Origin of the sequence: Citrobacter sp. CK189 (genome assembly GCF_030333505.1) — a bacterium.
Taxonomy (GTDB): domain Bacteria; phylum Pseudomonadota; class Gammaproteobacteria; order Enterobacterales; family Enterobacteriaceae; genus Citrobacter_B; species Citrobacter_B koseri.
Genome location: NZ_JAOWFV010000032.1, coordinates 1 through 56,290, shown reverse-complemented (window position 1 = coordinate 56,290; position 56,290 = coordinate 1). Strand labels below are relative to the sequence as shown.

Below are 56,290 nucleotides of genomic sequence, written 5' to 3'. Positions count from 1 at the left end.
GTATCACTTCGCGATTCTGTTTGAAGCCCTGTTCATTCTGACGGCGGTTGATGCCGGTACGCGTGCGGCGCGCTTTATGTTGCAGGATCTGCTGGGCGTGGTCTCTCCGGGTCTGAAACGTACGGATTCACTGCCTGCGAACCTGTTAGCGACGGCGCTGTGCGTGCTGGCGTGGGGATACTTCCTGCACCAGGGCGTGGTGGACCCGTTAGGAGGGATCAACACCCTGTGGCCGTTGTTTGGTATCGCGAACCAGATGCTGGCGGGTATGGCGCTGATGCTCTGCGCGGTTGTACTGTTCAAGATGAAACGTCAGCGTTACGCATGGGTGGCGCTGGTGCCTACCGCCTGGCTGCTGATTTGTACGCTGACCGCAGGCTGGCAGAAAGCGTTTAGCCCGGATACCAAAATTGGTTTCCTGGCGATCGCCAATAAATTCCAGGCGATGATCGACAGTGGCGATATTCCTGCGCAGTACACGCAGTCTCAGCTGGCGCAGCTGGTGTTCAACAACCGTCTGGATGCCGGTCTGACCATCTTCTTCATGGTTGTGGTGGTGGTTCTGGCCCTGTTCTCAATCAAAACTGCGCTGGCTGCGCTGAAAGAGGACAAACCGACGGCGAAAGAAACGCCGTATGAAGCCATGCCGGAAAACGTTGAAGAGATTGTGGCGCAGGCGAAAGGCGCGCACTGATTTTTAAATAAGCGGCCCTCTTCTTAACGGGAGAGGGCATTTGCGTCACAGGTGGTAACGATGTTTGATACGCTTTCTAAGGCCGGGAAATATCTGGGTCAGGCGGCAAAACTGATGATTGGCGTGCCGGACTATGACAACTACGTTGAGCATATGCGCGTGACGCACCCGGATCAGACGCCAATGACTTACGAAGAATTTTTTCGTGAGCGGCAGGATGCGCGTTATGGCGGGAAAGGCGGCGCACGTTGCTGCTGATGTTTTGTGTTGCCCGGTGGCGCTGCGCTTACCGGGCCTACGCTGATGTTTTGTGTTGCCCGATGGCGCTACGTACGGGGTATTTTGTAGGCCGGATAAGGCGCAGCCGCCATCCGGCAAGCCGCCGCTAAACCGTAAACGACTCTACCTTTTCGAACGCGGCGCGTAATGTGGCTGGCGTTAACGTCACCGGCAGAAAGTGGATGGATTCAACCGGGCGCAGGGTGTGGGCAATCACGTTATCAATCTCCGCCTGGTTCTGGATATCGACATCCAGCGCCGCCAGCGTGGTGGGCAGACTAAAGCGCTGATAAGCAGCGATAAGCTGCGCCAGTACCTCATCCTGACCCAGCAATGCGCTTTGTACCAGAATGCCATAAGCCACTTTGGTGCCGTGCAGAAACTTCTCGGTTTGCGGCAATACGGTGAGCCCATTATGGACGGCGTGTGCCGCCGCAACACGGGTATAACGCTCGCCAAGGCCGCCGACCATGCCGCCCCCGGCAATAATCGCATCCACCACATCGCGAAATGCCTGGGTGAGTTCTCCACGTTCTTTGTCCGCCAGCGCCTGTTCGCTGCTCTCCAGTAGCACATCACGGATCGCCAGCGCGCCGTTAATGCCCAGACGCACGGTAAGCGGTAAGGTTTCTGGCTGTGGCGCTAATACAACGGCTTCGTACCATTTTGCCAGCGTGTCGCCGATGCCGGCCAGCAGATAGGCCTCTGGCGCGCGGAGAATGATTTCCGGTTCTACCAGCACCAGATAATTGGCGTCGTCAAAAATTTCAAAGTGCAGCGCCTGACCGGCATCGTTGTACCAGACCGACAGCGGTGTCCAGGCCGCGCAGGTGGCCGCGATAGTCGGGATCGCCACGAAGGGGAGTTGTAGCCGACGGGCAAGGGCTTTGGCGGTATCAAGCAGCGTACCGCCGCCGATACCGATCACTACGCGGCGGTCGTCGCCTGCTTTCGCGGCCAGTTGTTTCACATCGCTTTCGCTGCAATGGCCGGTAAACGGCAGGTGTCTGGCTCCCGGAAGATCAAACGCATCCGGCAGGTAAGGGCGGGCGGCGGCAATCGCACGTTCGCCATACACCCATACTGCGGCGGAGAGTTGCCCGGCGCTGAAAAAATCCTTCAGTCTGGAGAGGCTGCCGGTATGGGAAAAGTAGTTAGCCGGGCCGGTAACGACGCGGATGTCAGTGTTGCTCATGGTGTGTTGTCCTTGTGGCTGCGCTGTCCGGGAGTTGTTTTTATTTAGACGTCTAAGCGTCTTGATTGCCAAATGCTAACATCGTGTTATAGTGGTTTCAACATCGACATCACCCTCGGGCATGATAACTATGAGTAATAACCCACTGATTCCGCAAAGCAAACTGCCTAATTTAGGCACCACAATCTTTACACAAATGAGCGCCCTGGCGCAGGAGCATCAGGCGATTAACCTGTCGCAGGGATTTCCTGATTTCGATGGTCCGCGCTATCTACAGGAACGTCTGGCCTGGCATGTTGCACAAGGGGCGAATCAATATGCGCCAATGACCGGCGTGCCTGCATTACGCGAAGCCATTGCGGAAAAAACAGCGGCGTTATACGGCTATAAGGCTGATGCCGGGAGCGAGGTGACGGTAACGGCGGGGGCAACGGAAGCGTTGTATGCCGCTATCACCGCGTTGGTTCGTGCGGGAGATGAGGTGATCTGCTTCGATCCCAGCTATGACAGCTACGCGCCAGCCGTTGAACTGTCCGGCGGCGTGCTGAAACGTCTGGCGCTTCAGCCGCCGCAGTTTCGCGTTGACTGGCAGGCATTTGCTGCGTTACTGAGCGAACGTACCCGGCTGGTGATCCTCAATACGCCGCATAACCCGAGCGCGACCGTCTGGCGCAAAGCCGACTTTGAAGCGCTGTGGCAGGCGATTGGCGATCGCGAAATCTATGTATTAAGCGATGAAGTGTATGAGCATATCTGCTTTGCGCCAGAAGGCCATGCCAGCGTACTGGCGCATCCGCAGCTACGTGAGCGTGCTGTCGCGGTCTCGTCATTCGGTAAAACCTTTCATATGACCGGCTGGAAGGTGGGGTACTGCGTAGCGCCAGCGGCGATCAGCGCGGAATTGCGTAAAGTGCATCAGTATCTGACGTTCTGCGTCAACACACCGGCGCAACTGGCGCTGGCCGATATGCTGCGTGCTGAACCGGAACATTACCGCGATTTACCCGCATTTTACCGGAAGAAGCGTGACGTTCTGGTTAATGCCCTGCGTGACAGTCGTCTGGAAATCCTGCCCTGCGAAGGCACCTATTTTCTGCTGGTGGATTACAGTGCGGTATCAGACCTCAATGACGTGGATTTCTGCCAGTGGCTGACCCGGGAAATCGGCGTTGCGGCGATTCCGCTGTCGGTATTTTGCGCCGATCCTTTCCCACATAAACTTATCCGTTTATGTTTTGCCAAGCAGGAATCCACGCTGCTGGCGGCCGCAGAACGCCTGTGTAAATTGTAATTACTTTACGGTCCAGGCTTTGGAGAATCGACGGTCGGCAAAGAGTTCCTGTAGGCCGTTGATTTGTTTCAGACGCAGGACTTCATCTTTATCCATGCCCAGCTCTTTTCCGATTCGCGTCTCGTCCCAGCCCAACAGGGAGAGTTCTCGCACAATTTCCGACATCGCGTGAATCTGATGACGACCACGGGCGCGGTTGTGACGAATGGTCGCCGCAATTCGTTCATGGCGATTGCGTTCCAGACAGGTGACGGGAAGATAGCCTTTTAACTTTGAGCGTAATGTGGATTTCCCTTTACCGAGTTCGTGACGGTGAAAGCCATCCACGATTTCATATTTTTCTGCCGCTGTTTCTGCAACGACGATAGGCTGCGTGAAGCCATCTACCTCAATAGACTTTAGCAGGAGCCTTTTCTCCGGGGGCGCCACATTGTTTGGGTTGTAATCATTAGGCTCGATTTGTTCGTTTTTTACCCATTGCACGCAGTCTACCGGCTGATCGCGAAAGGGGCTGACGCGGTGGATCGCCATTCTGAATTCGTTGATTGCCGCAATTCTCTCCTCTTCGTTCAGCGTGGAGAGAAAGTCGGTTATTTGTTGGGTGAGTCGCTGTTGCATAAAATCCCCCATTCTTTGCGCTTTGCTTTCATGCGTTCATTGTAGCGCTGGTAGTGTTTAGGCTTTGTCGGGCTGAATGAGAGCGCCCGACACCAGTAATCATTGTTCAATAGCACCTTGCAGATACGTCGCCATGAGGGGATATCTTTGGAGCCGATATCGCCTTCCTGCGTTTGTGGAATGTTCTCCATTCCTTTCTTTTTATACCATTGCAGGTAGACCGCGATTTTGTTGCGGTAATGCTCGGCGCTCTGTTCCGGCATGCTGTCCAACAGCAGCATGGCGTAGCTTTGCCAGCTATGGTGCTCGGGTTTCAGTATTTTTCGATGGCCGTAAAAATGGTTATCCTGGCCTGCATATATCCCTCCGCTGCGCACGCCGCTTACCCTGGCGCACATTGCTGCCCAGCGTTCGGGTTCAATGACATGATAGAGCCACAATCCCTGACGTTGCTCCGGGCCGAAAGGTTCGCAGATGCGCATATACCGGAGCGGCACGTTGGCCTGGTACATCAGGTTATAAAGCGGGTTGCAAGGCTGCTTCGTTTTTGCGAACCATGTCCAGATGTCTGCCGTTTTCCAGTCATACATCGGGTAAATATACCAGGTGTGCCCGCCCTGAGCGGCGGTCGTCCAGGGTTTGTCGTCCGCAAAACGCTGTTTGCTCAGGGAGGCGATGGCGACAAACCGATTGTAAGACTCGTCAGCGCGGATGCCGATCAGCATCGCCGCAGGACGCTTTTCTGAAAACCACTCGGCAAAGTCGCGAACAAATTGTTCGAAGGTCATGCCTGGCTGATAAAAAGGAAAGTAAGCCGGATCGGTAATGGCGTCGGCAGGCGGTTGACGCACCCATTCGGCATTCGGGTCCCAGCATTGCCATTCGGGTTGGTATTGCGACAGCGAATTTTGTGTGGTGAGCGGCAGGGCAACCCAGTAAAAATGTTCAATGACATCGGAATATTGTTCGCGTAATGACTGAACATAGTCAATTGTGCAGGAGAATTGCACTTCCCAGTCAATAAATAATACGCAGATCTTCTTCTTTAACTTACGCGCGATTCCGGCGGTAAGGTGCAGCATCAACCCAGAGTCTTTCCCCCCGGAAAATGACACGCAAATACGCGGTAAGGTGGTGAGTGTCCATGTAATGCGCTCTTCCGCAGCTTCCAAAACATTTTGGTCAAGTGGGATTTTATAAACAGACATAATGAGTTCATACCTGAACGGAAAATGGCTATGTGTAGAATACAGAAAAATAATTATATATATTATATGATATAATCAACAGAATGTGCAAGGTTTAAAAAAGCATCCAAAACTTAAATTAATTTTATATTAATTATTTTAATTTTGAATGCTTGTGTCGGCGATGGCCCCGGATGTTTTCGTTTCAGCTATTTTCCGTCATTTTGTTAATGATACTCGTAAAACCTTTGTTATTCAGTGACGTTCGATTATATACCAGGTATAACTGAACTGAAGGTAAATCTTGATCAATATTAACCCGTTGCAGTTTAAGGGTGGAGTGAAAGAAGTCATATATGACTTCAGGAACGATGCCAATTATGTTGGTTTCAGCAATAGTATTAATGATTGCAACCATCGAGTCACTGCGAAACCCAATTTTCCGGCTGGCAAGAAGGGAGTTGACCAGCGACTGGTATTCTTTAACGCCTGGCTCCTCTCCCTGGTATGAGGTAAACGGTTCTTCGAGTACTTGCGCTAATGTACTGGCGTCACTGATTCTGGGGTGATCGGCACGACACACCAGTACGCTTTTGATTGTTTTAAAAGGCGTACAGACAACCGAATGGTTGTTCAGCGGCGTGGTGGTGATCACCATGTCCGCCTTGCGGTATGCCAGCAGGTCTTCTGCTGATTCCGCAGACATCAGGATATCATGATGCTCAATTTCAACGGAAGAATCTTCCATAATAAAATTAATCAGCTTTATTACGTTCATTGCAGTAAGTAGCTGAGGGCTGTAAATGATAAATTTTTTCTTAAGGCTGGAACTATGCATAATATTAATTGTTTGTTCCAGACTATTGAGGTTTTCCTCAAGATGATGATGCAGATTTATACCGGTGACGGTTGGCGTGATGCCTTTTCCTGAACGAATAAATAAAGGATCGTTGAATTGAGTTCGTAATCGTTGCAGAGATTGACTCACGGCTGACGGGGTGATGTACAGCGTTTCCGCCGCTTTACTAATGCTTAAATTCTGGTAGATACACTCAAAAATAATCAGCAAGTTGAGATCGAATTTTTTGAGATCGTAGAGATTAGCCATGTTTTTTTCTTCCTGTTTTGTGACTATTGTCATAACTATATTTGCTATAGTTATGCAACACATCCAATGCTTTACAATAGTGATGTTTGCTAAGCTTAAATTCTCTTTCAATAATACTAAAATAGCATAGCTCAGAATATCTTTGCGAGCGATTTATAATGGAAAAGGAGATTGACAGAAAAACAATGACAATCTCCCCCCTTTAATTTAGGTTTAATGTTCACCCATCATAATGTCCAGCTGCGCTTTTTCCGGTAACCCGACGACCTGCTGTAACATATTTTCTTTATTCATATAGTAAATGGCTGGCGTTGCATTCGCCCCCAGATCGTCCATGAGTTTCTGATGAATATTCAGCATTTTCATCTTATCTTCTGGCAGCGGTGAAGGGATCGCCAGATTGAGTTTACCGCCTGACGCTTCATAGTCATGCCAGGTTTTTGCCGGATCGCGGGTGGATAAGATAGCGGCAGCCGTTGCCGGGCTTTCGGGTTTGATCACGCCCACCAGTAGCGTCCGCAATTGTACTTTGCCGGATTCGACCCAGGGGCGCGCCTGCTGCCAGAACTGTTTGCAGTAAGGGCAGAAAGGGTCCGCAAAGACATAAAGAATCACCGGCGCCTCTTTTTTGCCGTCCAGAATCCACGACGCTTTTTCCATCCGCTGCCACATTTCTCTGCCGACCGGGGCGTAGATCTCTTTTTCTATCAGCGCATTACTGAGGTTTGCGCCTTTTTCGTCGTACATGTAGCCGGAAATCGCGTGTTTCCCGTCAGGCGTGAGGTAGATGGTCACGCCCATATCCTGGTATTTGCCCAGATAGCCTTTCATTCCGCCGGGGGCGTCAAAAGACTTCAGGATCGTAATTCCCTGTTTTTCTATCGCTTTAACCGGGGCAGGCAGTTCTTCAGCAAAGGCGATGAGCGGGAACAGCGTCAGCAGCAATGTTCGTTTTATCATTATATTTCCTTAAAAATCAGTGCAAAAGGAACATTGACGGCAAAACCTATCACAGTCATAGGTAAGGTCTGCCGTCGGAAGATTGCCCTTTCTTTGGTAGGGTGATGTAATCCTTTCGCTGTTACAGCCTTTGTTAAGGTAATGTAGAGCGCAACACATAGCCAGTTTCACTGGCGCTGAAGTTACCTACGGGTAGTTCAGGTAATGGGGCCGCCTGCAAAGGGGGCCTTTTTACTTTTTGTCGCTAAACGTTCACAACGTTGTCTTGTGTGAGTTGTTAGGTATCGCTGATTGATTTGATAATGCAAACGCATTAGCCCAATCACGGAAAGTTGGTTACTTTACATCTCAACGAAAACACGGAGGAAGTATAGATGTCCTTGATTAATACCAAAATTAAACCTTTCAAAAACCAGGCGTTCAAAAACGGTGAATTCATCGAAGTAACCGAGAAAGATACCGAAGGCCGCTGGAGCGTCTTCTTCTTCTACCCGGCTGACTTCACTTTCGTATGCCCGACCGAACTGGGCGACGTAGCAGATCATTACGATGAATTGCAGAAACTGGGCGTAGACGTTTACTCTGTTTCTACCGACACCCACTTTACTCACAAAGCATGGCACAGCAGCTCTGAAACCATCGCAAAAATCAAATATGCGATGATCGGTGACCCGACTGGCGCCCTGACCCGTAACTTCGACAACATGCGTGAAGACGAAGGTCTGGCTGACCGTGCGACTTTTGTTGTTGACCCGCAGGGTATCATCCAGGCTATCGAAGTTACCGCTGAAGGTATCGGCCGTGACGCATCTGACCTGCTGCGTAAAATCAAAGCGGCTCAGTATGTTGCTGCTCATCCAGGCGAAGTTTGCCCGGCTAAATGGAAAGAAGGCGAAGCGACTCTGGCTCCGTCCCTGGACCTGGTCGGCAAAATCTAAAATTCGCTGCGCCTTTCGCGCTACAGGTGCGTTGGCTGCGCTTTCTCACCCCGGTCACTTACTGATGTAAGCTCCCGGGGATTCATAAGCTTGCCGTCTTCCTGTAACACGAAATACTGGCGAATTAATCCTTAAGCGGGTGCGTCGCACCCGTTTTTTCCAGCACCATCATGCAAGTCGCATTCAGGCTGCCGGTATAAGGCAACTTGCATGATGATGTTTTTAGAGAGGGAAGAATAATGCTCGACACTAACATGAAAACTCAGCTCAAAGCGTATCTTGAGAAACTGACCAGGCCTGTTGAGCTGATTGCCACGCTGGACGACAGCGCTAAATCGGCAGAAATCAAGGAACTGCTGGCTGAAATCGCTGAACTGTCAGAGAAAGTCACATTTAAAGAAGATAATAGCCTGCCGGTGCGCAAGCCTTCTTTCTTGATAGCAAACCCAGGTTCTGACCAGGGGCCGCGCTTTGCGGGTTCTCCGCTGGGGCATGAATTTACCTCGCTGGTGCTGGCGCTGTTGTGGACTGGCGGCCATCCGTCGAAAGAGGCGCAGTCTCTGCTGGAGCAGATCCGCGATATCGACGGCGATTTCGAGTTTGAAACTTATTACTCGCTCTCCTGCCACAACTGCCCTGACGTCGTACAGGCGCTGAACCTGATGGCGGTGCTGAACCCGCGTATCAAACATACCGCGATTGACGGCGGCACATTCCAGAATGAAATCACCGATCGTAATGTGATGGGCGTTCCGGCTGTGTACCTGAACGGTAACGAATTCGGTCAGGGACGTATGACGCTGACGGAAATCGTCGCCAAAGTGGATACCGGCGCAGAAAAACGGGCGGCGGAAGAGCTGAATAAGCGTGACGCTTACGACGTACTGATTGTCGGTTCCGGCCCAGCGGGGGCGGCAGCGGCAGTTTACTCCGCACGTAAAGGCATTCGTACCGGTCTGATGGGCGAGCGTTTTGGCGGTCAGGTGCTGGATACCGTTGATATCGAGAACTATATTTCCGTGCCAAAAACGGAAGGGCAGAAGCTGGCTGGCGCGCTGAAAGCGCACGTTGATGATTACGATGTTGACGTGATCGACAGCCAGAGCGCGAGCAAACTGCTTCCGGCGGCAACGGAAGGGGGCCTGCATCAGATTGAGACCGCTTCCGGCGCGGTGCTGAAAGCCCGCAGCATTATCATTGCCACCGGTGCCAAATGGCGCAACATGAACGTGCCGGGCGAAGATCAGTACCGCACGAAAGGCGTAACCTATTGCCCGCACTGCGACGGCCCGCTGTTTAAAGGCAAACGCGTTGCGGTGATCGGCGGAGGGAACTCCGGCGTGGAAGCGGCGATTGACCTCGCGGGGATCGTTGAGCACGTTACGCTGCTGGAATTTGCGCCAGAAATGAAAGCCGACCAGGTTCTGCAAGATAAAGTGCGTAGCCTGAAAAACGTCGACATTATTCTGAACGCGCAGACAACGGAAGTGAAAGGCGACGGCAGTAAAGTGACGGGGCTGGAATATCGCGATCGCGTAAGCGGCGACATCCACAACGTTGCGCTGTCCGGGATCTTCGTACAGATTGGCTTGCTGCCAAACACCAACTGGCTGGAAGGCGCGATTGAGCGTAACCGTATGGGCGAAATCATCATTGATGGCCGGTGCGAAACCAGCGTGAAGGGCGTATTCGCCGCAGGCGACTGCACCACGGTTCCTTACAAACAGATCATCATCGCGACGGGCGAAGGCGCGAAAGCCTCTCTGAGCGCATTTGATTATCTGATCCGCAGTAAGACGGCATAAAAAGAAAGTAAGACTACACCTGCAATGCAAGAGGCTGCCAATGGCAGCCTCTTTTTTTACGCAACAACCGTGCGATTTACCGCACAACCAGCACCGGCAACGTAGCATGGCGGACAACGCTGGAGGCGTTAGAACCCAGCAAATGCGTGGTGATAGACGGATTGCGGGAGCCAATGACCACGACGTCCGCATTCAGCTCTTCGCCCAGTTCGTTCACCACATCCCGCACGTTACCAAAGCGGACGTGCTGCTTAATCCGGGAAGGGTCGATACTGAAATGACTCACCATCGTTTGCAGGCGAGTCTCCGCTTCGTGCTGCAAATGCTCCTCAAAACGACGAACGTCGGCGGCAAAGCGGTGCAGACTCAGGCTGGCGGAGCCCGGAAGAACATGCAACAGATGAATGACGCCATCCTGTTGCGCCAGAAACTCTGCGTGGCGCACGGCCTTGTCGCTAAGTTCCATTTCGAAAACATCAACCGGCATAATGATTGTCTTATACATACCCGTTTCTCCCTGTTAACTAATACTGAATTCATTCAAACATATAATAATATTTCTTTCTGGTATCTGCCCGGCACTTTTCATATCACAACGTTTCTTTACGACTGATTGATGCTTATGACCAGAAGCTACCAGTGTCGCTCAAGGTAAAGCACGGCCACGACGATAATCGCCATCATAATAAGAAATGCCAGCGTGATGAAAAGAGCCTCATTCATGACCGTACTCGCGGCAATGAAACGGATTAATTCTGGATGACGGGGAACGGGGGTGAACCAGGAGGAATGGGTGATTTTCGGAAAGAGGATGCAGGGAGCATCCTCTGTGTAAACGGGTGAACGCTTATCCAGATGGTTTAGCGCAGGTAGTCGCCCGCTGCTTCAGGCTGATATTCAAGCTCCAGCACTTCAAGGTGAGTGGACGCCCCGCCAGGCAGGTCCCAGTGAATGGTATCGCCGACGCGCAGGCCCAGCAATGCCGCGCCCACCGGCGCCATTACAGAAAGCTGCGTATTACTGTCGGTCATATTCGCCGGATACACCAGCGTGCGCACGCGAATCTCGCCATCGCTGAGATTGCGGAATTTCACCCGACTGTTCATGGTGACGACGTCGTGCGGCATGGCTTCCGGCGAGCACATCTGGGCGCGATCCAGCTCCGCATTTAATGCGTCAGCAATGGGTAAACCAGCAAACGCAGGCTGCTCCAACAGGCGGTCGATGCGTTCGGCGTCGAGGTCGTTGATGATAATAGTTGGTCTGGACATTTGTTACTCCATGTCGTCGATGCTGCGAGTGCCGCAGGTAAATAATCCCAAAAGAAAACCCTCACCGTCAGGCGGCGAGGGTTTAGCTTTCATGATAATACTGAGACTTCCCCCTTCTTTGAAGTGATTTAGCTCACATTCGGGGAAATCCTCAATACGGTTGTCTTTGCGTAAATTTTAGTCGCAAGCCGTGATGGTTCTCAAGTTTGTATGCCGCCTCAGTAACCCGCTTTGTCAATCACAAACCGCTTCCCGCAATTGCCCGGATGGGGTTGCGATATAAACGAGGAAGCGGAAAGCGGATCGTTAATCCTGGCGGCGTTGAGCGAGAACTGTATTTCCGTCAGATAAGCCGGGTTCCCGTGGCAACTCAGTTTCACCGCCTTCACGTTTTCTTTCCCCCAGCTTTGGGCGATGGCGGCGTCAAACGCGGCGCGGCTGACCCTTTTCCCGTAATTTGCAGCCAGAAAATCGCCCAGCGCGCTGTGTTTTATCTCATGGTTCAGCCGTACCATTGTGCCGAAATAAACGTCTGGATCAAATCCAAAGCAGGCACCGTGTTTGGCGTATTCATAACGTTCCAGACAGGATTTTCCACCGGCTCCGGGCATGACCGCGCTGAGTTTTGCCGCGCTCTCCAGTGAAAGGCCGGTTTCAGGCGCGGCGCATTTACGGCTGGCGCGCGCTTCCGGCAGATTGGGGATCGGACGAGTCGCGCAGCCAAACCGCATCCAGCGGCGCTCGTCCACGCCACGCGCGGCAACCGATCCCGGCAGACCTGGCCACAGACCGTGGACAGTCAGAAAATCAGCTTTGTTGGGAATCTCTTTCTGCTGACGGCACTCTTCGGGTTCCCGATGATCGCGCTCATGCTGACTTTGACAAAAACCGGTTTGCCAGGAGAGCGCCAGCACATAGCGGTCAAAATCAGCGTACTGTTTTGCCTGAAGTGGCTCAGCGTTAACGTTGAAGAGGGGAAGCAGGAATACCGCCAGGAGAGAACCATAACGCCATGTTGATTTCATGATGGATGCTGAAACTCATACAAATATTGAATATCACCTATTTAACCATAAAAAAAGCCAGTCAGGTTTATCTGACTGGCATGAGAGGGATAACGCGTTAGCCGTCATCCGGCATTATGTGCCGATGTTTAGTTCCACAGCGCCAGAATCGGCCAACCAACCACCAGCAGCATGGTGATGTAGATGACCCCAAAGATCGCGCCAAGACGCCAGTAATCTTTGGATTTTACATAGCCGCAGCCGTAGATGATGACCCCCGGCCCTGTTGCATACGGCGTCAGGCAACCCATGATACCGATGGACAGCACCAGCAGAATACAAAGTTGCTCCATCGGAACGCCTGGAATACCTTTACCTATCGCCAGAATGACCGGCAGCATGGTTGCAGTATGTGCGGACAGGCTGGCGAACAGGTAGTGAGCAAAGTAGAACACCAGTACCAGCACAATCACCGTTGCGTTAGGTGAGAAGCCTTCCAGATGAGCGCTCATTGTGGTAGCAAACCAGTCGATAAAGCCCGAACGGGTTAAACCGTTGGCCATGACAACCAGCGTCGCGAGGTTAACAAGGGTGTTCCACGCACTGTTATAACGCGTGATGTCTTTCCACGGCACAACGTGCAGCGCCAGCATCAGGGATACCGCCAGCAGGCCGACAGCGGTGGCATCAATCACTTCACCGCCAAATACCCACAGTCCGAGGCTGAGCAACACCAGACCGATCAGCGTCATCTCTTTGCGGGTCAGCGTACCCATCGTTTTTAACTCTTCACCAGCCCATGCCGCAACTTCGGCGCTGTGGGTCACTTCGGGTTTGTAGAGTACGTAAGAGAGCCACGGTGCGACGATCAGCAGAATGATCCCTACCGGTAAGAAGCCCAGGAACCACTGCAACCAGCTGATCTGAATACCGGCAATTTTGCTGACGAATTCCAGACCCAGAACGTTAGGCGCCGCGCCGGTCACGAACATGGAAGAACTGAGGCTGGTACTGATGACCATCATCCACATCAAATAACCGCCAATGCGGCGCGCGGAAGGATCGTTTGGAAACGACTTAAACAGCGGCGGCAGGTTCTTGATTACCGGGAATACCGTACCGCCGGTACGCGCGGTGTTGGACGGCGTAAACGGCGCCAGCAGAATATCGATGATGACAATGGCATAACCCAGCGTCAGGGTACGTTTACCCATGAATTTCACCAGGAAGAGCGCAATACGGCGGCCCAGACCGGTGACTTCATAGCCCAGCGCGAAAATGAATGCGCCGAACACCAGCCAGACGGTGGTGCTGGAGAAGCCCGCCAGACCCCATTTCAGCGCCTGCTTGCCCGCGTTAAAGGCCGGGTCGGCCAGCTCTGAGGCATCAAATAACAGATAGTTGCTGCCGATAACGCAAATGGTCACCGCGATAAAACTGATCGCGGTGGCCGGAATCGGCTCCAGTATCATCCCGACGATCATCGCCACGAAAACGGCGAAGTAGTGCCATGCCTGAGGGGGCATGCCGTCCGGGACGGGGATCAAAAACATGATGCCCATAACGACTAATGGGGCCAATAACTTCCATATATTATCTTTAGATAAAGACATAAGTGATTCTCCGAAAAGGATCTTTCAATAATTATGTAAATGATTAACTTGCGAAATTTGTGCTAAAAACCAGGTGACGATCAGTAAGTCGGCGCTGCCGCCAGGGCTGAGGTTGCGTGCAATGCACTGCTGATCGAACCGGTGGAGATGTTCAAGATCGGCAGGAGAACGAATGCCTCCTTGCCGTAATAATGTTGTCGCCTGCTGTTGTATCCAGCGCAGGCCTTCCGCGCCGCCGCGTGATGCGACGTTGGTGTCGCCGTTCATTGAGATCAGCAGCAGCAGGGTGTCGAGCAGCGCCAGCTCGGGGTCGCGCCCCTGCGCCAGCAATGCGCGGTAGTGTGGTAAAGCATGGCGGATCACTAACGGGTAACCCGCTTCGGCTTCGCCGCGCGCGCCAGTTAACCCCAGCTGTTGGTACAAGCGTTGACCTGCGGTGAGTTGTTGATTGTTCTGTCGCAGTTCACGCTCGGTCAGACCCCGGCAAAATGTTGCGGCGGTCGAGCAGATGTTTGCAGGTGTGATCGGGGAATGCTGCTGGTGCAGGCGTCCGATGGCGGCGCACAGCAGTCCCAGGGAAAATATGCTGCCTTTATGCGTGTTAACGCCGGCAGTGGCGCGAAACATGTCGGCTTCGCAGGCCATACCTAATGGACGTAGCCCTTTCAGTACATCGTCTGACGGCAGCTGCGCGCAACTCGCGCCATATTCGATAAAACGCGGCAGCCAGCCCTGAATGGCCAGCGCGCTGCGATGGAAATCTTCCAGCGCCATGTCTTTGTGCGCGCCGCAGTTAATGCGATCGACCAGACCCGGCTTGGGAGATAAATTGACCTCAGTCAGCATGGCGCGCCACGCCAGCAGGGCGTACGCGTCAAGCAGCGTCTGAGGAATGGCGGCGGAATCAGTTGATGTGGCTGGAATCGGCATCATGCAGCAGCGCCTCCATGCGAATAAGTAAGTCGGAAAGCGCGTGGGTTTTCCCCCGGGCGCATTCAGCGGCGCTTTGCTCGCACAACAGGCAGCGGCGGGCAGGAAGCGAAAAATGACGGCGGGACAGAATGTCGCCTTCCGGCGTCAGCACATCGATATCCCATAAACGTCCCAGCGGATGCTGATGCTCAAGCTCGATCGTGGCGAGCTTGAGATCGCGGGCCGGCGCCTCAATGGCGAGGAACCCTTCCGGCCCACTGGCTGAGGCCAGTGCAGCCTGCTCCCTGACAGACCAGCCTGCTTTTTTCGCCACGGCGAGCAGGGCGGTTACGCCGTGATTGAAGATTCGGCGAGTAAGCTCGCTGTCTTTAATCGGGCCAGGCGCCACCACGGTAAAGGAGACCAGTGGAGTGAGATGGCGCGTCAGCCAGGCGTGTTGCCGCGCTTGTCTCTCATCACGGCTGACGAGCAGCTCGGGAATGGAAACCGCATGGCGAGTGGCCTGTTCAGGGAGCAGGTGCATGGCTTATTCCTTCACCTGATGAACAACGTCAATGACCGAACCGTCGCGGTAACGCACTACGGCGATGACGCGATCGGTATATTCAATGGCGCGAGGTTGACCGGTGAGCAACTGCGCACGTTCACGCAGCCATTCAATGGAGACCACTTTCATTCCCGCTTCTTTCAGGCGTTCCGCCAGTTCCGGGCGCGCCGGGTTGACGGCGATGCCGTGGTCGGTCACCAGAATGTCGACGCTGGAGCCAGGCGTTACGCAGGTGAGCACGTTATCGACCAGCGTCGGGATGCGGCCGCGAACCAGCGGTGCGACGATGATCGACAGCGCGGCGGCAACGGCGGTATCGCAGTGACCGCCTGACGCGCCGCGCAGTACGCCATCGGAACCGGTCAGCACGTTTACGTTGAACTGGGTATCCACCTCCAGGGCGCTCAGCACCACGACATCCAGACGATCGACCGATGCGCCTTTTGAGCCCCAGTTGGCATACTGGTTGGCGCTGATTTCGATGTGATTCGGGTTGCGGGCCAGCGATTCTGCGGCGTTACGGTCGAAGCTCTGTACGTCCAGCAATTTGCGGATCAGCCCTTTTTCATGCAGGTCGACAATCGTGGCGGTAATGCCGCCCAGCGCGAAATCCGCGTGAATATCACGGCTGCGCATTTTGTCTTCCAGAAAACGGGTTACTGCCAGAGAGGCGCCGCCGGTTCCGGTTTGCAGAGAGAAGCCTTCCTGGAAATAGCCTGAGTTGGCAATCACGTCTGCCGCGCTGCGGGCAATCAACAGTTCACGCGGGTTGGTGGTCATACGGGTCGCATCTGCGCCAATTTTGTCGGCGTCGCCTACCCGTTCGATCTGCACGATGAGATCCACCTGGTCCTGGGCGATACTGGCTGGATTATGCGGATACGGCAGCAGCGCTTCCGTCAGCAGAACAACCTGGCGGGCGTTTTCGGCATCCACTTTCGCATAGCCCAGCGAACCGCAGCAGGCTTTACCGGTGTAGCCGTTGGCGTTGCCAAACGGATCGCAGGACGGCACGCCGAGGAAGGCCACATCGATATTGAGCTCACCGCTTTGCACCAGATGGACGCGACCGCCGTGGGAGTGGATTTGTACGGGCTCATCCAGCAATCCGCGGGAGATCTCTTCCGCCAGGGGGCCACGCAGACCAGACGTGTAAATTCGGCTCACGACGCCCTGGCGAATATGCCCGACCAGTGGCGCGTGGCAATCACTCAGCGAACTGGAGGCCAGCGTCAGGTTTTTAAAGCCCATGCTGGCGATGGTGTCCATCACCAGGTTGATCGTCAGGTCGCCGCCACGGAAAGCGTGGTGGAAAGAGATGGTCATTCCATCCTGTAAACCAGAACGGCGGATGGCTTCTTCAAGCGTGGCGCACAGTTTTTTATCGCGCGGTTTTTGCGCCTGTAAATTCAGTTTTGAAGTGCTCTGAAAAGCGGAAAATTCGCTTTCGGCATGGCGACTCCAGGCCGCTACCCGTTCTTGTCGTTGAAGTTGTTCGATTTTCTGCGTCATTTTTTTGCCTTATTCTTCGCGAATGCCGGAAAGTTCTGCACGGGAGAGCACCAGACGGGCGCGTTCAATCACCGGGCTGTCTACCATTTTGCCGTTCAGGGAGACGACGCCGCGGCCTTCACGGGCGGCGGCTTCCGCGGCTTCCACGACCAGACGCGCATGGGCGACTTCTTTAAGCGTCGGGGCATACAGGTTGTGCAGCAGTTCAATCTGGCGTGGGTTGATGAGGGACTTGCCGTCAAAACCCAGCTGTTTGATGTGTGACGCTTCGTGCAGGAAACCCGCTTCGTTATTGGCATCGGAATAGACGGTATCGAACGCCTGAATGCCTGCGGAGCGTGCCGCCTGTAAAATGGAGCAGCGGGCAAACAGCAGCTCGGTGCCTTCCGGGGAACGTTCGGTACGCAGATTGCGCACATAGTCTTCCGCCCCCAGCGCGATCCCGATGAGACGTTCGGAGGCGTGGGCGATTTCAACGGCGCGGGTAATGCCCAGCGGCGACTCGATTGCGGCCAGCAGTCCGGTGCTGCCGGGTTCACGACCGCAGGTTTGCTCAATGCGCAGGATCTCTTTCTCGATGTCGGTAACATCCTGAGCGGTGTCGGTTTTCGGCAAACGGACAACGTCAGCGCCGCCGCGAACCACCGCTTCAAGGTCGTTAATGCCCCATTCGGAATCCAGCGCATTAACGCGGACAATGGTTTCCACATCACGGTACAGCGGGTGTTGCAGGGCGTGATACACCAGACGGCGAGCGGTATCTTTTTCACGCAGCGCGACGGAGTCTTCCAGGTCGAACATCAGCGCATCGGCCGGGTAGATAAACGAGTTGCTGACCATCGCGGCATTTGCGCCGGGGACGAACAGCATGCTGCGGCGGGTGCGGGATTTACGTTGTTGCAGAGAAGCGGAAATCATTGGCGATCCTCCCACGGCAGAGCGGGGATGCCGCTGGCGCGAGCCAGTAACGCTTCCAGCCGAGCACGCAAAATGCAGTCCAGCGCGCCTTTGTCATCAACATTTAATTGCACGCCGCGGACGTTATAACGGGCAAGCACATCCAGAATGGTGGCGCGAATGGCGTCGCCAAACTGTTTTTCAACGCTGCTGTTGATTTGCAGGTCAATATCCTGCGTGTCGAGTGGAGCAATGCGAATCATCACATCACCGGACTCAAGTGTGCCAGCGACGGCAGCCTGGTCTATTTTCATTTTTCACCTGTTTCTAATGCGGGGGTCTTTTGGCGGACTACCGCGCTGGACGGGTTACGTTCAACCATGCCTTGCAGATAGTGCAGAGTGGGGTTGGGAACCAGCGGTGCGATAGCCGTGAGATCTTTTTTAACCAGCAGCTTGCGCACCCAGGAGGCGGAAATCGGCATCTCCTGGAAACACAGCCGCTCAATTTCCACCAGCTCGATGGGTGGGGCGGGAAGCGTTGGCGTCTCCAGCCAGTAGCGCATATCGTGGTTGTACTGGGAGGTGACGGTGCAAAACGGTTCCGTGCCGACAAAACGGTGTGTTACACCCAATGCTGGCGCCAGGTACTGGCGGAAAATCTTCAGGTCGATTTCGGTGTAACAGTGGTTAATGACGCTTTGTTCTTTGATGAAGTAGCACGGAAAGGTCGCACGCGAGATGATGTACTCGGAACCGCGATGCACAGTCAGGCGTGGAATATCCGTTGTTCCTTTGATCACCAGATCAAACCTGTCCTCGTACGGAAAACGCGACGTATCCTCTTTTACCAGGAACAGATGCAGCCAGTCGCACTGTGCGGCGGCCTGCTGGATCAGATAGCGATGCCCGTTTGTGAAGGGGTTGGCGTTCATGACGATACAGCCGATTTTTTTCCCGTCATGACGCAGTTTCGTTAAGGATTCAGCGTAGCGTTTCAGGCGCGTATTGCTGTTTTCCATGAGCACCATCACGCCAGGCACATCAGCCAGCGTTGAGAAGCCACACTGTTTAAAGAGCGCTTCGTATTCTGTTTTGGTGTAGATGAAGAGGTGCGTACAGTGCCTTTCGTAGGCGAGGTTGATTAACTCTGTAGCCAGCGTCAGCGCCAGCCCTTCGCCGCGCACGGATTGGCAGATAGCAACGCATTTAATGATATTTCCGGCAATACCGCCGCAGGCAATAAGACGATCATCGCGCGTAACGGTAATAAAAACTTCGACGGTGGTATCTACGCTTAAATCATTCTCTTTCAGAAATTGCGTGATAACCGCCATCTTTTTATTTTCTGAGCGTTTCACTTGCGTGAATACATTATTACCGAACATAGTATTGAGCGTCCTGATGATATATTTTGTTGCCAGTTTTTTGCGTATGTTGTGTGTCGTTGCAACCTGATAACGTTTTGTTTTCAATTGGAGCGGTCGTTGTTTTTATTACGACGTATTTCTTTTTCTCTCTGTTGCCTACATCGTAAGGGGTATTTTGGTGGTAAATTTTGATTTATTTCACAAACACTTAGATGGTTTTTATGTGTTTAATGGTTTTAAGTTTTTTAATTAATTTAATAGCAAATTGCGCGGTGGGTTTTATTTGTTTAATTGATTTAAGGTGGGGAATCTGTAACGATCGCTATTAAATGCACAGCAGAAAGTTAAAACATTTTTATTACATATACGGGAAATGAGACGCTTACGCCAGCGAAGGAATAACAATGCCCGACCCAAAAAATAAAAAACGGTTTCTTTTTTTTCGTCAACTCGCGTTCCCGCTGCGGATTTTTCTGCTCATTCTGGTCGTTTCTGTTTTCATCATCGCCGCGTTAGCCCGCTATTTTTCCGCCAGCTTTGAAGACTATCTGGCATCGCATGTCAGGGATATGGCGATGAACCAGGCAAAAATTATCGCCTCTAACGACAGTATCATCACGGCCGTGAAACACCGGGATTACAGGCGGCTGGCGACCATCGCGGATAAACTACAAAGCGACACCGATTTTGATTATGTGGTCATCGGCGACAAAAACTCGATTCGCCTCTACCATCCTAACCCGGAAAAAATTGGTTATCCGATGCAGTTCACGAAACCCGGCGCGCTGGAGAACGGTGAGAGCTATTTCATCACTGGCAAGGGGTCTATTGGCATGGCGATGCGCGCTAAAACGCCGATATTTGACGACAATGGCAACGTGATCGGCGTGGTTTCCATCGGTTATCTGGTCAGTAAAATTGACAGCTGGCGACTGGATTTTTTACTGCCGATGGCGGGAGTATTCGTCCTGCTGCTGGTGGTGCTTATGCTGCTTTCCTGGTTTTTCGCCGCCCACATTCGCCGCCAGATGCTGGGGATGGAGCCAAAGCAGATTGCGCGCGTTGTGCGCCAGCAGGAGGCATTATTCAGTTCAGTGTATGAAGGATTAATTGCAGTCGACCCGGAAGGGCACATTACCGCCATTAACCGCAACGCGCGAAAAATGCTGGGGCTGCGTTCGCCGGGACGGCAATGGCTGGGTAAGTCGATAGAGACGGTAGTTAATCCTGCGGACTTCTTCACACAGCAGATTGCGGAAAAACGCCAGGATGTGATGGCGAATTTCAATGGGTTGAGCGTTATTGCTAATCGTGAGGCCATTCGCTCCGGGGATGAATTACTGGGGGCGATCATCAGTTTTCGCAGCAAGGATGAAATTTCCACCCTGAACGCCCAACTGACGCAAATAAAACAGTATGTGGAGAGCCTGAGAACGCTGCGTCATGAACACCTGAACTGGATGTCGACGCTCAACGGTCTGCTCCAGATGAAAGAGTATGATCGGGTCAGGGAAATGGTGCAGGGCGAGTCGCAGGCGCAACAGCAACTGATCGATAGTCTACGCAGCGCGTTTGCCGATCGCCAGGTCGCCGGTCTGCTGTTCGGCAAAGTCCAGCGGGCGCGGGAGCTGGGGCTAAAAATGACGATCGTACCCGGAAGTCAGCTGCACCGACTCCCGGAAGGGCTTGATAGCACCGAATTTGCCGCGATTGTCGGCAATCTTCTCGATAACGCGTTTGAAGCCAGTTTGCGTACCCGGGAAGGGAATAACGTCGTTGAACTCTATTTGAGCGACGAAGGGGACGATGTGGTGATTGAAGTTGCCGATCAGGGATGCGGCGTTCCTGAATCTCTGCGCGAAAAAATATTTGAACAGGGTGTCAGCACCCGAACCGATGAACCAGGCGAACATGGCATCGGGCTGTATCTGATTGCAAGTTATGTGGGGCGCTGTGGCGGGGTGATTACGCTGGAAGATAATGATCCCTGTGGCACCTTGTTTTCTCTATTTCTTCCGAAAGTGAAAAAAAACGATGACGGAACCATTAACCCTATTGATCGTTGAGGATGAAACGCTGCTGGCGGAAATGCATGCGGAATATATCCGCCATATTCCCGGTTTCAGCCAGATATGGCTGGCGGGCAACCTGGCGCAGGCCCGTATGATGATCGAACGTTTTAAACCCGGGCTTATTCTGTTGGATAACTATCTGCCGGATGGGAAGGGCATCACGCTGCTGCATGAACTGATGCAGGCGCGCTATCCCGGCGGAATTGTGTTTACCACGGCCGCCAGTGATATGGAAACCGTCTCCGAAGCGGTGCGCTGGGGGGCGTTTGATTATCTGGTGAAGCCGATTGCCTATGAGCGCCTGGGTCAGACGCTTACGCGGTATCAGCAACGCCGGCGTATGCTGGCGGGTAACGATAGCGCCAGCCAGCGGCAGATTGACGAGATGTTTAATGCCTATGCGCGAGGGGAGCCAAAAGGTGATTTGCCGACCGGGATTGATGCTCTGACACTAAATGCAGTGCTGAAGCTGTTTAGCGACCCAGCGACGCGCCATACGGCTGAGACGGTGGCGCAGGCGCTGACGATCAGCCGTACCACATCCCGGCGGTATCTGGAGTATTGCGCCAGTCAGCATTTGATTATTGCCGAGATTATTCACGGAAAAGTGGGCAGACCGCAGCGTATTTACCACGGTTGAATTCGGGATTGACCAATCGCCCGGTGGCGCTATGCTTACCGGGCCTACGGGTAAGTTTTGTAGGCCGGGTAAGGCGTTACACCGCCATCCGGCGAATCGCCCTGTGGCGCTACGCTTACCGGGCCTACGGGGAGTTTTGTAGGCCGGATAAGGCGTTACCGCCGCCATCCGGCGAATTGTCTACAAATTAATTCGCTTAACCACCCGCCACAGCGGAAGAAGTGCCTGGCACCATCACTTCAGTTGCAATAATGACAACCAGCAGCCCGACCATAACCGGAACGGAAGTACGCTTCACCACTTCAAACGGCGAAATCTTCGCCATCCCTGCCACCGCAACGACGACGCCAGAGACCGGGGAGATCGTGCGCCCCAGATTTGAAGCCTGCAACATGGGAATGGACAGGTAAGCCGGGTTAATACCGGAAGAGTGCGCCAGTTTGGGAATCATTTCGACAAAGGCATAGAAAGGCGCGTTACCGGAACCGGTGGTCATTGCCGCGAGCATGGTCAGGATCACCAGTACCAGCATGAGGATAATACTGGCGGAGCCAAACGAGGTGGCGATAGAGATCAGACTCTGGATGAAACCGATAGTGCTCAGCCCCTGAGCGAATACCCCGGCAGCGACCAGCAGCATCACCACGCCCGCAAATGCGTCAGCCATCCCGCGGTACGCGACTTCCAGACCGGAAAAGACTTTCTGTGTATTGAATCCGCGAATGAACTCCAGCACGGCAGCGAGCAGCATACAGATGACGAGAATAGTAATAATGTGCAGTTGCGGACCCCATTTACCATCAAAAACCAGAACGCCGATAATCGGTGTGAATGGCAGAATGGCGTAAAACGCCGGGGCGGTGGTGGTAATTTCATTTACATCCAGCATTTCATGGGAGATGTTCTCTTTTTTATCCAGATAACGCTGCCAGAAAAAGTGGGCAATCGCCATGCCGATAATGGCGGCAATGGAAATCGGCAGGGTCGTTTTAAAGGCAAAATCAATCAACGGCATCTCAGCCGCTTTTGCCGCCAGAACCACGTCGCCCGAGGTCGGAGAGAGGATGATCGCTGCGGGGGAAGCGCAGATGGCGGCGGCAGCGCCACGGCTGATCCCGACGTTAACCATCACCGGGAAGAGCGTTGCCATCAACAATACGCCAAGCCCTGTTGCCGAAGAGACCGCCAGCGACATCAGGCAGGCGACAAAATAGGCGGCGATCATCAGCAGGTAAGGTGAGTTAATGTATTGCAGCGGTTTGGAGGCCAGTTTTACAACCATGTCGTTTGCGCCGATATGCGTCATGTAGGCGGCGAAACCGCACAGTATCATGATCATCATACCGAGGTCGCCACCACGGCTCATCAACAGAATCTTAATGTATTCAACGATGTCCGTCGCGGTATAGCCGGTACTGGTTTCACTGGCGGGCAGGACTTTATGCCCCATTAACGCGCTGATAATCAGCAGCACCAGGCCGCCCACAAAGAGCACGCCGGTTGCCGAATAACCTTTAATGATGTAGCGCGCTACACCCACAATAACCATAACCCCAATAAGGAGTTCAATAAACGTTAGCATTGTTTCCCCTGTCGCCTGGACGCCCAGAAAGTAAGAATAAAAAAGGAACAGAAAGTGGTGTGAAAATGTGCCGAATAAACCGCTTCCCCTTGCTGATTAAAATCAAGAAAAGGACGGATTAAACGTCCTGTGTTGTTATTTTTTCATGCAGGCAACGAATATGAAATCTCTCAGGCGAAAAATTTACGTAGAAACGTATTTGTTTTGTATTTGTTATTTTTATGGGAATGTAATGTTAATTGTGAAGTGGTGTACAGAATTATAACAGGCCAGATTCCCTTTCCTGATGATAAAAAGTTTCAGTAAACGGCGATGATCCGTATGAAATAAACGGGAAATAAGCGGGTTCGTTATTGCAAAGGGGAGTTTTCTGATTTTTCGTTACCTGTTTTTTGTTAAGATTCCATTCAGGTTCGTTTTGCTACGATCGGTATTGAACTCCAGGATGGTAATTAAGTTGTGATTGTCGCTAAAAAATATTTTCTTACTCTTTCATTTCTCTTTGTGCAATTCGCCCTTCTGCCCCAGGCCTTTTCAGCAGATAAAGGCTGGTTTGATACGCTGAAAGATAATGTGTCGGAAACCTGGCAACAACCCGAGCATTATGATTTGTACGTGCCGGCCATTACCTGGCATGCGCGGTTTGCCTACGATAAAGAAAAAACGGATCGCTACAATGAGCGCCCGTGGGGGGCAGGGTTTGGTCAGTCACGCTGGGATGATAAAGGCAACTGGCATGGGCTTTACATCATGGCGTTTAAAGACTCCTTCAATAAGTGGGAGCCTATCGGCGGTTACGGTTGGGAAAAAACCTGGCGACCTCTGGCAGATGAAAACTTCCACATGGGGCTGGGATTTACCGCTGGCGCAACGGCGCGTGATAACTGGAAGTACATTCCGGTGCCGGTTCTGTTACCGTTAGCCTCGATAGGCTACGGTCCGGCAACGTTCCAGATGACCTACATCCCCGGTACGTATAACAACGGTAACGTCTACTTTGCCTGGATGCGTTTCCAGTTTTGATGAGTGATATGCCTTGTTAGTGGTATATAAAATAGCGTTATAAAACAATAGGTAGTACAAAAAATCTAAAAAATAACGCGATATTTATCACTTTTTGGCAAAGTTGGACTGGACAAAATGCACCACAATTGATGTACTGGTACCCGACACAGCATTTGTGTCTATTTTTCATGTAAAGGTAATTTTGATGTCTAAGATTAAAGGTAACGTTAAGTGGTTTAATGAATCCAAAGGATTCGGTTTCATTACTCCGGAAGATGGCAGCAAAGACGTGTTCGTACACTTCTCTGCAATCCAGACTAATGGTTTTAAAACTCTGGCTGAAGGTCAGCGCGTAGAGTTCGAAATCACTAACGGTGCCAAAGGCCCTTCTGCTGCTAACGTAATCGCTCTGTAAGCATACGACAGCAAGAATTCCAAAACCCGCCAACTGGCGGGTTTTTTTATGCCCTTAATGCGCGGTGGATGCCGAAAACAGCCAAAACGCAAGCGCGGTCATGGCAAATGACCCGAGCAGGTTGACCAGTATATTCACCATCGCCCAGCCAAAACGTCCATCCTGGAGCAAAAAAACAACTTCCGCTGAGAAGGTGGAAAACGTGGTCAGGCCGCCGCAAAAACCGGTGGTAATCAATACCTTCCACATCGGATCAATATTCGTCATGCGACTAAATAAGGCGAAGCCCATACCGATGATGAAGGCGCCGATCAAATTCGCCGTCAGGGTGCCGAACGGAATGGACTGATGAAGCGGATTAAACCGCATACTCAACATCCATCTCGCTACGCTTCCTGTACCACCGCCAATAAAAACTGCTAAAAGGAGTTGTAACACTGAATATTCCTGCTATTTGATTGTATATGGGATGAGTGTAACGCCGAATAAACATCTTTGGCGAGTTTAACGAATCTGGTCGGAGGGGAGTATGCTCGTTGCAGCAGGACAATTTGCCGTGGCGTCGGTCTGGGAAAAGAACGCCGAAACATGCGTTTCGTTAATGTCTCAGGCGGCAGAAAATGGCGTTTCTTTACTGGTGTTGCCTGAGGCGCTGCTGGCTCGCGACGATCGCGATCCCGATCTGTCGGTTAAGTCCGCGCAGCTACTGGAGGGCGGATTTTTGCGCTGCTTACTGCGTGAGAGCGCGCGCAATACGATGACGACAATCCTGACGATTCATGTTCCTTCAACGCCGGGGCGGGCATTCAACATGCAGGTTGCGTTGTGCGGGGAAAAGATTGTTGCGCACTACGCCAAGCTGCATTTGTACGATGCCTTTTCGATTCAGGAGTCCCGCAGCGTTGATGCAGGCGACACCATTGCTCCGTTGCTGGATGTTGAGGGGATCAAAGTCGGGTTGATGACCTGCTATGACCTGCGCTTCCCGGAGCTGGCTCTGGCGCTGGCTTTGCAGGGGGCTGACATTCTGGTGCTGCCAGCCGCCTGGGTAAGAGGGGCGCTGAAAGAGCATCACTGGGCGACCTTACTGGCGGCAAGAGCGCTGGATTCAACCTGCTATATCGTTGCCGCAGGGGAGTGCGGCAACAAAAATATCGGTCAGAGCCGAATCGTCGATCCGTTTGGCGTCACAGTAGCCGCTGCGGCAGAGACTCCGGCGCTGATTATGGCCGAGGTCTCCGCCGAGCGCGTCAGGCAAGTTCGGGCGCAACTTCCCGTTTTACGTAACCGTCGTTTTGCGCCACCGCAATTATTATGATGTTTTTTTAAACTAAGCTTGATTCACCTTGTTACAGATTGCTATTGTGTGCGCGCGTCGAATGACCGTTAATATTCTCAGGTTAATATGGCGCGTTAAGCCGCCTGATTTTAAGTCAAGAAGGTATCTATGGGTGAGATTAGTATTACCAAACTGCTGGTGGTTGCCGCACTGGTCGTTCTGCTGTTTGGTACCAGGAAGTTACGTACGCTGGGCGGAGACCTGGGCACGGCAATTAAAGGTTTCAAAAAGGCGATGAATGATGAAGACGCTGGCGCGAAAAAAGAAGCGGACGGCGATATTCAGGCTGAGAAACTCTCTCATAAAGAGTGATCATGACGCGAGCAGGATGCTCCTTCATCTGACTCTGAAGAGAAAAAACCCGCGTTTAAGCGGGTTTTTTATGCGTTAAATGTAAGCGAGTATTACTCGATCACTTCACTTCCAGTCCTTTCGCCTGCATGTCTGCATGGTAAGAAGAACGAACAAACGGCCCGCAAGCGGCATGGGTAAAGCCCATCGCCATGGCTTCGGCTTTCATCTCATCGAACTCTTCCGGGCTAACATAACGCTGTACCGGCAGGTGATGGCGGCTTGGTTGTAAATACTGGCCCAGCGTCAGCATGGTGACGCCATGACGGCGCAAGTCGCGCATAACCTCAATGATTTCAGCGTTGGTTTCTCCCAGACCGACCATCAGACCCGATTTGGTTGGGATTTCCGGGTGGGCCTCTTTGAAACGCTCCAACAGCTTCAGCGACCAGTTGTAATCAGCGCCTGGGCGTACCTGACGATAGACACGCGGTACGTTTTCAAGGTTATGGTTGAAGACATCTGGCGGGGTAGCGTTAAGGATCTCCAGTGCGCGATCCATACGGCCACGGAAGTCAGGCACCAGCGTTTCAATTTTAATTGCCGGGCTTTTTTCACGAATCGCGGTAATGCAGTCAGCAAAGTGCTGAGCGCCGCCATCGCGCAGATCATCGCGGTCAACGGAGGTGATAACCACATAGCGTAACGCCATATCCGCAATCGTCTGAGCCAGTTTTAATGGTTCGTTGGTATCCGGGGCGACAGGGCGACCGTGGGCAACGTCACAGAACGGGCAACGGCGGGTACAAATCGCGCCGAGGATCATAAAGGTGGCGGTTCCGTGATTGAAACATTCCGCCAGGTTAGGGCAAGAGGCTTCCTCGCAGACAGAATGCAGGCCATTTTTGCGCATTGCCGCTTTGATGCCCTGGATACGAGTGGAGTCCGCTGGAAGCTTTATTTTCATCCATTCCGGTTTACGCAGCAGGGCTTCGCGCTCTGTTGCCACATTTTTAACCGGGATAAGGGCCATCTTATCGGCATCGCGGTATTTGACACCGCGTTCCATCACAATGGGTTTACTCATAGCGTGCGTGTTCCAGTTGCGAATAACGAAGGAAAGCGTTTCAATTCAAGGGAATGTTGTATTTATCAACTATTTTTGAATTAACTACAGGCAGTATATCATTGAAACGGGCCATAAAGCAGCCTGAGTGGTCGGCAAAATGTAAAATAGTTGTTGTTTTGTGCCATTTGCCCAACATCTCCTGTGACTAAGCAGCAACATCTCCGGTTCGAAACGCATCGCGTATTACATCAATAACATTCTCCAGCACCGGGTCACGCAAGCTTAATTTGTTGTAATGCAGCGAAAAGTCGATTCTCTCATCGCTCAGTGGCGCATAGGGAATGCGCTTGAGCGGCCAGCAACGGCTAAATAAGGTGTAGAACCGGGTAGGCATCATCCCCAGCAGGTCGCTGCTGGCGATGAGTGAGGCAATGGTGAAGATGTTGTAGCTGCTAAAGTTGATTTGTCGTTCAGGGAAGAGGTCCTGGATACGCTGACGCACCAGGCTGAAATTCTGCCCTTCGAGCATCAGCAGAGTATGGTCGACCGCTTTCAGCTTCTCTTCGGTTAGCGGGGCGGAAAGTGAAGGGTGATCCTGGCGACAAACCAGCTCAACAGTATCGGCAAACAGCACATGGTGATGAATGGCCCGACTACTGTAGATATGGGTATCGATGACCAAATCGGTCTGAAACTGGCTGAGCTGGCATTCGGCGTCGCTTACCGGAATGTTGCGTAACAGAAGCTGCGGATACCGGGATTTGATCGCCTGATAGATGGTTGGCATGACTAACGCCCCGATAGAGGGAGGCGTGCCTATCGTGATGGTGCGCTGTTTGTCGTAACTGCCGGTCAGATCCAGCGCGCCCAGAATAGATTCCAGCCCCTGGCTAATATACTCATGCAGATGGGTGGCATAGGCCGTCGGGGTCACGCCCTGGCCTTTACGGATAAATAGCGGGTCGGGAAATATAGCGCGTAATTTTTGAATAGACTGGCTAATAGCGGATGGCGTTAAATTAAGAATTTTCGCAGCATTGACGATGCCTTTATGAACGTATACCGCTTCAAAAATAGTCAAGAGATTAAGGTCAATATTTCTCAGCGTTCTGAAAATTTGAGGTTTGTCTTCTGGCCGTTGCTCGATTAGACGTCGTCCCGGCAGATTATTATCATTCACGCTCTCGCTCCGAATTTATTCACGTTATAAATAATAGTAGGGTTTATATTTATTGCATTTTTGATTTGGCTTAAATATCGCCTGAATGTCAATATCAGTAACAATTTCAACAGGGTAACAAACAGTACATTCGGATTTTAGCCACAGCGAATCCCCTCATTCTGATGGCTGATGAGGTTGCGTCATTGACGGTTTTAGCTTAGGCATAACGAAAATATAGAAACCGGGCGGAGAAGTAAAGCATTCAAGCAATATATAGTTAATGACCCATGAATTGCGTGGGTCATTATATTTTATTGATTAAGCAGGAATATATTCATGAGGTGGATTGTTTAGCAGGGCTAAAATATTGGCCAACAGGCGAGGGGCAATATTATCCGTCGTTGCGTTATTATCCCATTGCGATATTTTCGCCATTTCCATCCCGGCATAACCGCAAGGATTGATGCGTAAGAACGGAGAAAGATCCATATTGACGTTTAATGCCAGACCATGAAAAGAGCAGCCGCGACGGATTCGTAAACCCAGTGAGCAGATCTTTTTTTCTCCCACATAAACTCCGGGCGCATCGGCTCGCGGATGCGCATCAATACCCAGTTCGGCAAGCGTATTGACGACGGTTTGTTCCAGCAGCGTTACCAGCTCCCGCACGCCCAGCTTACGGCGTTTAAGATTCAGCAGAACATACATTACCTGCTGGCCGGGGCCGTGATAGGTGACTTGCCCGCCACGATCGCTCTGGATCACCGGAATATCACCGGGCATTAATACATGCTCCGCTTTACCGGCCTGACCCTGGGTGAAAACAGGAAAGTGCTCAACTAACCAGATCTCATCGGGCGTGTTTTCATCGCGGGTATCGGTGAATTCGTGCATGGCCTGGGAAACGGGTTCGTAGGGCTGAAGACCGAGCTGGCGGACAAGAATTTTATCCTGATACAAAACGGCATCTCCGTAGAGAATGAACAAAAGAGGGAGAAAAGTATATCACAGCGGGGGAGGATGTTACCCGGGCAACGCCGGGTAACGAACGGATGTATTACAGCACCATACGAACGATATCGATATTACCCAGTTCTTCGTACAGTGTTTCAACCTGCTCGATATGGGTTGCGTTGATGGTGATAGAGACCGAGTGGTAGTTACCTTTGCTGCTCGGTTTTACCGTCGGGGAGTAATCACCTGGCGCATGGCGCTGTACCACTTCAACCACCTGATCAACCAGCTCAGGCAACGCCTGCCCCATTACTTTGTAAGTAAATGGCGTAGGGAATTCAAGCAGTTCGTTAAGTTTGGTTTTCATGTCAGCTCCGGCATTACATCAAAAAATAATAACTCCCACAGCGTGTGGGAGTTATCAGGATACTCAGTATATGGGGATGGAAATCACACTTTCAAGTGCTTAATTTTTAACCAAACCAGTGATGGAACATTAATTTAATGTAATCAATGATTTTGCCGAAGAAGTTACCTTCAGGAATTTCCTGTAGTACCACCAGCGGGCGCTGCTCAATGGTTTTGCCATCCAACTGGAAGTTGATTGTGCCGACGACCTGGTTTTTCTGCAACGGGGCATGCAGTTCAGCCGTGTTCAGCACGTAGCTGGCTTTCAGATCTTTCATGCGGCCGCGAGGGATAGTCAGATAGACGTCTTTATCCACACCCAGCGAGGCGCGGTCGGTGTCGCCAAACCAGGCCGGTTCAGAGGCAAACTCTTTCCCGACTTTCAGCGGGTTCACGGTTTCAAAGAAGCGGAAGCCCCAGGTCAGCAGTTTTTTGCTTTCTGTTTCACGACCTTTGTAGGTACGTCCACCCATCACCGCAGAGATCAGGCGCATCTGGCCTTCAGTTGCCGACGCCACGAGGTTGTAGCCTGCTTTATCCGTGTGGCCGGTTTTGATCCCGTCAACGTTCAGGCTGTTGTCCCACAGCAGACCATTGCGGTTTAACTGGCGAATCCCGTTGAAGGTGAACTCTTTTTCTTTGTAGATGGAGTATTCGTTTGGCACATCGCGGATTAACGCCTGGCCGATCAGCGCCATGTCGCGCGCAGAGCTGTATTGTCCATCAGCATCCAGGCCATGAACGGTCTGGAAGTGGGTGTTTTTCAGACCCAGGGCATTCACATAGCTGTTCATCAGCCCGACGAAGGCATCCTGGCTGCCGGCGGCAAAGTCGGCCATCGCCACGCAGGCGTCGTTGCCGGATTGCAGGTTAATACCACGGATTAACTGGGAAACAGGAACTTGCATACCCGGTTTCAGGAACATCAGGGATGAGCCTTTAAATACCGGGTTGCCGGTAGCCCAGGCGTCGTTGCCGATCGTCACCAGATCGGTTTCTTTAAATTTCCCTGCTTTCATCGCCTGGCCGATGACATAGCTGGTCATCATTTTGGTCAGGCTGGCGGGATCGCGGCGCGTATCCGCATTCTGTTCCGCCAGCACTTTGCCGGAGTTGTAGTCGATCAGGATATACGACTCCGCATCGATCTGCGGAACGCCTGGGATCATGGTTTTGATATTCAGGTCATCGGCATGCGCGCTTGTGATAAAGGCGGCGCAAAGAGCCGTGGTGAGCGCCATGCGCTGCATGAAACGAGCGGAAAAAGTGGTCTTCATGGTCTGAACTACGACGTCCGTGATGGAATTAAAAAAAGTGCCCTACTATAGCAAAAGCATAACCGGCAGGCATCTGACTTTCCGCGTGACTTTGTTAATGTCATTTACAGAAATTGACAATTCAGAAGCCCTTTGCAGGCTACTGCGCGCTGGCGATAAAGGACTGTAACTGGGCTTCAGATTGCAGACGCTGCTGCAACGCGCTGGCTTCAGTTTTGCTGGCGAATGGCCCAAGCTGAATGCGCCAGACCGCGCCGTTTTGCATCACACGGCCCGGTACGCCAAACTGCTGGCTTAAACGCTGCTGGTACTGCTGCGCGCGCGTTTGATCGCTGACCGCGCCAACCTGAACCACGAAACCGCTGCTTGCGGCGGCAGGAGCTGGAGCCGGCGTCGGGGCAGCGACTGCGCCCTGAGTCGAACCAGGAGCCGTTACCGGCGCGGCGGGTGTCGCTGCGGCGGGCTGTGGCGCGGGCGTTGGTTCGCTGCCTTCGAGCACCCCGGAGGCGAGCGTGGTCGGCGCGCCAAGGAAGCCGCTGCTGTTGACCGGTGCGCCGCTCGGGTCATCGCTTTTCAGCGTCGAATTGCTTATCGCCCGGACATCGCCTTGCGGCTGTACCGATTCCGGCGCGGAAGAGACGCTGCCCATGCCGCCGCTTAAATCAGGGCGCGCGGGCAGGGCGTAGGTCTGTTTCGCCACAGTCGTGCAGGCCATGCCTGGCCCTGACAGTGAACCATCCTGCGCAACGATAATGGGATCAATGCGGACTTTGGTGTTATTCGATGTATTCAGACGATCGGCCGCCGCGCGGGAGAGTGAAATCACCCGATCGTTACCGTAAGGGCCGCGATCGTTAATGCGTACCACGATCATCCGGCCATTCGCCAGATTCGTGATTCGCGTATAGCTCGGGATCGGCAGCGTTGGATGCGCAGCGGTGAGCTGCATTGGGTCAAACGCTTCGCCTGATGCGGTTAAATTGCTGCCGGGTTCCGCATCATAAATGGCGGCAAGCCCGGCCTGGCTAAAGCGAGACGGGTCCTGGACAATTTTGTAGCTTCTACCGTCTCGTTGATAATCCTGATTTGCTGTCGGGCTCAGAGGTTCATAACGTGGCTCCGCCCCGCCGATCTCAACAATCGGCCCGTTACACACCGCAGGCTGCGGCGCGACGGCAACCTGCTGCTGACCATCATCACTCGAACACGCCGCGAGTAACATTATTCCTGCCGCGACGCAGACTCCTGGCAACTGCTTACGCATTGCGCACCCCTTACACGCTTTTCGACAACATTTTTCTGTGGGTGTGGATCGACATAACAATCCCGAACCCGGCCATCAGCACTATCAGTGCGGAGCCTCCGTAACTGACCAGCGGGAGTGGAACCCCTACAACGGGCAGAATACCGCTCACCATACCAATATTTACGAAGACATAAACGAATAATATCAACATTAAACCACCGGCCATCACGCGGCCAAAGGTGGTTTGCGCGCGGGCAGCGATCCACAGTCCGCGCATAATCAGCAGAATGTAGAGCGCCAGCAGGATTAATATTCCCACCAGGCCTAACTCTTCCGCCAGTACGGCGAAGATAAAGTCGGTGTGGCGTTCGGGTAAAAACTCAAGCTGCGACTGAGTGCCGTGCAGCCAGCCTTTACCGCGCAGGCCGCCGGAGCCAATCGCAATTTTAGACTGGATGATATGATAACCCGCGCCTAAAGGGTCGGTCTCCGGGTCGAGAAGCATCATGACGCGCTGGCGCTGATAATCATGCATCAGGAAGAACCACATGATCGGGATAAACGCGGCAATCAGCACCACCGCAATGCCGATTAAACGCCAGCTCAAACCAGACAAAAACAGCACGAACAGGCCGGAAAGGGCGACCAGAATCGAGGTGCCCAGGTCAGGCTGCGCGGCGACCAGCAGCGTCGGCATAAAAATCAATACCAGCGCGATAGCCGTGTTTTTCAGCGACGGCGGGCAGACATCACGGTTGATAAAGCGCGCCACCATCAGGGGGACGGCGATCTTGGCGATTTCAGAAGGCTGAAAACGGACGATCCCCAGATCCAGCCAGCGTTGCGCTCCTTTGGATATCGCCCCGAAGGCGTCTACCGCCACCAGCAGGATGATGCAGAAAATATAGAGATAGGGCGCCCATCCTTCGTAGACACGAGGCGGGATTTGCGCCATCACCACCATAATGACCAGACCCATCGCGATCTGACCGATTTTTCGCTCCATCATGCCAATATCCTGGCCGCTGGCGCTCCAGATGACTAATGAACTGTAAACCAGCAGCGCCAGCAGAATCAGTAACATCGTGGGATCGATATGGATTTTATCCCAGAATGTTTTTTTGTTCGGATTATCCGTCACGATTATTGGTCCTCCGCCGCTGCAACCGCCGGGTTTTCCGCAGGCAAATTGGTGTTGTTGTCGCCCAACATGATGTGGTCAAGAATCTGACGCATGATTGTACCGACAGCCGGGCCCGCGCCGCCGTTTTCCAGGATTATGGCGACAGCAACCTGGGGATTGTTATACGGCGCGAATGCCGTCATCAGTTTATGGTCGCGTAGTCGTTCAGCAATTTTGTGCGCGTTGTAGGTTTCGTTGGCTTTCAGGCCAAAGACCTGCGCCGTACCAGACTTCGCGGCGATTTTATACGGCGCGCTGGCGAAATATTTATGCGCAGTGCCGTTCGCGCGGTTTGCGACGCCGTACATGCCGTCTTTGGCGATTTCCCAGTAACCGGAGTGAATATCGCCGACAGGCGGTTCGTGCGGCTGTACCCACGGCACCTGTTTGCCATTCTCTGCCGTGCTCATCAGCAGATGCGGCACTTTTACCACCCCGTCGTTAATCAGGATCATCAGCGCTTTGCTCATCTGGATCGGGGTTGCCGTCCAGTAACCCTGGCCGATGCCCACCGGGATGGTATCGCCCTGATACCACGGCTTTTTAAAGCGTTTTTGCTTCCATTCACGGGTTGGCATATTGCCGGAACGCTCTTCAGCCAGATCGATGCCGGTATATTCCCCGTATCCAAATTTGCTCATCCACTCGGAGAGTCGGTCTATCCCCATGTCATAGGCCACCTGGTAGAAGAAGGTATCCGCTGACTCTTCAAGGGATTTGGTGATATTCAGATGACCGTGACCCCATTTTTTCCAGTCGCGGTAACGCTTCTCAGAACCCGGCAACTGCCACCATCCGGGGTCGAACAGGCTGGTATTACGGGTGATCACCCCAGCGCTTAAAGCGGACACCGCGACATACGGTTTGACCGTTGAGGCCGGCGGGTAAACACCTTGCGTCGCCCGGTTAACCAGCGGCGTATTCGGGTCGTTGAGCAACCCTGAGTAATCTTTGCTGGAGATGCCATCCACAAACAGGTTCGGGTCGTAGCTCGGCATGGAAACCAGCGCCAGTACGCCGCCTGTCCGTGGGTCGGTTACGATCACAGCGGCGCGGCTGCCCGCCAGCAGCGTTTCAATATATTGCTGGAGTTTCAGGTCAATTGTGAGATGGATGTCATGCCCGGCCTGCGGCGGCACCTCTTTAAGCTGACGGATGACGCGGCCACGGTTGTTAACTTCAACCTCTTCATAACCCGTTTGGCCGTGCAGCACCTCTTCGTAATAGCGCTCAATCCCCAGCTTGCCGATATCGTGCGTGGCGGCGTAGTTGGCCAGCTTACCGTCTTTATCAAGGCGTTCGACGTCTTTATCGTTAATCTTCGAAACGTAGCCGATGACGTGGGTCAGCGCGGAGTTGTAAGGATAGTAGCGGCGCTTGTAGCCTTTCACTTCCACGCCAGGAAAACGGTACTGATTGACGGCAAAACGCGCGACCTGCACTTCGGTCAGGTTCGTTTTGACGGGAATAGAGGTAAAACGGTGTGAACGTGCGCGCTCTTTCTTGAACGCGGCAATGTCATCGTCGTTCAAATCGACCACGCTGCGTAACGCATCCAGCGTTTGCTGAACGTTATCGACCTTCTCCGGCATCATTTCTATCTGATAAATAGTGCGGTTGAGGGCGAGGGGGATGCCGTTACGGTCATAGATGATCCCACGGCTGGGGGCGATAGGGACCAGTTTGATGCGGTTTTCGTTCGAGCGGGTCTGGTAATCGGTAAAACGCACGATTTGCAGATTATAAAGGTTGGCGATGAGCACGCCGGTCAGCAGCAAAATACCCAAAAAAGCGACCAGCGCCCGGCGCACGAACAGCGCGGACTCAGCCGTATAGTCGCGAAAAGAATTCTGTAGTTTCATCCGCTGCTTAATCTACTCAAGGCTTAATAATCACTCACGGTGATAAGGGTGGTTGGTGGTAATACTCCACGCCCGGTACAGACTCTCTGCCACCAGCACCCGAACCAGCGGGTGAGGGAGGGTTAACGCAGAAAGTGACCAGCTTTGTTCCGCCGCCGCTTTACAGGCCGGAGACAACCCCTCAGGGCCGCCAATCAGGAGACTGACGTCGCGACCATCCAGCTTCCAGCGCTCCAGCTCAGTCGCCAGCTGCGGCGTGTCCCAGGGTTTCCCTGGGATATCAAGGGTGACGATACGGTTTTTGCCTGCGGCCGCCAGCATCTGCTCACCCTCTTTATCGAGAATACGTTTAATATCCGCGTTCTTGCCGCGTTTGCCCGCTGGAATTTCGATCAGCTCAAACGGCATGTCTTTAGGAAAACGCCGGAGATACTCCGTAAAACCGGTTTGTACCCAGTCGGGCATTTTCGTACCGACAGCGACAAGTTGAAGCTTCACGCATTAACTCCAGAGTTTTTCCAGTTCATACAGGCGACGGCTCTCTTCCTGCATGACATGGACAATCACATCACCCAGGTCAACGACAATCCAGTCGGCTACGCTTTCACCTTCAACGCCAAGCGGCAACATGCCTGCCGCGCGAGATTCCTGTACAACGTGGTCAGCAATAGACATAACGTGACGGCTGGATGTACCGGTGCAGATAATCATGCAGTCGGTGATACTGGATTTACCCTGAACATCTAAGGTGATGATGTCCTGACCTTTCAGGTCATCAATTTTGTCGATTACAAAATCCTGGAGTGCTTTACCCTGCAAGTTTTCCCCCTGGGTATTACGGATGAATATAAATAAGCCTGTCAGTATACCTGAACCCGAGGCGATGTCGGGACTAATGTCATCAACGGGCGTTTAAAAGTGGGTTATCATCCCATCCCGCACAACAGATTGCATCGCCATTTTTGTAAAACAATTTCTGCAAAGCTCTGAAGGGCGGGAGAAGTCTGGCGCGGAGGATAGCAGCCTGTCAGGGGGTGTCAATGGTCGAAACGCCCCCGAGGAGAAAAAACAGAAATATCACTCGCCGTGATGCCAGACGGCCCGACTGTTTAACACCTTCAGCGTGGCGAAATCTTCACAAAAATCAATGGCGCTCCAGCATCCTTGATCAACCCTGAAATGCCATAATGAGGCGGCGGGCATGGACAATAATCGCGCGATCATGAGACTCAGAACCCCCTGATGGCTCACGACCAACAGATTCTTATTATCTTTATAATCAGCAAGTTGTGCAATAAAACGCTCTACGCGTTGTGAGAATGCCTGGAAGCCTTCCCCATTGGTCGGGACGGCGTTCTGCCAGTCGGTACACCAGGCCGCGTAACTTGCCGCGTCTTCGCGGCTCAGATCGCGGTGATGACGCATCTCCCAGTCGCCAAAAAACATCTCGTTAAGCTCCGGGAACAGGCGCTGCGGCACGTCGCGGTCGTGAAGCACCAGCCGCGCCGTGTGGCGGGCGCGTTCCAGTTCGCTACAGAATACGTTGTCGAAGGGGACATTGCGCAGCAGGTTATTCAACGTTTGCGCCTGGGCTATCCCTTTTTCTGTCAGCGGAGTGGGGGCGTGGCCGCTGTATAATCCGGCTACATTGGCTTCGGTTTCCCCATGACGAACTAACCAGAGTCGCATGTTTTTCCTCGTGATACGTATTCGCGCAAAATATGATATTCACCCTGATTGCGCAGCGCTTTTTCACTAAAATAGACTTTTTATCGGAGGCAAGATGCCTTTACTGAAGAGTGCGCATGGCGGTAACACCCGGGAAGCCGCCGCATTGTTGGGCATCTCGCCTGAACAGTTGCTGGATTTTAGCGCAAATATTAATCCTCTGGGTATGCCAGGGCGCTTAAAACGCGCGCTTATCGACAATCTTACCTGCGCGGAGCGGTATCCTGATGTGGATTATCAGCATCTGCACCAGGCACTGGCGCAGCACCATCAGATCCCCGCGTCATGGCTCCTGGCCGGAAATGGCGAGACGGAATCCATCTTCACGCTGGTTCACGGGCTGAAGCCGCGTCATGCCATGATCGTCACGCCGGGCTTTGCCGAGTATCGCCGTGCGCTACAGTGGGGCGCGTGTGAGATACATGAATTTGCGCTTCGCGAAGCCGATGGCTGGCAACTCACGGACGCCATTCTGAATGCGCTGACCCCGGATCTGGACTGCCTGTTTCTCTGTACGCCAAATAATCCAACCGGACTCCTGCCTGCCCGCGAACTGTTACTGGCTATTGCGGAACGCTGTAAGACGCAGGGGATCGCGCTGATCCTGGATGAGGCGTTTATCGATTTTATTCCGGGTGAAGAGGGCTTTATTCCGCTGTTGCAGGGCAACCCGCATATCTGGGTGCTGCGTTCGCTCACCAAATTTTACGCCATTCCGGGGCTGCGGCTGGGCTATCTGGTGAACAGCGACGAGCAGGCGGTCGCGCAAATGAGAGCGCAACAGATGCCCTGGTCAATCAACGCGTTTGCGGCGCTGGCCGGAGAGGTTATCTTGCAGGATGCCGCCTATCACCAGGCGACCTGGCAGTGGCTGGCGGAGGAGGGACAACGCTTCCGTCAGCGGTTACATGCGTTTCCTGAGCTAACGGTTTATCCCGGTCGGGCGAATTATCTTTTATTACGCTGTGAGCGGGAAGGTCTGGATTTGCAACGCGCCTTGCTGGAGAAGCACATTCTGATCCGCAGCTGTGCTAACTATCCGGGGCTTGACGCGCGTTATTACCGGGTGGCGATTCGCAGTCAGGAAGAGAACAGCCGCCTGCTGACGGCGCTGGCGGAAGTCTTTACCGATACAACCCTTGCTGGTTGATGTAGTTCAGGACGGATTCCGGCATGAGATCGTCGCACGGTTCGCCTTTCTCCAGCCGCTCGCGGATAAGGGTGGCGGAAATATTGAACCAGGGCGTTTCAGCCAGATAAATTTTACCCGCCGGGAGCGCGTGCAGATCGTCCGGCGTATGGGTTAAATGGCGCTCCAGCCACTGCTGATGTTGCTCTTTCACCATCTCAAGCGGGTAGCCGGGGCGTCGGCAAACGATCAGGTGAGTGTTGTCCAGAATGGTTTCATAGTCGTGCCAGGTCGGGAACGTCAGTAAGGAGTCCTGGCCGATGATAAACGCCAGCGGCGCGTCCGGGCCTTGCTCTTCCCGCCACTCTTTCAGCGTTTGCGCGGTGTAAGAGGCGGTATCGCGTTTGAGTTCGCGCTCATCCAGGATAAACAGCGGTTTGTCGGCGATAGCCAGCTCAAGCATATATTTACGCTGTGCGCTGGACGCTTCAGGCTGTGGACGATGAGGCGGTACGTTATTGGGCATGATAATCACCCGCGACAGGCCAATCAGATTGGCCAGCGTTTCCACGGGCTTGAGATGACCATAATGCACGGGATCAAAGGTGCCGCCGAACAGAGCCTGTAACGATTTCATATCAACCATCAATAAAAACATCTGCCAGCGCTTTGTGGCAGAGAAGAAGAGAAAGCCCCTCCAGCTCAGCCCACACTGACTGTCCATAATCTTGTTTTAGCGTAATTTCCGTCCGCGTCAACAGTTGCACTGCCTGGCGAAGCTGGGTTTGCTGGAGGCGATTCAACGCATCGCCAATCATGCCGCGACGGTTTTGCCATACCCGATGTTTATCAAACAGCGTGCGCAGAGGCGTATGGGCGGATTGCCGTTTAAGGTTAACCAGCATCAGTAATTCGCGTTGCAGGGTGCGCAGCAGGATCACGGGCTCACTGCCCTCAAGGCGCAGTTGCTGCAAAATATGCAGGGCGCGTTTGCTTTTGCCCATCAATAACGCATCCACCCAATGGTATGGCGTGAAGTGCGCCGCGTCGTTGACGGCCTGCTCTACGCGTGGAAGCGTGAGCTTACCGTCAGGCCAGAGGAGTGAAAGCCGCTCCAGCGCCTGCGCCAGCGCCAGCAGGTTGCCTTCGTAGCAATAACACAGCAGCTGATTCGCGGCGTCATCCAGTTGCAAATTATTCTGCTTTGCTCTGGCGGCAACCCAGCGCGGTAGCTGCGCCTGCTCCGGCGTCTGACAGCTTACCTGCACGCCAGTGCCCGCCAGCGAGGTATACCAGGCGGCGTTTTCCTGGGCTTTGGTGAGCTTGTTTCCGCGCACGATCAGCAGCAGGTCGTCATGCAGCAAACCGCTGAGCGTTGCGAGCTGTTCATTGATCGCCGCATTCGGGCCATTTTCCGGTAGCAATAACAGCAGCGTTTGACGGCTGGCAAACAGGCTCATTGCCTGACACTGTGAGAACAGAGTTCCCCAGTCGGTGCTGGTGTCGATCGTAAAGGCGTGGTGTTCTTCGAACCCTTGCGCAGCGGCCGTCAGACGAATAGCGTCCTGGCTTTCCTGCAACAAGAGAGGGTCGTTGCCCAGGAGCAAATACGCCGCGCGCAGCCCTTCATTGAGCTGTGCGCGGAGTTGTTCAGGGTACAACCGGATCATCAGTTACCCAGCGTGGTGGACACGCGTGCCGGGGAAGATGCTGGCGTCGCCGTGGTATTTTCAGCGGCGTCCGCGTTTTCCTGGGATGACTGAGCATCAGCGACATGGATACTCGGCAGCTTGCGAATCAACTGTTCGGCCGCTTTGTCATACATCTCTTTGATGATCATATCCTGTTCATTATCCTTCGCCAGCGCGGTTTGCGGGTTATCAAAGAATGAACGGTACACTTTCGTGCTGATCGGATAAATATCATGACCCGGGATCAGAACGCTTGCACTGACGCTCATGACCATCTGGTATTCCGCCGTACGGCCATCCTGGAACACGGAGGCGGTATCTTTAGAGATACTGGTCCGGCCAAGGCGCAGTGACGGAACATCCTGGCGCGTTGTATCTTTTTCAAGCAATTCAATATTGTTAAGACGCAGTTGGTTACGTACCGCCCGGCTTAATGGTCCATTCGGATCGCTTGTATCAAGAATCATAGTTTTCATCGTGCTGGGTACCTGCGTAGTGCTACGCAGGTGCCAGCCGCACCCAGCGGTGACCAGCACCGCCAGGGATAACAACAATGTTGTCAGATGTCGCACGCTTCCTCCCGCGCTTAGCCAACGACCAAATTGAGGAGTTTACCCGGAACGTAAATCACTTTACGCACGGTAACGCCATCAAGATATTTTGCGACCAAATGTTCCTGGCCAGCACGTTCACGAACCTGTTCTTCAGTGGCGTTCACCGGTACGGTGATTTTGCCACGGACTTTACCGTTCACCTGAACCACAACCAACGTAGAGTCTTCTACCATTGCTTTGTCGTCAGCGACCGGCCACGGCGCGTTATCGATATCGCCTTCGCCTTTCAGCGCTTCCCACAGCGTGAAGCAGGCATGTGGGGTGAACGGGTTGAGCATACGCACGACAGCCAGCAGCGCTTCCTGCATCAGGGCGCGATCCTGCTCGCCTTCCTGCGGCGCTTTCGCCAGTTTGTTCATCAGCTCCATGATTGCGGCAATCGCGGTGTTGAAGGTCTGACGGCGGCCGATATCATCGGTCACTTTCGCGATGGTTTTGTGGACGTCGCGACGCAGCGCTTTCTGATCTTCGCTCAGCGCATCGACGTTCAGTGCCGCAACCTCGCCTTTCGCGGTGTGCTCATAGACCAGTTTCCAGACGCGTTTCAGGAAGCGGTTTGCCCCTTCCACGCCAGATTCCTGCCATTCCAGCGTCATATCGGCCGGGGAAGCAAACATCATGAACAGACGCACGGTGTCCGCGCCGTAACGCTCAACCATTACCTGCGGGTCGATGCCGTTGTTTTTGGACTTGGACATCTTGCTCATGCCGGTGTACACCAGCTCATGGCCCGCCGCGTCTTTCGCCTTAACGATGCGGCCTTTCTCGTCGCGCTCAACGATGGCATCAACCGGGGAGACCCAGTTACGCTCGCCGTTTTCGCCTACATAGTAGAACGCGTCTGCCAGCACCATACCCTGGCACAGCAGCTGTTTCGCCGGTTCGTCAGAGTTCACCATGCCTGCGTCGCGCATCAGCTTGTGGAAGAAGCGGAAGTAGAGCAGGTGCATGATCGCGTGTTCAATACCGCCGATGTAGATATCGACCGGCAGCCAGTAATTTGCTGCTTCCGGGTCCAGCATCCCTTCGTTGTACTGCGGGCAGGTGTAGCGCGCGTAGTACCAGGAGGACTCCATAAAGGTGTCAAAGGTGTCGGTTTCACGCAGCGCTGGCTGACCGTTAACGGTGGTTTTCGCCCACTCAGGATCGGCTTTGATCGGGCTGGTGATGCCGTCCATGACGACGTCTTCCGGCAGGATGACCGGCAGTTGATCTTCCGGGGTCGGCAGAACGGTGCCGTCTTCCAGAGTCACCATCGGAATCGGCGCGCCCCAGTAACGCTGACGGGAAACGCCCCAGTCGCGCAGACGGTAGTTGACTTTTCGCTCGCCGACGCCTTTTGCCGCCAGTTTATCGGCAATCGCGTTGAAGGCGTCTTCAAAGCCCAGACCGTTAAATTCGCCGGAGTTAAACAGTACGCCTTTCTCGGTCAGCGCCTGCTCGGACAGATCCGGTTCAGAGCCGTCAGCCGCCAGGATAACCGGCTTGATGGTCAGGCCATATTTGGTGGCAAATTCGTAGTCACGCTGATCGTGGCCCGGAACGGCCATGACCGCACCGGTACCGTATTCCATCAGCACGAAGTTGGCGGCCCATACCGGGATCGCTTCGCCGGTCAGCGGGTGAATGGCTTTAAAACCGGTGTCGACGCCTTTTTTCTCCATCGTCGCCATATCGGCTTCCGCCACTTTGGTGTTGCGGCATTCGTCGATAAAGGCAGCCAGTTCCGGGTTGTTGGCAGCCGCTTTCTGCGCCAGCGGATGACCTGCGGCGACCGCCAGGTAAGTGGCGCCCATGAACGTGTCTGGACGCGTGGTGTACACCGTCAGCGTATTGTCGTAGCCGTTCACGTCAAAGGTGATCTCGACGCCTTCAGAACGGCCGATCCAGTTACGCTGCATGGTTTTAACGGTGTCTGGCCAGTGATCCAGTTTATCCAGATCGTTCAGCAGTTCGTCAGCGTAGGCGGTGATCTTAATGAACCACTGCGGGATCTCTTTACGCTCAACTTTGGTGTCGCAGCGCCAGCAGCAGCCGTCGATAACCTGCTCGTTCGCCAGTACGGTCTGGTCGTTCGGGCACCAGTTCACCGCAGAGGTCTTTTTGTACACCAGGCCTTTTTTATACAGCTCGGTGAAGAATTTCTGCTCCCAACGGTAGTATTCCGGGGTGCAGGTCGCCAGCTCGCGGCTCCAGTCATAGCCGAAGCCCAGCATTTTGAGCTGGTTTTTCATATAGGCGATGTTGTCATAGGTCCACGGCGCCGGCGCCGTGTTGTTTTTCACCGCCGCGCCTTCAGCAGGCAGACCGAATGCATCCCAGCCGATGGGCTGTAGAACGTTTTTACCCAGCATGCGCTGGTAGCGGGCAATCACATCACCGATGGTGTAGTTACGCACATGGCCCATGTGTAGTCGACCAGAAGGATAGGGAAGCATCGACAGGCAGTAATACTTCTCTTTGCTCTCGTCTTCGGTTACTTCAAAGGTGCGCTTCTCGTCCCAGTGTTGCTGGACTTTTGATTCTATCTCTTCCGGGCGGTATTGCTCTTGCATGGCAGCCAGTGGTCCTGTTTTCATTACGGCTACAAACGTAGCGTTAGATGTGGTGTTTCAGATCCGCATAGCATAGCCCAAACGCCCGCGCCAAAACAGCCTTTCGCGCATTCTGCATTGAATTCCCGCCATGCTAATCCTTGCATGAATTTACACACTCTGTGGGCGGTCTTGCAAAGCGCGGCGTAAATAACGTCTATTATTATAGACAGTTAACGACCCAGGAGGCGAAGCGATGAACAAGGTTGCTCAATATTACCGTGAACTGGTGACGTCATTAAGCGAACGCCTGCGTAATGGCGAACGCGATATTGACGCGCTGGTGGAACAGGCGCGTCAGAGCGTAATGAAAGCAGGGGAGTTAACGCGAATCGAGGTGGACGAACTGACGCGCGCCGTCAGACGCGACCTGGAAGAGTTCGCCATGAGCTACGAGGAGAGCCAGGAAGAGGAGAGCGACAGCGTCTTTATGCGGGTGATTAAAGAGAGCCTCTGGCAGGAGCTGGCGGACATCACCGACAAAACGCAACTGGAGTGGCGCGAAGTGTTCCAGGATCTCAATCACCACGGGGTCTACCACAGCGGCGAGGTGGTCGGCTTAGGCAACCTTGTGTGCGAGAAGTGTCATTACCATTTAGCGGTGTATACGCCGGATGTACTGCCGCTGTGCCCGAAATGCGGCCACGACCAGTTCCAGCGCAGACCGTTTGAGCCGTAATCGGCAGTGCCGGATGGTGATGCGAAGCGTCTTATCCGGCCTACAAATTGTACGCTGATGTAGGCCGGATAAGCGTTAGCGCCATCCGGCTGGTTATGATGCGTAGAACGCCAGCCTCTCCGCCAGTAAATCCACAAAGCCCTGCCGGTCGATATCGACCATCACCGTCGCATTCGGTTTATTGCCCGTCAGGAAGTAATAATCCACGACCGTCATTCCCTGGGTGTATTTCCCCTGAGTCTCCACGCCGACCCAACGTTCAACGGTGGTGAAAAGCTCGGGTTTTAGCAGCCAGGCGATGGTGCAAGGGTCATGCAACGGCGCGCCGATAAAGCCCCACTTTTCGTCTTTGTGATATTCGAGGAAGAAATCCAGCAGCTCTGCCACGATCGTGGAAACAGGATTGCCTATCGCCCGGAAACGCTCGGTATCTTCAGCGTGAATCTGCGCCTTGTGCGTTACGTCCAGCCCGGCCATCACCATGGGAATCCCTGACTGGAAAACAATCTCTGCCGCCTCGGGGTCAACGTAAATATTGAATTCTGCCGCTGGCGTCCAGTTACCTAATCCCATCGCGCCGCCCATGATCACAATACGGGCGATTTTACGGTGCAATTCTGGATGGCTGTTCAGCAGCAAGGCGACGTTGGTTTGCGGCCCGGTGGCGACGATGGTTACCGGTTCCGGGCTTTCGCGCAGGGTTTTCGCCATCAGCTCAACGGCGGTGCAGGTCTGCGGCGCAAATGACGGCTCCGGTAGCGCCGGGCCGTCCAGTCCGCTTTCGCCGTGTACGTTATCGGCGATGATCAGATCGCGCATCAGCGGTTTTATCGCGCCGCCCGCGACAGGAATATCGGTACGCCCCAGTAGCGTCAGCATACGCAATACGTTACGCAGCGTTTTGTCAGGCGTCTGGTTACCGGCGGAAGAGGTGATCGCTTTCACATCCAGTTCAGGCGATGCGAGGGCGAGAACAATTGCGATGGCGTCGTCATGACCTGGATCGCAATCAAAAAGGACTGGAAGTGCCATTGTTGCTCCTTGTAAGTGGTACTTTGTGACAAGGGTAACGCCGGGATGAGTGCGATTCGAGATATGAAGAGATAAAGCGTGATATGGCGCGCACTCTGTCGTGCGCGCCGAAAGGATTAATGCAGGATCTTCGCCAGGAAGTCTTTGGCGCGATCCGATTTCGGGTTGGCAAAGAACTCCTCTTTCGGCGAGTCTTCGACAATTTTCCCCTCGTCCATAAAGATCACCCGATTGGCCACCTTACGGGCAAAGCCCATTTCGTGGGTGACGACCATCATGGTCATCCCTTCGTTTGCCAGCTCGACCATAACGTCCAGCACTTCGTTGATCATTTCAGGATCGAGTGCGGATGTTGGTTCATCAAACAGCATAGCGATAGGGTCCATGCACAGCGCGCGCGCGATTGCCACACGCTGTTGCTGCCCGCCGGAAAGCTGCGCCGGGAACTTATTGGCATGGGCCGAAAGTCCTACGCGCTCAAGCAACTTCTGCGCTTTTTCACGGGCGGGCGCTTTGCCGCGTTTGAGCACTTTCACCTGCGCCAGCGTCAGGTTTTCAATGATCGACAGATGTGGGAATAGTTCAAAGTGCTGGAACACCATTCCGACCCGCGAGCGGAGCTTCGCCAGATCCGTTTTTTTGTCATTCACTTTGGTGCCGTCAACGGTGATTTCACCCTGTTGCACCGGTTCCAGTCCGTTCACCGTTTTGATCAGGGTCGATTTACCGGAACCCGACGGGCCGCAGACTACCACCACTTCACCTTTTTTCACTTCCGTGGAGCAGTCGGTCAGCACCTGAAAGTGACCATACCATTTAGAAACATTTTTCAGGGTAATCATTAAACTGTCCTTTTCTTCAAATAGCTGACCAACAACGACGCGCTCAGGCTGATAACAAAGTAGACGGCACCGGCAAACAGGATCATTTCGACCTGCGTACCATCACGCTCGCCAATGGTGGTGGCGGTGCGGAAGAAATCCGCGAGGCTTAACACGTAAACCAGGGAGGTATCCTGGAACAGTACGATACCCTGGGTAAGCAGCAGCGGCACCATCGCACGGAACGCCTGCGGCAGGATGATGAGCTTCATCGACTGCCAGTGGGTCATCCCCAGCGCCAGCGCAGCGCTGGACTGCCCGCGTGAAATGCTCTGAATACCCGCACGGATAATCTCCGAGTAATACGCCGCTTCAAACATGGAAAACGCGACCATCGCTGAAATCAGGCGAATATCCGTTTTGGGCGAAATACCCAGTACGTCCTGCAACAGCCCCGGCACAATCAGGTAGAACCATAGCAGCACCATCACCAGCGGGATGGAGCGGAAAACGTTGACGTAAGCTTTCGCAAACCAGGCGACAGGGGCGAAACTTGAGAGACGCATTACCGCCAGAATAGTGCCCCAGAGAATCCCGATCACCACGGCGGTGACGGTAATTTTCAGGGTGATCACCAGCCCGGCCAGCAAGTACGGCATGGAAGGAACGATCGAACTCCAGTCAAACTCGTACATTATTTGCCTCCCATATTGCCAGGCAGGCGGACTTTACGTTCCACCAGATTCATCACCAGCATAATGACGGCATTAATCAGCACGTAGGCCAGCGTAATCGCGGTGAACGACTCCCAGGCGTGGGCGGAGTAATCCAGCAGCTTGCCCGCCTGCGCCGCCATATCCACCAGACCAATGGTCGATGCGATGGCGGAGTTTTTCACCAGGTTCATCATTTCCGAGGTCATCGGCGGGACAATCACCCGATAGGCGTTCGGTAGCAGAACATAACGATAAGCCTGAGGCAGCGTCAGCCCCATCGCCAGCGCAGCGTTTTTCTGCCCGCGAGGCAGCGACTGAATCGCGGCGCGTACCTGCTCGCAGACGCGCGCAGCGGTAAACAGCCCCAGACAGATCATTGATGAGAGGAAAAATTGAATGTTCGGGTCCAGTTCCGCCTTGAACCACATGCCGATATTTTCCGGCAACAGCTCAGGCACGACCAGATACCAGGTAAAGAACTGAACAATCAGCGGGACGTTACGAAACAGTTCCACGTAAAGCGTCCCCATTCCCGAGAGGAAGCGGTTAGGTACAGTACGTAAAATGCCGAATAACGAGCCGACGAGGAAAGCAATAATCCAGGCGGTGATGGATAACGCGACGGTGACCTGGAAGCCGCTCCAGAGCCAGCCGAGATACGTGGTGTTGCCGAACGGGGCTTGTTGTAAAAAAATCCCCCAGTTCCAGTCTATTGACATAAATCTACTCCAGAAAAAAAAGGGTAGCAGCGCTACCCTCGAAGATTGTTATCCAGCGTTTTGCGGTTTTCAGGCCTGATGGGGAACGACCATCAGGCTTATAGTCTGTCCGTGCTGAATGACAATCGAGAGGGCAAGGAGATCCCGCCCCATTTATTTTAGTTAGTTAAGTGCTTTGTCATTCGGTTCTTTGAACAGCGCCTTCATCTCGTCGGACAGTTCGAAATTCATGTTCAGGTTTTTCGGCGGGATTGGGTTTTTAAACCACTTATCAAACCATTTTTCCGCTTCGCCTGAGGTTTGCACCTGGGCAATCGTGTTATCTACCAGCGTTTTAAACTCAGGATCGTTTTTACGCAGCATACAGCCGTAGGCTTCCTGAGATTGCGGCTTACCGACGATCTCCCAGTTGTCTGGTTTTTTGGCTTTCGCACGTTCACCCGCCAGCAGGGCATCATCCATCATAAAGGCGACGGCGCGACCGCTTTCCAGCGTACGGAAGGAGTCGCCGTGGTCTTTCGCGCTGATAATGCGCATATTCATTTTTTGTTCTTCATTCAGCTTGTGCAGCAGAATTTCAGAGGTGGTACCGGAGGTGACCACGACCGCTTTTCCTTTCAGGTCCGGGAAGTCTTTAATATCGCCGTCTTTTTTCGCCAGCAGACGCGTACCGACGATGAAAATGGTGTCAGAGAACGCAGCTTGTTTCTGGCGTTCGACGTTGTTGGTGGTGGAGCCACATTCAAAGTCGAAGGTTCCGTTTTGCAACAGTGGAATACGGTTCTGGGAGGTAATTGGGATCAGCTTCACCTGCAGGTCAGGTTTGTTAAGCTTTTTCTTCACGGCTTCAACGATGGCGTTGGAGTAGTCCTGTGAATAACCGACCACTTTTTGCTGGTTGTCGTAGTAAGAGAACGGCACGGAGGACTCGCGGTGGCCAACGACGATAATGCCATTCTTCGCGATTTTATCCAGCGTACTGCCCGCCGCCGGCGCGGCGTCTTCCGCGTGTGCCAGACCGGCAGACATTCCCATGACCAGCATTGCTGTGGCTAGCTTACGTAATTGCATATCCAACTCCTTTATCGTCTGCGCCATCGACGCATTGATACCCATTGTGAGTGTTTGTGTTGTTATCGTCTGCAACTTGAGCGTGCAGTGTTATGCGTGTTTGTTAACATTTAGTTTGGCTGAATGTAAAGATTTTGCTGCTTTATTGTTTATTTTTGCGAAGTGCGCCGCACCGTTTAGAGGCAAAAATCTTTCATTGCACTGTTTGGGTGCTACCGATGATCGATATTGGTGCGACCAGGTTGCACATATAGCCAAAACAAGGTTTACCTTGTTTAACAAAGCAATAGGCGTGCCAGAATGGAGGGATATAGCCAGGCCGGGTAAGACGCATCGCGTCTTACCCGGTAATAAGGGAGATTATTTACGGCGCTGACGCAGGCTCATCACCACGGCGCCAAAGCCCATCAGCGCGGTGAGCAACCATAACGGCCAGTTGCCGGTACGGGCATAAGGCGTTAAACCACGGGTTGGCGTAACGTGGGTGGTCAACACGTCGCGGGTAAACTGCGGGATCATCGCCTGAATTTCACCCTGCGGACCAATGACTGCCGTAATGCCGTTGTTGGTGCTGCGCAACAGCGGGCGCGCCAGCTCCAGAGAACGCATTCTCGCCATCTGGAAGTGCTGCCACGGGCCGATAGATTTTCCGAACCAGGCGTCGTTAGAGATGGTCAGCAGATAGTCAGTGTCCGGGCGGAAATTGTCCCGAACCTGTTCACCCAGAATGATTTCGTAGCAAATCGCCGCCGTCAGTTTAAAGCCATGCGCATGCAGCTGTGGCTGTATGTACGGCCCACGGCTGAATGAGGACATCGGCAGGTCAAAGAACGGCGCTAACGGGCGCAGAATCGACTCCAGCGGCACGAACTCGCCAAACGGCACCAGGTGGTTTTTGTTGTAGCGATTGCTGGAATCGTAGCTGTACGGGCTGTCTTTACCCAGCGTGATAATCGTGTTGTAGGTGTCGTAGCGGTTCTGCTTGTTCAGACGCGCATCGACGATGCCGGTAATCAACGTGCTGTTTTTGGATTTCAGCAGATCGTCCATCATGCCCAGAAAACGCTGCTGATTAATCTCCAGATCGGGAATGGCGGACTCTGGCCAGATAATCAGTTGCGATTTACCCATTTCCGGTTGGGTGGCGTCGAGATAGATTTTCAGCGTATTGATAAGCTGACTCTCATCCCACTTCAGCGATTGGGGAATGTCGCCCTGAACCAGCGAGACCTGCGTGGTTTTTTCCGGCTCCAGCGTATACCACTGGATGTAACGCAGCGGGAAGGGCAGGGCAAATAACACCAGCGCGGCGACCAGAGGACGCCAGTTGCGGGTAACTGCCGCCAGCACCAGCAGGCCGCTGACCATCATCAGCAGGAAGTTGATGGCCTCAACGCCCATCACCGGCGCCAGCCCTTTTAGCGGGCCGTCAATCTGGCTATAGCCGAACTGTAGCCACGGGAAGCCGGTCAGTACCCAGCCACGCAGAAACTCGGTGATTTGCCAGACTACGGGGGCGGCGATCGCCACGCGCAGCCAGGTGGTTTTCGGCCACAGACGCGACAGAATACCGGCAAACAGGCCCGTGTAGAGGGAAAGGTATGCGGCAAGCAGCACCACAAGGAAGACGTTTATCGGGCCGGGCATACCACCGAACTGCGCGATACTAACGTAGACCCAGTTGATGCCGGAGCCAAAGAGTCCCAGCCCCCAGAAGTAGCCGATAGCAGCCGACTGGAGCGGGCGGCGGTGTAAGGTTAACGCCTGTAGGCCCATAAGCGAGATAAGCGCGGCGGGCCAGACGTCATACGGAGAAAAAGCCAGCGTTCCGCAGGCGCCGAATAATAACGCCAGCAGCAGGCGAATGCGCTGGCGTTCAATCAGTGAGGCAAATGCCATTTAGTCTTTAGTCCACTTTTGGTTTTATTCGTCCAGTTTAGGCTGGGGCGAGTCATCCGGTATTCTGACATGAACCTGAATAATACGACGGCTGTCGGCCATAGCGACTTTGAACTGGTAACCATCAATGTCAATGGTCTCACCGCGCGCAGGTAGATGACCGAACGCCTGCATCACCAGACCGCCAATGGTATCGACCTCTTCATCGCTGAAGCTGGTGCCGAAGGCTTCGTTGAAGTCTTCAATCGGTGCGAGAGCGCGAATGGTCCAGGTGTGGCGACTGAGCTGACGGAAGTCGATATCGTCTTCTTCATCATACTCGTCTTCAATTTCACCCACGATCAGTTCGAGAATGTCTTCAATGGTCACCAGACCCGACACCCCGCCAAACTCGTCGATAACGATCGCCATATGGTAACGCTGGGAGCGGAACTCTTTGAGCATGCGGTCAACGCGCTTACTCTCCGGGACAACAACGGCCTGGCGTAACACTTTTTCCATGCTGAAGGCTTCGGCATCGCTGCGCATAAACGGCAGCAGATCCTTCGCCATCAGAATCCCTTCAATGTGATCTTTGTCTTCGCTGATGACCGGGAAACGCGAGTGTGCTGACTCAATGATGACATCAAGGCACTCATCCAGCGTCTGGTTGCGTTTCAGGGTAATCATCTGGGAGCGGGGGATCATGATGTCGCGAACGCGCTGGTCCGCAATGTCCATCACCCCTTCGAGCATATCGCGCGTATCTTCATCGATAAGGTCGTTCTGCCCGGAATCACGGATCAGCGCCAGCAGTTCGTCACGGTTTTTGGGTTCACCGTGGAAAAGTTGGCTCAGTAACAGGGAAAAAAATCCCTTTTTGCTGTTTAACGTGTCACTACTGTGTGAATTGTCGTCGCTCATGGCGTCGTATGGGTTCTCATGTTGGTTAATAGGTCGCTCGTCATGCATATACTTAACGGCTGACGGCATGTTTGTTCATCGTACTTAGTCTTTCTCGGAAATGTACGGGTCCTCATAGCCCAGAGCAAGCATAATCTCTGTTTCGAGGGCTTCCATCTCTTCCGCTTCATCATCTTCGATATGGTCGTAGCCCAGCAAATGCAGGCTGCCGTGCACGACCATATGCGCCCAGTGGGCCTCCATCGGCTTATCTTGCTCTTTCGCTTCTTGCTCCACCACCTGGCGGCAGATGATCAGATCGCCCAGCAGCGGCATCTCCATACCTGGCGGCGCTTCAAACGGGAAAGAGAGCACGTTGGTTGGCTTATCTTTCCCGCGGTAGGTCAGGTTAAGATCGTGGCTTTCGGCTTCATCCACCAGGCGAATCGTCACTTCTGATTCTTCCTGAAACTGTGGGATCACCGCATTCAGCCACGTCTGAAACTGGCTCTCTTCCGGCAGGCCGGAATGGTCTTCACATGCCAGTTGTAAATCGAGGATCACCTGACTCATTTTTGTTCCTGCTCCTGCTCCTGCGCTTCACGCTTACGTTCTGCCGCCAGCGCTGCCTTGCGTTTTTGCTCCGCTTCTTCCCAGGCTTCATAGGCGTTAACGATACGGGCAACCACCGGATGGCGCACCACGTCTTCGCTGTGGAAGAAGTTAAAGCTGATCTCTTCGACTTCCGCCAGCACTTCTATCGCATGGCGCAGGCCAGACTTCGTGTTGCGCGGCAGGTCAATCTGCGTGACGTCACCGGTAATAACCGCTTTCGAATTAAAGCCGATACGCGTCAGGAACATCTTCATCTGTTCGATGGTGGTGTTCTGGCTCTCATCGAGAATAATAAAGGCGTCGTTCAGCGTACGACCGCGCATATAGGCCAGCGGCGCGACTTCAATGACGTTGCGCTCAATCAGCTTTTCTACTTTCTCGAAGCCGAGCATCTCAAACAGCGCGTCGTACAGCGGGCGAAGATACGGGTCGACCTTCTGGCTCAGGTCGCCTGGCAGAAAGCCCAGTTTTTCCCCGGCTTCCACCGCCGGACGGGTCAGCAGAATACGACGAATTTCCTGACGCTCAAGAGCGTCCACGGCAGCGGCAACGGCGAGGTAAGTTTTCCCCGTACCGGCAGGGCCAACGCCGAAAGTAATGTCGTGATCGAGAATGTTGGCGATGTACTGCGCCTGATTCGGCGTGCGCGGCTTAATCACGCCACGCTTGGTTTTAATATTTATCGCCTTGCCATAGTCAGGAACGCTCTCCGCGCTTTGTTCCAGCACGCGCGCTTCTTTAATCGCAAGGTGGATTTGTTCCGGCTCGATGTCCTGAATCTGACCGCGCATCGGGGCGGTATCGACGTACAGGCTGCGCAGGATATCTACCGCGGCGGTGACGCAAATCGGGCGACCGGTCAGCTTAAAGTGATTGTCACGACGGTTGATCTCGATGCCGAGACGGCGTTCCAGTTGTTTGATGTTGTCGTCAAACGGGCCGCAAAGGCTCAACAGACGGGCGTTGTCTGCGGGCTCAAGGGTAATTTCGCGAGTGTCTATGTTCAAACTGTTCCTCTTATGCCTGAGTCGCCGGAAAATGAAAATTCACCGGCAGATAAGGAAATTATTCACGCCACAGGATAAAGGCGCAAGCATTGCAATGAAGATGGGGGCGTAGGGGGGAATTACAAGGCCTGTCTGTTATTTGCCGGATGGCGGCACAGGTGCCTTATCCGGCCTACGAACCATATTGTGCCGTAGGCCCGATAAGTGCAGCGCCATCGGGCATTTTTTCGCTTTTCAGCAGGATTAAGGCTGGTAAAAACCGACGCCAATCTCGTTTTCTTTACGGGTACGGGCAATGACTGACTCCGGCGTTTCAGCCACGCGCAGCCCCATCTCATCTTCGGTGCGTACAACCTTGCCGCGCAGAGAGTTGGTGTAGACATCGGTGATTTCCACATCCACAAACTTACCGATCATCTCCGGGGTGCCTTCAAAGTTCACCACGCGGTTATTTTCGGTACGGCCTGACAGTTCCATAATGCTCTTACGCGAGGTGCCTTCCACCAGAATACGCTGGACGGTGCCGAGCATCCGACGGCTCCAGGCCATCGCCTGCTGGTTAATACGCTCCTGTAGAATATACAGACGCTGCTTTTTCTCTTCTTCCGGCACATCGTCAACCATATCGGCCGCCGGTGTTCCCGGACGCGCCGAGAAGATAAAGCTGTAGCTCATGTCGAAATTGACGTCGGCAATCAGCTTCATGGTCTGTTCGAAGTCCTGAGTCGTTTCGCCAGGGAAGCCAACGATGAAGTCCGAGCTGATTTGAATATCCGGGCGCGCCGCGCGCAGTTTACGGATGATCGCTTTGTACTCCAGCGCCGTGTGGGTACGCCCCATCAGATTCAGTACGCGATCCGCGCCGCTCTGTACCGGCAGGTGCAGGAAGCTCACCAGTTCCGGCGTATCACGGTAAACTTCGATGATGTCGTCGGTGAACTCGATCGGGTGGCTGGTGGTGAAGCGGATGCGATCGATCCCGTCGATGGCGGCAACCAGACGCAGCAGGTCGGCAAAGGAGCCGGTGGTGCCGTCGTAGTTTTCACCGCGCCAGGCGTTAACGTTCTGACCGAGCAGGTTGACTTCACGCACGCCCTGAGCGGCAAGCTGGGCGATCTCAAACAGGATGTCGTCAGACGGACGGCTGACCTCTTCACCACGGGTATACGGCACCACACAGTACGTGCAGTATTTATTACACCCTTCCATGATGGAGACAAACGCGGTCGGGCCTTCCGCACGCGGTTCCGGCAGGCGGTCGAACTTCTCGATTTCCGGGAAGCTGATGTCCACCACCGGGCTGCGGTCGCCACGAACGGAGTTGATCATTTCCGGTAAGCGGTGCAGCGTTTGCGGGCCAAAAATAATATCGACATAGTGCGCACGTTGACGGATGTGGTCGCCTTCCTGGGAGGCCACGCAACCGCCGACGCCGATAATCAGGTCCGGGTTCTTCTCTTTTAAGAGTTTCCAGCGGCCTAATTGATGGAAGACTTTTTCCTGAGCCTTCTCGCGGATTGAGCAGGTATTCAGCAGCAGCACATCCGCTTCTTCCGCGACCTCGGTCAGTTGATACCCGTGGGTAGCATCCAGCAGATCGGCCATCTTCGATGAATCGTACTCGTTCATCTGACAGCCCCAGGTTTTAATATGGAGTTTTTTGGTCATCGACTTGCTCTTGCGAAATAGTGGCTGAATTGCAGGGCGCATAGTGTAATGCTTTGGCGCGGTTGTGACCAGTATGACGCTTATCAGCCCTTAGAGGTAAAAAATCCTGTAAACTTGTCTTATCAACGTAACAGGATGAGTGACCATGACAAATCAACCAACGGAAATTGCCATTGTTGGCGGGGGGATGGTCGGTGGCGCGCTGGCGCTGGGACTGGCGCAGCATGGATTTACCGTCACGGTGATTGAACATGCTGAGCCTGCGCCGTTTGTGGCCGACAGCCAGCCTGATGTGCGTATTTCAGCGATCAGCGCGGCGTCGGTGTCGCTGCTTAAAGGCCTGGGCGTCTGGGATGCGGTGCAGGGGATGCGCAGCCATCCGTACCGTCGTCTGGAAACCTGGGAGTGGGAAAACGCCCATGTGGTGTTTGACGCCGCCGAGCTTAAGTTACCGCTGCTTGGCTATATGGTTGAGAATATCGTGCTGCAACAGGCGCTGTGGCAGGCGCTGGACGCGCACCCGAAAGTGACGCTGCGTGCGCCTGCTTCACTGATTGCGTTGCATCGCCACAATGATCGACATGAGCTGGAGCTGGCGGATGGTGAGCGTCTTACCGCAAAACTGGTGATCGGCGCTGACGGTGCGAACTCGCAGGTACGACAGCTGGCGGGGATTGGCATTCATGCCTGGCAGTATGCTCAGTCCTGTATGCTGATTACCGTACAGTGTGAGAACGATCCCGGTGACAGCACCTGGCAGCAATTTACGCCAGACGGCCCACGGGCCTTTTTACCGTTGTTCGACAACTGGGCATCGCTGGTGTGGTATGACTCACCGGCGCGTATTCGCCAGTTGCAAAACCTGAGTATGCCGCAGTTGCAGGCGGAAATTATGCAACATTTTCCGCCGCGTTTGGGGGCGGTCACACCGGTTGCGGCAGGCGCTTTTCCGCTGACGCGCCGCCATGCGTTGCAATACGTACAGCCTGGTCTGGCGCTGGTGGGGGATGCGGCGCATACCATTCATCCATTAGCCGGGCAGGGGGTAAACCTGGGGTATCGTGATGTGGATGCGCTGCTGGATGTGTTGATCAGCGCCCGCAGTCATGGCGAGGTCTGGGCCAGTCACCAGGTGCTGAAACGCTATCAGACGCGCCGTATGGCGGATAACTTCATTATGCAAAGCGGGATGGATCTGTTCTATGCCGGTTTCAGCAATAATCTTCAGCCGCTGCGCATCATGCGTAATATTGGATTGATGGCGGCAGAGCGCGCAGGCGTGTTGAAACGTCAGGCCCTGAAATATGCGTTAGGGTTGTAGGATGTTCTGTGCCTGATAGCGTTGCGCTTATCAGGCTTACACCGCCCCCCGGCGCGCCGAGCAGAAAAGCAAAAAGCTCGCCGAAGCGAGCTTTTTTAATGTGGCTGGGGTACGAGGATTCGAACCTCGGAATGCCGGAATCAGAATCCGGTGCCTTACCGCTTGGCGATACCCCAATGGTTGGGTTTTTGCGTTCGTCATCCGAACGTCTTTCAAATTTGGCTGGGGTACGAGGATTCGAACCTCGGAATGCCGGAATCAGAATCCGGTGCCTTACCGCTTGGCGATACCCCAAGAATTTGGTGGCTACGACGGGATTCGAACCTGTGACCCCATCATTATGAGTGATGTGCTCTAACCAACTGAGCTACGTAGCCA

At 53.6% G+C, this 56,290-nt stretch carries 57 protein-coding genes and 3 tRNA genes (1 of these 60 cut by a window edge); 14 read left to right on the top strand and 46 right to left on the bottom strand.

Annotated elements, in window-relative coordinates:
* Together cstA and OGV83_RS01775 are read left to right on the top strand one after the other, a co-directional pair.
* Positions 1-694, top strand: the 3' portion of a protein-coding gene (cstA, locus tag OGV83_RS01780) for a pyruvate/proton symporter CstA (protein WP_012133391.1). The gene continues 1,412 nt to the left of window position 1, outside the view; the window shows 694 of its 2,106 coding nt (coding positions 1,413-2,106); the start codon falls outside the window, past its left edge; it ends in the stop codon at positions 692-694.
* A 60-nt stretch (positions 695-754) separates the two neighbouring features.
* Positions 755-952: a YbdD/YjiX family protein gene (locus OGV83_RS01775; protein ID WP_012133390.1), complete on the top strand. Its 198-nt coding sequence runs from the start codon at positions 755-757 to the stop codon at positions 950-952.
* Positions 953-1,079: 127 nt separating this feature from the next.
* On the opposite strand, the gene OGV83_RS01770 is transcribed toward OGV83_RS01775, so the two are convergent.
* Entirely contained in the window at positions 1,080-2,168 is a 1,089-nt protein-coding gene (locus OGV83_RS01770) for an oxidoreductase (RefSeq protein WP_047458216.1), read from the bottom strand.
* Between the two features lie 130 nt (positions 2,169-2,298).
* Between OGV83_RS01770 and OGV83_RS01765 the strand changes: the two genes are divergently transcribed.
* The gene (locus OGV83_RS01765; RefSeq protein ID WP_024130556.1) at positions 2,299-3,459 is read left to right on the top strand and encodes a pyridoxal phosphate-dependent aminotransferase; all 1,161 of its coding nucleotides are present in this window, start codon (positions 2,299-2,301) and stop codon (positions 3,457-3,459) included.
* Here OGV83_RS01765 and OGV83_RS01760 read toward each other — a convergent pair whose 3' ends face one another.
* From OGV83_RS01760 to dsbG, 4 genes are all read right to left on the bottom strand, one after another.
* A complete protein-coding gene (locus OGV83_RS01760; RefSeq protein ID WP_012133386.1) occupies positions 3,460-4,077 on the bottom strand; it encodes an IbrB-like domain-containing protein in 618 nt (205 codons plus the stop codon).
* Complete coding sequence (locus OGV83_RS01755) at positions 4,050-5,285, bottom strand: phosphoadenosine phosphosulfate reductase (RefSeq protein WP_012133385.1); 1,236 nt, start codon at positions 5,283-5,285, stop codon at positions 4,050-4,052. Before OGV83_RS01755 ends, OGV83_RS01760 begins: the two co-directional genes overlap by 28 nt.
* Positions 5,286-5,469: 184 nt before the next feature.
* Positions 5,470-6,372 carry a DNA-binding transcriptional repressor CitR gene (gene citR / locus OGV83_RS01750; protein WP_024130554.1) on the bottom strand — a complete coding sequence of 301 codons (903 nt, stop codon included), beginning with the start codon at positions 6,370-6,372 and terminating at the stop codon, positions 5,470-5,472.
* Positions 6,373-6,585: 213 nt separating this feature from the next.
* Entirely contained in the window at positions 6,586-7,332 is a 747-nt protein-coding gene (gene dsbG, locus OGV83_RS01745) for a thiol:disulfide interchange protein DsbG (RefSeq protein WP_012133383.1), read from the bottom strand.
* Positions 7,333-7,706: 374 nt separating this feature from the next.
* On the opposite strand from dsbG, the gene ahpC reads away from it, so the two are divergent.
* The gene (gene ahpC, locus OGV83_RS01740; RefSeq protein WP_012133381.1) at positions 7,707-8,270 is read left to right on the top strand and encodes an alkyl hydroperoxide reductase subunit C; all 564 of its coding nucleotides are present in this window, start codon (positions 7,707-7,709) and stop codon (positions 8,268-8,270) included.
* 239 nt (positions 8,271-8,509) lie between these two features.
* Complete coding sequence (gene ahpF / locus OGV83_RS01735; RefSeq protein ID WP_012133379.1) at positions 8,510-10,075, top strand: alkyl hydroperoxide reductase subunit F; 1,566 nt, start codon at positions 8,510-8,512, stop codon at positions 10,073-10,075.
* Between the two features lie 76 nt (positions 10,076-10,151).
* On the opposite strand, the gene uspG is transcribed toward ahpF, so the two are convergent.
* The 11 genes from uspG to citC all read right to left on the bottom strand — a co-directional run bounded on the left by uspG (position 10,152) and on the right by citC (position 19,239).
* Complete coding sequence (uspG, locus tag OGV83_RS01730; RefSeq protein ID WP_024130553.1) at positions 10,152-10,580, bottom strand: universal stress protein UspG; 429 nt, start codon at positions 10,578-10,580, stop codon at positions 10,152-10,154.
* A gap of 128 nt (positions 10,581-10,708) precedes the next feature.
* Positions 10,709-10,798 (bottom strand): small membrane protein YldA, encoded by a 90-nt coding sequence (gene yldA / locus OGV83_RS01725; RefSeq protein ID WP_275148965.1) that lies wholly within the window; start codon positions 10,796-10,798, stop codon positions 10,709-10,711.
* Between the two features lie 137 nt (positions 10,799-10,935).
* The gene (gene rnk / locus OGV83_RS01720; RefSeq protein ID WP_012133377.1) at positions 10,936-11,346 is read right to left on the bottom strand and encodes a nucleoside diphosphate kinase regulator; all 411 of its coding nucleotides are present in this window, start codon (positions 11,344-11,346) and stop codon (positions 10,936-10,938) included.
* Positions 11,347-11,564: 218 nt separating this feature from the next.
* Positions 11,565-12,371, bottom strand: coding sequence for a ribonuclease I (gene rna, locus OGV83_RS01715; RefSeq protein ID WP_049011616.1), 807 nt, complete (start codon positions 12,369-12,371; stop codon positions 11,565-11,567).
* A 128-nt stretch (positions 12,372-12,499) separates the two neighbouring features.
* Entirely contained in the window at positions 12,500-13,963 is a 1,464-nt protein-coding gene (gene citT / locus OGV83_RS01710) for a citrate/succinate antiporter CitT (protein WP_012133375.1), read from the bottom strand.
* Between the two features lie 24 nt (positions 13,964-13,987).
* Positions 13,988-14,896: a triphosphoribosyl-dephospho-CoA synthase CitG gene (gene citG / locus OGV83_RS01705; RefSeq protein ID WP_049007971.1), complete on the bottom strand. Its 909-nt coding sequence runs from the start codon at positions 14,894-14,896 to the stop codon at positions 13,988-13,990.
* Positions 14,868-15,419 (bottom strand): citrate lyase holo-[acyl-carrier protein] synthase, encoded by a 552-nt coding sequence (gene citX, locus OGV83_RS01700; RefSeq protein ID WP_012133373.1) that lies wholly within the window; start codon positions 15,417-15,419, stop codon positions 14,868-14,870. The genes citG and citX overlap by 29 nt, the downstream gene beginning before the upstream one ends.
* A 3-nt stretch (positions 15,420-15,422) precedes the next feature.
* Complete coding sequence (gene citF, locus OGV83_RS01695; RefSeq protein ID WP_012133372.1) at positions 15,423-16,955, bottom strand: citrate lyase subunit alpha; 1,533 nt, start codon at positions 16,953-16,955, stop codon at positions 15,423-15,425.
* Between the two features lie 9 nt (positions 16,956-16,964).
* Entirely contained in the window at positions 16,965-17,873 is a 909-nt protein-coding gene (locus OGV83_RS01690) for an aldolase/citrate lyase family protein (RefSeq protein WP_024130551.1), read from the bottom strand.
* Positions 17,870-18,166 (bottom strand): citrate lyase acyl carrier protein, encoded by a 297-nt coding sequence (gene citD, locus OGV83_RS01685; RefSeq protein WP_012133370.1) that lies wholly within the window; start codon positions 18,164-18,166, stop codon positions 17,870-17,872. The genes OGV83_RS01690 and citD overlap by 4 nt, the downstream gene beginning before the upstream one ends.
* Complete coding sequence (gene citC, locus OGV83_RS01680) at positions 18,163-19,239, bottom strand: [citrate (pro-3S)-lyase] ligase (RefSeq protein WP_012133369.1); 1,077 nt, start codon at positions 19,237-19,239, stop codon at positions 18,163-18,165. The genes citD and citC overlap by 4 nt, the downstream gene beginning before the upstream one ends.
* 386 nt (positions 19,240-19,625) lie before the next feature.
* Here citC and dpiB point away from each other — a divergent pair, with 386 nt between their 5' ends.
* Positions 19,626-21,287, top strand: coding sequence for a sensor histidine kinase DpiB (gene dpiB, locus OGV83_RS01675; RefSeq protein ID WP_012133368.1), 1,662 nt, complete (start codon positions 19,626-19,628; stop codon positions 21,285-21,287).
* The gene (gene dpiA, locus OGV83_RS01670; protein WP_012133367.1) at positions 21,256-21,933 is read left to right on the top strand and encodes a two-component response regulator DpiA; all 678 of its coding nucleotides are present in this window, start codon (positions 21,256-21,258) and stop codon (positions 21,931-21,933) included. Before dpiB ends, dpiA begins: the two co-directional genes overlap by 32 nt.
* Positions 21,934-22,129: 196 nt before the next feature.
* Here dpiA and dcuC read toward each other — a convergent pair whose 3' ends face one another.
* A complete protein-coding gene (gene dcuC, locus OGV83_RS01665; RefSeq protein WP_286463057.1) occupies positions 22,130-23,515 on the bottom strand; it encodes an anaerobic C4-dicarboxylate transporter DcuC in 1,386 nt (461 codons plus the stop codon).
* A 459-nt stretch (positions 23,516-23,974) separates the two neighbouring features.
* Here dcuC and pagP point away from each other — a divergent pair, with 459 nt between their 5' ends.
* Together pagP and cspE are read left to right on the top strand one after the other, a co-directional pair.
* Positions 23,975-24,538, top strand: a complete 564-nt coding sequence (pagP, locus tag OGV83_RS01660) for a lipid IV(A) palmitoyltransferase PagP (protein ID WP_049011891.1) — start codon at positions 23,975-23,977, stop codon at positions 24,536-24,538.
* Between the two features lie 187 nt (positions 24,539-24,725).
* A complete protein-coding gene (gene cspE, locus OGV83_RS01655; protein WP_000034825.1) occupies positions 24,726-24,935 on the top strand; it encodes a transcription antiterminator/RNA stability regulator CspE in 210 nt (69 codons plus the stop codon).
* 54 nt (positions 24,936-24,989) lie between these two features.
* On the opposite strand, the gene crcB is transcribed toward cspE, so the two are convergent.
* A complete protein-coding gene (gene crcB, locus OGV83_RS01650) occupies positions 24,990-25,373 on the bottom strand; it encodes a fluoride efflux transporter CrcB (protein WP_024130549.1) in 384 nt (127 codons plus the stop codon).
* Positions 25,374-25,464: 91 nt separating this feature from the next.
* On the opposite strand from crcB, the gene OGV83_RS01645 reads away from it, so the two are divergent.
* Both OGV83_RS01645 and tatE read left to right on the top strand, forming a co-directional pair.
* A complete protein-coding gene (locus tag OGV83_RS01645; protein ID WP_286463055.1) occupies positions 25,465-26,253 on the top strand; it encodes a deaminated glutathione amidase in 789 nt (262 codons plus the stop codon).
* 129 nt (positions 26,254-26,382) lie between these two features.
* The gene (gene tatE, locus OGV83_RS01640; RefSeq protein ID WP_286463054.1) at positions 26,383-26,586 is read left to right on the top strand and encodes a twin-arginine translocase subunit TatE; all 204 of its coding nucleotides are present in this window, start codon (positions 26,383-26,385) and stop codon (positions 26,584-26,586) included.
* A gap of 100 nt (positions 26,587-26,686) precedes the next feature.
* Here tatE and lipA read toward each other — a convergent pair whose 3' ends face one another.
* The 11 genes from lipA to OGV83_RS01585 form a co-directional block, all read right to left on the bottom strand.
* On the bottom strand, positions 26,687-27,652 hold the full coding sequence (lipA, locus tag OGV83_RS01635) for a lipoyl synthase (protein WP_012133358.1): 966 nt from the start codon (positions 27,650-27,652) through the stop codon (positions 26,687-26,689).
* Between the two features lie 187 nt (positions 27,653-27,839).
* Positions 27,840-28,814 (bottom strand): YbeF family transcriptional regulator, encoded by a 975-nt coding sequence (locus OGV83_RS01630; RefSeq protein ID WP_047458193.1) that lies wholly within the window; start codon positions 28,812-28,814, stop codon positions 27,840-27,842.
* A 300-nt stretch (positions 28,815-29,114) separates the two neighbouring features.
* Complete coding sequence (gene lipB / locus OGV83_RS01625; protein ID WP_047458192.1) at positions 29,115-29,756, bottom strand: lipoyl(octanoyl) transferase LipB; 642 nt, start codon at positions 29,754-29,756, stop codon at positions 29,115-29,117.
* Between the two features lie 97 nt (positions 29,757-29,853).
* Positions 29,854-30,117 (bottom strand): DUF493 family protein YbeD, encoded by a 264-nt coding sequence (ybeD, locus tag OGV83_RS01620; RefSeq protein WP_000850547.1) that lies wholly within the window; start codon positions 30,115-30,117, stop codon positions 29,854-29,856.
* Positions 30,118-30,223: 106 nt separating this feature from the next.
* The gene (gene dacA, locus OGV83_RS01615) at positions 30,224-31,435 is read right to left on the bottom strand and encodes a D-alanyl-D-alanine carboxypeptidase DacA (protein ID WP_012133355.1); all 1,212 of its coding nucleotides are present in this window, start codon (positions 31,433-31,435) and stop codon (positions 30,224-30,226) included.
* A gap of 139 nt (positions 31,436-31,574) precedes the next feature.
* Positions 31,575-32,699 carry an endolytic peptidoglycan transglycosylase RlpA gene (gene rlpA / locus OGV83_RS01610; protein ID WP_286463052.1) on the bottom strand — a complete coding sequence of 375 codons (1,125 nt, stop codon included), beginning with the start codon at positions 32,697-32,699 and terminating at the stop codon, positions 31,575-31,577.
* A 10-nt stretch (positions 32,700-32,709) separates the two neighbouring features.
* On the bottom strand, positions 32,710-33,822 hold the full coding sequence (mrdB, locus tag OGV83_RS01605) for a peptidoglycan glycosyltransferase MrdB (protein WP_012133352.1): 1,113 nt from the start codon (positions 33,820-33,822) through the stop codon (positions 32,710-32,712).
* A 2-nt stretch (positions 33,823-33,824) separates the two neighbouring features.
* On the bottom strand, positions 33,825-35,726 hold the full coding sequence (gene mrdA / locus OGV83_RS01600) for a peptidoglycan DD-transpeptidase MrdA (protein ID WP_012133351.1): 1,902 nt from the start codon (positions 35,724-35,726) through the stop codon (positions 33,825-33,827).
* A gap of 30 nt (positions 35,727-35,756) precedes the next feature.
* Complete coding sequence (gene rlmH / locus OGV83_RS01595) at positions 35,757-36,224, bottom strand: 23S rRNA (pseudouridine(1915)-N(3))-methyltransferase RlmH (protein ID WP_003022725.1); 468 nt, start codon at positions 36,222-36,224, stop codon at positions 35,757-35,759.
* Positions 36,225-36,227: 3 nt separating this feature from the next.
* Positions 36,228-36,545, bottom strand: coding sequence for a ribosome silencing factor (gene rsfS, locus OGV83_RS01590; RefSeq protein WP_012133350.1), 318 nt, complete (start codon positions 36,543-36,545; stop codon positions 36,228-36,230).
* Positions 36,546-36,803: 258 nt separating this feature from the next.
* The gene (locus OGV83_RS01585) at positions 36,804-37,415 is read right to left on the bottom strand and encodes an adenosylcobalamin/alpha-ribazole phosphatase (protein ID WP_047458183.1); all 612 of its coding nucleotides are present in this window, start codon (positions 37,413-37,415) and stop codon (positions 36,804-36,806) included.
* A gap of 94 nt (positions 37,416-37,509) precedes the next feature.
* Here OGV83_RS01585 and cobD point away from each other — a divergent pair, with 94 nt between their 5' ends.
* Positions 37,510-38,604: a threonine-phosphate decarboxylase CobD gene (gene cobD / locus OGV83_RS01580; RefSeq protein ID WP_012133348.1), complete on the top strand. Its 1,095-nt coding sequence runs from the start codon at positions 37,510-37,512 to the stop codon at positions 38,602-38,604.
* On the opposite strand, the gene nadD is transcribed toward cobD, so the two are convergent.
* The 4 genes from nadD to leuS are packed head-to-tail and all read right to left on the bottom strand — an operon-like array spanning position 38,579 to position 43,443.
* The gene (gene nadD / locus OGV83_RS01575) at positions 38,579-39,220 is read right to left on the bottom strand and encodes a nicotinate-nucleotide adenylyltransferase (RefSeq protein WP_024130547.1); all 642 of its coding nucleotides are present in this window, start codon (positions 39,218-39,220) and stop codon (positions 38,579-38,581) included. The two genes, cobD and nadD, sit on opposite strands and share 26 nt — an antisense overlap.
* 1 nt (position 39,221) lies before the next feature.
* Complete coding sequence (gene holA, locus OGV83_RS01570) at positions 39,222-40,253, bottom strand: DNA polymerase III subunit delta (protein WP_012133346.1); 1,032 nt, start codon at positions 40,251-40,253, stop codon at positions 39,222-39,224.
* Entirely contained in the window at positions 40,253-40,846 is a 594-nt protein-coding gene (gene lptE / locus OGV83_RS01565) for an LPS assembly lipoprotein LptE (RefSeq protein WP_024130546.1), read from the bottom strand. The genes holA and lptE overlap by 1 nt, the downstream gene beginning before the upstream one ends.
* A 14-nt stretch (positions 40,847-40,860) precedes the next feature.
* Positions 40,861-43,443 (bottom strand): leucine--tRNA ligase, encoded by a 2,583-nt coding sequence (gene leuS / locus OGV83_RS01560; RefSeq protein ID WP_024130545.1) that lies wholly within the window; start codon positions 43,441-43,443, stop codon positions 40,861-40,863.
* 235 nt (positions 43,444-43,678) lie between these two features.
* On the opposite strand from leuS, the gene OGV83_RS01555 reads away from it, so the two are divergent.
* Positions 43,679-44,161 (top strand): zinc ribbon-containing protein, encoded by a 483-nt coding sequence (locus OGV83_RS01555; RefSeq protein ID WP_012133343.1) that lies wholly within the window; start codon positions 43,679-43,681, stop codon positions 44,159-44,161.
* A gap of 93 nt (positions 44,162-44,254) precedes the next feature.
* Here the strand turns inward: OGV83_RS01555 and rihA are convergent, their stop codons facing one another.
* The 10 genes from rihA to miaB form a co-directional block, all read right to left on the bottom strand.
* The gene (rihA, locus tag OGV83_RS01550) at positions 44,255-45,193 is read right to left on the bottom strand and encodes a pyrimidine-specific ribonucleoside hydrolase RihA (protein WP_199971362.1); all 939 of its coding nucleotides are present in this window, start codon (positions 45,191-45,193) and stop codon (positions 44,255-44,257) included.
* 116 nt (positions 45,194-45,309) lie between these two features.
* Positions 45,310-46,035, bottom strand: coding sequence for a glutamate/aspartate ABC transporter ATP-binding protein GltL (gene gltL / locus OGV83_RS01545; RefSeq protein ID WP_012133341.1), 726 nt, complete (start codon positions 46,033-46,035; stop codon positions 45,310-45,312).
* Positions 46,035-46,709, bottom strand: coding sequence for a glutamate/aspartate ABC transporter permease GltK (gltK, locus tag OGV83_RS01540; RefSeq protein ID WP_012133340.1), 675 nt, complete (start codon positions 46,707-46,709; stop codon positions 46,035-46,037). Before gltK ends, gltL begins: the two co-directional genes overlap by 1 nt.
* Positions 46,709-47,449: a glutamate/aspartate ABC transporter permease GltJ gene (gene gltJ / locus OGV83_RS01535; RefSeq protein ID WP_012133339.1), complete on the bottom strand. Its 741-nt coding sequence runs from the start codon at positions 47,447-47,449 to the stop codon at positions 46,709-46,711. The genes gltK and gltJ overlap by 1 nt, the downstream gene beginning before the upstream one ends.
* Positions 47,450-47,611: 162 nt before the next feature.
* Positions 47,612-48,520 (bottom strand): amino acid ABC transporter substrate-binding protein, encoded by a 909-nt coding sequence (locus OGV83_RS01530; protein WP_286463050.1) that lies wholly within the window; start codon positions 48,518-48,520, stop codon positions 47,612-47,614.
* A 360-nt stretch (positions 48,521-48,880) separates the two neighbouring features.
* Complete coding sequence (lnt, locus tag OGV83_RS01525) at positions 48,881-50,419, bottom strand: apolipoprotein N-acyltransferase (protein ID WP_110494537.1); 1,539 nt, start codon at positions 50,417-50,419, stop codon at positions 48,881-48,883.
* Positions 50,420-50,443: 24 nt separating this feature from the next.
* Positions 50,444-51,322 (bottom strand): CNNM family magnesium/cobalt transport protein CorC, encoded by an 879-nt coding sequence (gene corC, locus OGV83_RS01520; protein ID WP_024130542.1) that lies wholly within the window; start codon positions 51,320-51,322, stop codon positions 50,444-50,446.
* Positions 51,323-51,406: 84 nt separating this feature from the next.
* Positions 51,407-51,874 (bottom strand): rRNA maturation RNase YbeY, encoded by a 468-nt coding sequence (gene ybeY / locus OGV83_RS01515; RefSeq protein WP_286463049.1) that lies wholly within the window; start codon positions 51,872-51,874, stop codon positions 51,407-51,409.
* Complete coding sequence (locus tag OGV83_RS01510; RefSeq protein WP_286463048.1) at positions 51,871-52,923, bottom strand: PhoH family protein; 1,053 nt, start codon at positions 52,921-52,923, stop codon at positions 51,871-51,873. The genes ybeY and OGV83_RS01510 overlap by 4 nt, the downstream gene beginning before the upstream one ends.
* 243 nt (positions 52,924-53,166) lie before the next feature.
* Positions 53,167-54,591, bottom strand: a complete 1,425-nt coding sequence (gene miaB / locus OGV83_RS01505) for a tRNA (N6-isopentenyl adenosine(37)-C2)-methylthiotransferase MiaB (RefSeq protein ID WP_024130541.1) — start codon at positions 54,589-54,591, stop codon at positions 53,167-53,169.
* Between the two features lie 145 nt (positions 54,592-54,736).
* On the opposite strand from miaB, the gene ubiF reads away from it, so the two are divergent.
* Positions 54,737-55,912, top strand: a complete 1,176-nt coding sequence (gene ubiF / locus OGV83_RS01500) for a 3-demethoxyubiquinol 3-hydroxylase (protein WP_286463047.1) — start codon at positions 54,737-54,739, stop codon at positions 55,910-55,912.
* 101 nt (positions 55,913-56,013) lie between these two features.
* Here ubiF and OGV83_RS01495 read toward each other — a convergent pair.
* The 3 genes from OGV83_RS01495 to OGV83_RS01485 form a co-directional block, all read right to left on the bottom strand.
* Positions 56,014-56,088: transfer RNA gene (locus tag OGV83_RS01495), tRNA-Gln, on the bottom strand.
* A 43-nt stretch (positions 56,089-56,131) separates the two neighbouring features.
* Positions 56,132-56,206, bottom strand: a tRNA-Gln gene (locus OGV83_RS01490).
* A 6-nt stretch (positions 56,207-56,212) separates the two neighbouring features.
* Positions 56,213-56,289: transfer RNA gene (locus tag OGV83_RS01485), tRNA-Met, on the bottom strand.
* Between the last annotated feature and the right edge of the window lies 1 nt (position 56,290).

What these genes read in the sequence shown, in the direction of transcription:
- OGV83_RS01775 (WP_012133390.1), top strand. Translation starts at nt 755, where the DNA reads ATGTTTGATACGCTTTCTAAGGCCGGGAAATATCTGGGTCAGGCGGCA.
- leuS (WP_024130545.1), bottom strand. Translation starts at nt 43,443, where the DNA reads ATGCAAGAGCAATACCGCCCGGAAGAGATAGAATCAAAAGTCCAGCAA.
- ybeY (WP_286463049.1), bottom strand. Translation starts at nt 51,874, where the DNA reads ATGAGTCAGGTGATCCTCGATTTACAACTGGCATGTGAAGACCATTCC.
- nadD (WP_024130547.1), bottom strand. Translation starts at nt 39,220, where the DNA reads ATGAAATCGTTACAGGCTCTGTTCGGCGGCACCTTTGATCCCGTGCAT.
- citX (WP_012133373.1), bottom strand. Translation starts at nt 15,419, where the DNA reads ATGCACCTGCTCCCTGAACAGGCCACTCGCCATGCGGTTTCCATTCCC.
- gltL (WP_012133341.1), bottom strand. Translation starts at nt 46,035, where the DNA reads ATGATTACCCTGAAAAATGTTTCTAAATGGTATGGTCACTTTCAGGTG.
- OGV83_RS01645 (WP_286463055.1), top strand. Translation starts at nt 25,465, where the DNA reads ATGCTCGTTGCAGCAGGACAATTTGCCGTGGCGTCGGTCTGGGAAAAG.
- citC (WP_012133369.1), bottom strand. Translation starts at nt 19,239, where the DNA reads ATGTTCGGTAATAATGTATTCACGCAAGTGAAACGCTCAGAAAATAAA.
- miaB (WP_024130541.1), bottom strand. Translation starts at nt 54,591, where the DNA reads ATGACCAAAAAACTCCATATTAAAACCTGGGGCTGTCAGATGAACGAG.
- gltK (WP_012133340.1), bottom strand. Translation starts at nt 46,709, where the DNA reads ATGTACGAGTTTGACTGGAGTTCGATCGTTCCTTCCATGCCGTACTTG.
- OGV83_RS01585 (WP_047458183.1), bottom strand. Translation starts at nt 37,415, where the DNA reads ATGCGACTCTGGTTAGTTCGTCATGGGGAAACCGAAGCCAATGTAGCC.
- rihA (WP_199971362.1), bottom strand. Translation starts at nt 45,193, where the DNA reads ATGGCACTTCCAGTCCTTTTTGATTGCGATCCAGGTCATGACGACGCC.
- cobD (WP_012133348.1), top strand. Translation starts at nt 37,510, where the DNA reads ATGCCTTTACTGAAGAGTGCGCATGGCGGTAACACCCGGGAAGCCGCC.
- mrdA (WP_012133351.1), bottom strand. Translation starts at nt 35,726, where the DNA reads ATGAAACTACAGAATTCTTTTCGCGACTATACGGCTGAGTCCGCGCTG.
- dsbG (WP_012133383.1), bottom strand. Translation starts at nt 7,332, where the DNA reads ATGATAAAACGAACATTGCTGCTGACGCTGTTCCCGCTCATCGCCTTT.
- ahpF (WP_012133379.1), top strand. Translation starts at nt 8,510, where the DNA reads ATGCTCGACACTAACATGAAAACTCAGCTCAAAGCGTATCTTGAGAAA.
- corC (WP_024130542.1), bottom strand. Translation starts at nt 51,322, where the DNA reads ATGAGCGACGACAATTCACACAGTAGTGACACGTTAAACAGCAAAAAG.
- OGV83_RS01770 (WP_047458216.1), bottom strand. Translation starts at nt 2,168, where the DNA reads ATGAGCAACACTGACATCCGCGTCGTTACCGGCCCGGCTAACTACTTT.
- citG (WP_049007971.1), bottom strand. Translation starts at nt 14,896, where the DNA reads ATGATGCCGATTCCAGCCACATCAACTGATTCCGCCGCCATTCCTCAG.
- dacA (WP_012133355.1), bottom strand. Translation starts at nt 31,435, where the DNA reads ATGAAGACCACTTTTTCCGCTCGTTTCATGCAGCGCATGGCGCTCACC.
- citF (WP_012133372.1), bottom strand. Translation starts at nt 16,955, where the DNA reads ATGACGCAGAAAATCGAACAACTTCAACGACAAGAACGGGTAGCGGCC.
- holA (WP_012133346.1), bottom strand. Translation starts at nt 40,253, where the DNA reads ATGATCCGGTTGTACCCTGAACAACTCCGCGCACAGCTCAATGAAGGG.
- OGV83_RS01690 (WP_024130551.1), bottom strand. Translation starts at nt 17,873, where the DNA reads ATGATTTCCGCTTCTCTGCAACAACGTAAATCCCGCACCCGCCGCAGC.
- rlpA (WP_286463052.1), bottom strand. Translation starts at nt 32,699, where the DNA reads ATGCGTAAGCAGTTGCCAGGAGTCTGCGTCGCGGCAGGAATAATGTTA.
- OGV83_RS01760 (WP_012133386.1), bottom strand. Translation starts at nt 4,077, where the DNA reads ATGCAACAGCGACTCACCCAACAAATAACCGACTTTCTCTCCACGCTG.
- cspE (WP_000034825.1), top strand. Translation starts at nt 24,726, where the DNA reads ATGTCTAAGATTAAAGGTAACGTTAAGTGGTTTAATGAATCCAAAGGA.
- rna (WP_049011616.1), bottom strand. Translation starts at nt 12,371, where the DNA reads ATGAAATCAACATGGCGTTATGGTTCTCTCCTGGCGGTATTCCTGCTT.
- uspG (WP_024130553.1), bottom strand. Translation starts at nt 10,580, where the DNA reads ATGTATAAGACAATCATTATGCCGGTTGATGTTTTCGAAATGGAACTT.
- citR (WP_024130554.1), bottom strand. Translation starts at nt 6,372, where the DNA reads ATGGCTAATCTCTACGATCTCAAAAAATTCGATCTCAACTTGCTGATT.
- OGV83_RS01530 (WP_286463050.1), bottom strand. Translation starts at nt 48,520, where the DNA reads ATGCAATTACGTAAGCTAGCCACAGCAATGCTGGTCATGGGAATGTCT.
- tatE (WP_286463054.1), top strand. Translation starts at nt 26,383, where the DNA reads ATGGGTGAGATTAGTATTACCAAACTGCTGGTGGTTGCCGCACTGGTC.
- citT (WP_012133375.1), bottom strand. Translation starts at nt 13,963, where the DNA reads ATGTCTTTATCTAAAGATAATATATGGAAGTTATTGGCCCCATTAGTC.
- ybeD (WP_000850547.1), bottom strand. Translation starts at nt 30,117, where the DNA reads ATGAAAACCAAACTTAACGAACTGCTTGAATTCCCTACGCCATTTACT.
- lipA (WP_012133358.1), bottom strand. Translation starts at nt 27,652, where the DNA reads ATGAGTAAACCCATTGTGATGGAACGCGGTGTCAAATACCGCGATGCC.
- gltJ (WP_012133339.1), bottom strand. Translation starts at nt 47,449, where the DNA reads ATGTCAATAGACTGGAACTGGGGGATTTTTTTACAACAAGCCCCGTTC.
- lnt (WP_110494537.1), bottom strand. Translation starts at nt 50,419, where the DNA reads ATGGCATTTGCCTCACTGATTGAACGCCAGCGCATTCGCCTGCTGCTG.
- OGV83_RS01755 (WP_012133385.1), bottom strand. Translation starts at nt 5,285, where the DNA reads ATGTCTGTTTATAAAATCCCACTTGACCAAAATGTTTTGGAAGCTGCG.
- yldA (WP_275148965.1), bottom strand. Translation starts at nt 10,798, where the DNA reads ATGAATGAGGCTCTTTTCATCACGCTGGCATTTCTTATTATGATGGCG.
- ahpC (WP_012133381.1), top strand. Translation starts at nt 7,707, where the DNA reads ATGTCCTTGATTAATACCAAAATTAAACCTTTCAAAAACCAGGCGTTC.
- dpiA (WP_012133367.1), top strand. Translation starts at nt 21,256, where the DNA reads ATGACGGAACCATTAACCCTATTGATCGTTGAGGATGAAACGCTGCTG.
- ubiF (WP_286463047.1), top strand. Translation starts at nt 54,737, where the DNA reads ATGACAAATCAACCAACGGAAATTGCCATTGTTGGCGGGGGGATGGTC.
- dcuC (WP_286463057.1), bottom strand. Translation starts at nt 23,515, where the DNA reads ATGCTAACGTTTATTGAACTCCTTATTGGGGTTATGGTTATTGTGGGT.
- OGV83_RS01555 (WP_012133343.1), top strand. Translation starts at nt 43,679, where the DNA reads ATGAACAAGGTTGCTCAATATTACCGTGAACTGGTGACGTCATTAAGC.
- OGV83_RS01765 (WP_024130556.1), top strand. Translation starts at nt 2,299, where the DNA reads ATGAGTAATAACCCACTGATTCCGCAAAGCAAACTGCCTAATTTAGGC.
- rnk (WP_012133377.1), bottom strand. Translation starts at nt 11,346, where the DNA reads ATGTCCAGACCAACTATTATCATCAACGACCTCGACGCCGAACGCATC.
- dpiB (WP_012133368.1), top strand. Translation starts at nt 19,626, where the DNA reads ATGCCCGACCCAAAAAATAAAAAACGGTTTCTTTTTTTTCGTCAACTC.
- citD (WP_012133370.1), bottom strand. Translation starts at nt 18,166, where the DNA reads ATGAAAATAGACCAGGCTGCCGTCGCTGGCACACTTGAGTCCGGTGAT.